Annotated in this window: 48 protein-coding genes (1 of these 48 running past the window's edge); 31 read left to right on the top strand and 17 right to left on the bottom strand. The window is 71.3% G+C overall.

Going from position 1 to position 57,671, the window contains the following annotated elements:
• The 3 genes from LZ604_RS11940 to LZ604_RS11950 all read left to right on the top strand — a co-directional run.
• Window positions 1-67, top strand: partial view of an SAV_6107 family HEPN domain-containing protein gene (locus LZ604_RS11940; RefSeq protein WP_234514982.1) — the end only. The gene continues 503 nt to the left of window position 1, outside the view; the window shows 67 of its 570 coding nt (coding positions 504-570); its start codon lies off the left edge, out of view; it ends in the stop codon at window positions 65-67.
• A 139-nt stretch (window positions 68-206) separates the two neighbouring features.
• A complete protein-coding gene (locus LZ604_RS11945; protein WP_234514983.1) occupies window positions 207-977 on the top strand; it encodes a methyltransferase in 771 nt (256 codons plus the stop codon).
• Between the two features lie 276 nt (window positions 978-1,253).
• Entirely contained in the window at window positions 1,254-1,637 is a 384-nt protein-coding gene (locus LZ604_RS11950) for an SCO2097 family morphological protein (protein ID WP_234514984.1), read from the top strand.
• A gap of 214 nt (window positions 1,638-1,851) precedes the next feature.
• On the opposite strand, the gene LZ604_RS11955 is transcribed toward LZ604_RS11950, so the two are convergent.
• From LZ604_RS11955 to LZ604_RS11970, 4 genes are all read right to left on the bottom strand, one after another.
• On the bottom strand, window positions 1,852-4,359 hold the full coding sequence (locus LZ604_RS11955) for a transglutaminase TgpA family protein (RefSeq protein WP_234514985.1): 2,508 nt from the start codon (window positions 4,357-4,359) through the stop codon (window positions 1,852-1,854).
• Complete coding sequence (locus tag LZ604_RS11960) at window positions 4,356-5,717, bottom strand: DUF58 domain-containing protein (RefSeq protein WP_234514986.1); 1,362 nt, start codon at window positions 5,715-5,717, stop codon at window positions 4,356-4,358. Before LZ604_RS11960 ends, LZ604_RS11955 begins: the two co-directional genes overlap by 4 nt.
• Entirely contained in the window at window positions 5,717-6,739 is a 1,023-nt protein-coding gene (locus LZ604_RS11965) for an AAA family ATPase (protein ID WP_234514987.1), read from the bottom strand. Before LZ604_RS11965 ends, LZ604_RS11960 begins: the two co-directional genes overlap by 1 nt.
• A gap of 270 nt (window positions 6,740-7,009) precedes the next feature.
• Complete coding sequence (locus tag LZ604_RS11970) at window positions 7,010-7,552, bottom strand: beta-class carbonic anhydrase (protein ID WP_234514988.1); 543 nt, start codon at window positions 7,550-7,552, stop codon at window positions 7,010-7,012.
• A 441-nt stretch (window positions 7,553-7,993) separates the two neighbouring features.
• Between LZ604_RS11970 and rsmH the strand changes: the two genes are divergently transcribed.
• The 16 genes from rsmH (at window position 7,994) to LZ604_RS12050 (ending at window position 25,943) form a co-directional block, all read left to right on the top strand.
• Complete coding sequence (gene rsmH, locus LZ604_RS11975; protein ID WP_234514989.1) at window positions 7,994-8,950, top strand: 16S rRNA (cytosine(1402)-N(4))-methyltransferase RsmH; 957 nt, start codon at window positions 7,994-7,996, stop codon at window positions 8,948-8,950.
• Window positions 8,951-9,016: 66 nt separating this feature from the next.
• Window positions 9,017-9,664: a cell division protein FtsL gene (ftsL, locus tag LZ604_RS11980; RefSeq protein WP_234514990.1), complete on the top strand. Its 648-nt coding sequence runs from the start codon at window positions 9,017-9,019 to the stop codon at window positions 9,662-9,664.
• A gap of 5 nt (window positions 9,665-9,669) precedes the next feature.
• Window positions 9,670-11,640 carry a penicillin-binding transpeptidase domain-containing protein gene (locus tag LZ604_RS11985; protein WP_308283579.1) on the top strand — a complete coding sequence of 657 codons (1,971 nt, stop codon included), beginning with the start codon at window positions 9,670-9,672 and terminating at the stop codon, window positions 11,638-11,640.
• A 171-nt stretch (window positions 11,641-11,811) separates the two neighbouring features.
• Window positions 11,812-13,341, top strand: coding sequence for a UDP-N-acetylmuramoyl-L-alanyl-D-glutamate--2,6-diaminopimelate ligase (locus LZ604_RS11990; RefSeq protein WP_234515174.1), 1,530 nt, complete (start codon window positions 11,812-11,814; stop codon window positions 13,339-13,341).
• A 4-nt stretch (window positions 13,342-13,345) separates the two neighbouring features.
• Window positions 13,346-14,761 carry a UDP-N-acetylmuramoyl-tripeptide--D-alanyl-D-alanine ligase gene (locus tag LZ604_RS11995; protein ID WP_234514992.1) on the top strand — a complete coding sequence of 472 codons (1,416 nt, stop codon included), beginning with the start codon at window positions 13,346-13,348 and terminating at the stop codon, window positions 14,759-14,761.
• Window positions 14,758-15,831 (top strand): phospho-N-acetylmuramoyl-pentapeptide-transferase, encoded by a 1,074-nt coding sequence (mraY, locus tag LZ604_RS12000; RefSeq protein ID WP_234514993.1) that lies wholly within the window; start codon window positions 14,758-14,760, stop codon window positions 15,829-15,831. Before LZ604_RS11995 ends, mraY begins: the two co-directional genes overlap by 4 nt.
• On the top strand, window positions 15,813-17,240 hold the full coding sequence (gene murD / locus LZ604_RS12005; RefSeq protein ID WP_234514994.1) for a UDP-N-acetylmuramoyl-L-alanine--D-glutamate ligase: 1,428 nt from the start codon (window positions 15,813-15,815) through the stop codon (window positions 17,238-17,240). The genes mraY and murD overlap by 19 nt, the downstream gene beginning before the upstream one ends.
• 130 nt (window positions 17,241-17,370) lie before the next feature.
• Window positions 17,371-18,729: a putative lipid II flippase FtsW gene (gene ftsW / locus LZ604_RS12010; RefSeq protein ID WP_234515003.1), complete on the top strand. Its 1,359-nt coding sequence runs from the start codon at window positions 17,371-17,373 to the stop codon at window positions 18,727-18,729.
• A gap of 6 nt (window positions 18,730-18,735) precedes the next feature.
• Window positions 18,736-19,830 carry an undecaprenyldiphospho-muramoylpentapeptide beta-N-acetylglucosaminyltransferase gene (murG, locus tag LZ604_RS12015; protein WP_234515006.1) on the top strand — a complete coding sequence of 365 codons (1,095 nt, stop codon included), beginning with the start codon at window positions 18,736-18,738 and terminating at the stop codon, window positions 19,828-19,830.
• 90 nt (window positions 19,831-19,920) lie between these two features.
• The gene (locus LZ604_RS12020; RefSeq protein WP_234515008.1) at window positions 19,921-20,706 is read left to right on the top strand and encodes a cell division protein FtsQ/DivIB; all 786 of its coding nucleotides are present in this window, start codon (window positions 19,921-19,923) and stop codon (window positions 20,704-20,706) included.
• 279 nt (window positions 20,707-20,985) lie between these two features.
• The gene (gene ftsZ, locus LZ604_RS12025; protein ID WP_234515009.1) at window positions 20,986-22,179 is read left to right on the top strand and encodes a cell division protein FtsZ; all 1,194 of its coding nucleotides are present in this window, start codon (window positions 20,986-20,988) and stop codon (window positions 22,177-22,179) included.
• On the top strand, window positions 22,176-22,904 hold the full coding sequence (pgeF, locus tag LZ604_RS12030; RefSeq protein ID WP_234515016.1) for a peptidoglycan editing factor PgeF: 729 nt from the start codon (window positions 22,176-22,178) through the stop codon (window positions 22,902-22,904). The genes ftsZ and pgeF overlap by 4 nt, the downstream gene beginning before the upstream one ends.
• 6 nt (window positions 22,905-22,910) lie before the next feature.
• The gene (locus tag LZ604_RS12035; RefSeq protein WP_234515018.1) at window positions 22,911-23,630 is read left to right on the top strand and encodes a YggS family pyridoxal phosphate-dependent enzyme; all 720 of its coding nucleotides are present in this window, start codon (window positions 22,911-22,913) and stop codon (window positions 23,628-23,630) included.
• A 129-nt stretch (window positions 23,631-23,759) separates the two neighbouring features.
• On the top strand, window positions 23,760-24,401 hold the full coding sequence (locus LZ604_RS12040) for a cell division protein SepF (protein WP_234515020.1): 642 nt from the start codon (window positions 23,760-23,762) through the stop codon (window positions 24,399-24,401).
• 50 nt (window positions 24,402-24,451) lie between these two features.
• Window positions 24,452-24,742 (top strand): YggT family protein, encoded by a 291-nt coding sequence (locus tag LZ604_RS12045; RefSeq protein ID WP_234515022.1) that lies wholly within the window; start codon window positions 24,452-24,454, stop codon window positions 24,740-24,742.
• A 52-nt stretch (window positions 24,743-24,794) separates the two neighbouring features.
• Complete coding sequence (locus tag LZ604_RS12050; protein ID WP_234515027.1) at window positions 24,795-25,943, top strand: DivIVA domain-containing protein; 1,149 nt, start codon at window positions 24,795-24,797, stop codon at window positions 25,941-25,943.
• 204 nt (window positions 25,944-26,147) lie between these two features.
• On the opposite strand, the gene ileS is transcribed toward LZ604_RS12050, so the two are convergent.
• Window positions 26,148-29,279, bottom strand: a complete 3,132-nt coding sequence (ileS, locus tag LZ604_RS12055; protein WP_234515028.1) for an isoleucine--tRNA ligase — start codon at window positions 29,277-29,279, stop codon at window positions 26,148-26,150.
• 1,029 nt (window positions 29,280-30,308) lie between these two features.
• Between ileS and LZ604_RS12060 the strand changes: the two genes are divergently transcribed.
• From LZ604_RS12060 to LZ604_RS12075, 4 genes are all read left to right on the top strand, one after another.
• The gene (locus LZ604_RS12060) at window positions 30,309-31,955 is read left to right on the top strand and encodes a TraR/DksA C4-type zinc finger protein (RefSeq protein ID WP_234515029.1); all 1,647 of its coding nucleotides are present in this window, start codon (window positions 30,309-30,311) and stop codon (window positions 31,953-31,955) included.
• Between the two features lie 80 nt (window positions 31,956-32,035).
• Window positions 32,036-32,623, top strand: coding sequence for a signal peptidase II (gene lspA / locus LZ604_RS12065; RefSeq protein ID WP_234515030.1), 588 nt, complete (start codon window positions 32,036-32,038; stop codon window positions 32,621-32,623).
• A 96-nt stretch (window positions 32,624-32,719) separates the two neighbouring features.
• Entirely contained in the window at window positions 32,720-33,664 is a 945-nt protein-coding gene (locus LZ604_RS12070) for an RluA family pseudouridine synthase (RefSeq protein WP_234515031.1), read from the top strand.
• A complete protein-coding gene (locus tag LZ604_RS12075) occupies window positions 33,661-34,128 on the top strand; it encodes a GNAT family N-acetyltransferase (RefSeq protein ID WP_234515032.1) in 468 nt (155 codons plus the stop codon). Before LZ604_RS12070 ends, LZ604_RS12075 begins: the two co-directional genes overlap by 4 nt.
• A 48-nt stretch (window positions 34,129-34,176) precedes the next feature.
• Here the strand turns inward: LZ604_RS12075 and LZ604_RS12080 are convergent, their stop codons facing one another.
• Window positions 34,177-35,379, bottom strand: a complete 1,203-nt coding sequence (locus LZ604_RS12080) for an IS110 family RNA-guided transposase (protein WP_234515033.1) — start codon at window positions 35,377-35,379, stop codon at window positions 34,177-34,179.
• Window positions 35,380-35,712: 333 nt separating this feature from the next.
• On the opposite strand from LZ604_RS12080, the gene LZ604_RS12085 reads away from it, so the two are divergent.
• Together LZ604_RS12085 and LZ604_RS12090 are read left to right on the top strand one after the other, a co-directional pair.
• Window positions 35,713-37,299 (top strand): Na+/H+ antiporter, encoded by a 1,587-nt coding sequence (locus LZ604_RS12085; RefSeq protein ID WP_234515175.1) that lies wholly within the window; start codon window positions 35,713-35,715, stop codon window positions 37,297-37,299.
• A gap of 189 nt (window positions 37,300-37,488) precedes the next feature.
• Window positions 37,489-38,229, top strand: coding sequence for an SDR family NAD(P)-dependent oxidoreductase (locus LZ604_RS12090; protein WP_234515034.1), 741 nt, complete (start codon window positions 37,489-37,491; stop codon window positions 38,227-38,229).
• Window positions 38,230-38,241: 12 nt separating this feature from the next.
• On the opposite strand, the gene LZ604_RS12095 is transcribed toward LZ604_RS12090, so the two are convergent.
• Window positions 38,242-39,417 (bottom strand): mechanosensitive ion channel family protein, encoded by a 1,176-nt coding sequence (locus LZ604_RS12095; protein ID WP_234515035.1) that lies wholly within the window; start codon window positions 39,415-39,417, stop codon window positions 38,242-38,244.
• Window positions 39,418-39,521: 104 nt separating this feature from the next.
• Here LZ604_RS12095 and LZ604_RS12100 point away from each other — a divergent pair, with 104 nt between their 5' ends.
• Window positions 39,522-40,091 (top strand): dienelactone hydrolase family protein, encoded by a 570-nt coding sequence (locus tag LZ604_RS12100; RefSeq protein ID WP_234515036.1) that lies wholly within the window; start codon window positions 39,522-39,524, stop codon window positions 40,089-40,091.
• 10 nt (window positions 40,092-40,101) lie between these two features.
• On the opposite strand, the gene LZ604_RS12105 is transcribed toward LZ604_RS12100, so the two are convergent.
• The 4 genes from LZ604_RS12105 to LZ604_RS12120 all read right to left on the bottom strand — a co-directional run bounded on the left by LZ604_RS12105 (window position 40,102) and on the right by LZ604_RS12120 (window position 44,850).
• Window positions 40,102-41,772, bottom strand: a complete 1,671-nt coding sequence (locus tag LZ604_RS12105; RefSeq protein WP_234515037.1) for an alkaline phosphatase D family protein — start codon at window positions 41,770-41,772, stop codon at window positions 40,102-40,104.
• Between the two features lie 92 nt (window positions 41,773-41,864).
• Window positions 41,865-42,683, bottom strand: coding sequence for a thioredoxin domain-containing protein (locus LZ604_RS12110; RefSeq protein ID WP_234515038.1), 819 nt, complete (start codon window positions 42,681-42,683; stop codon window positions 41,865-41,867).
• Between the two features lie 80 nt (window positions 42,684-42,763).
• Window positions 42,764-43,456, bottom strand: a complete 693-nt coding sequence (locus tag LZ604_RS12115; protein ID WP_234515039.1) for a hypothetical protein — start codon at window positions 43,454-43,456, stop codon at window positions 42,764-42,766.
• Window positions 43,457-43,524: 68 nt separating this feature from the next.
• Window positions 43,525-44,850 (bottom strand): DUF2252 domain-containing protein, encoded by a 1,326-nt coding sequence (locus LZ604_RS12120; protein ID WP_234515040.1) that lies wholly within the window; start codon window positions 44,848-44,850, stop codon window positions 43,525-43,527.
• A 295-nt stretch (window positions 44,851-45,145) separates the two neighbouring features.
• On the opposite strand from LZ604_RS12120, the gene dnaE reads away from it, so the two are divergent.
• A complete protein-coding gene (dnaE, locus tag LZ604_RS12125; protein ID WP_234515041.1) occupies window positions 45,146-48,685 on the top strand; it encodes a DNA polymerase III subunit alpha in 3,540 nt (1,179 codons plus the stop codon).
• Between the two features lie 111 nt (window positions 48,686-48,796).
• On the opposite strand, the gene LZ604_RS12130 is transcribed toward dnaE, so the two are convergent.
• A complete protein-coding gene (locus LZ604_RS12130) occupies window positions 48,797-48,973 on the bottom strand; it encodes a hypothetical protein (protein ID WP_234515042.1) in 177 nt (58 codons plus the stop codon).
• 224 nt (window positions 48,974-49,197) lie between these two features.
• Here LZ604_RS12130 and LZ604_RS12135 point away from each other — a divergent pair, with 224 nt between their 5' ends.
• The 4 genes from LZ604_RS12135 to LZ604_RS12150 all read left to right on the top strand — a co-directional run bounded on the left by LZ604_RS12135 (window position 49,198) and on the right by LZ604_RS12150 (window position 53,125).
• Window positions 49,198-50,409, top strand: coding sequence for an NYN domain-containing protein (locus tag LZ604_RS12135; RefSeq protein WP_234515043.1), 1,212 nt, complete (start codon window positions 49,198-49,200; stop codon window positions 50,407-50,409).
• A gap of 110 nt (window positions 50,410-50,519) precedes the next feature.
• Window positions 50,520-51,491: an ABC transporter ATP-binding protein gene (locus LZ604_RS12140; protein WP_234515176.1), complete on the top strand. Its 972-nt coding sequence runs from the start codon at window positions 50,520-50,522 to the stop codon at window positions 51,489-51,491.
• Window positions 51,492-51,582: 91 nt separating this feature from the next.
• Window positions 51,583-52,401: an ABC transporter permease gene (locus LZ604_RS12145; protein WP_234515044.1), complete on the top strand. Its 819-nt coding sequence runs from the start codon at window positions 51,583-51,585 to the stop codon at window positions 52,399-52,401.
• 34 nt (window positions 52,402-52,435) lie between these two features.
• Window positions 52,436-53,125, top strand: a complete 690-nt coding sequence (locus LZ604_RS12150) for an AAA family ATPase (protein ID WP_234515045.1) — start codon at window positions 52,436-52,438, stop codon at window positions 53,123-53,125.
• A gap of 96 nt (window positions 53,126-53,221) precedes the next feature.
• Here the strand turns inward: LZ604_RS12150 and LZ604_RS36690 are convergent, their stop codons facing one another.
• The 5 genes from LZ604_RS36690 to LZ604_RS12170 all read right to left on the bottom strand — a co-directional run bounded on the left by LZ604_RS36690 (window position 53,222) and on the right by LZ604_RS12170 (window position 57,456).
• Window positions 53,222-53,296, bottom strand: coding sequence for a hypothetical protein (locus tag LZ604_RS36690; protein WP_465269763.1), 75 nt, complete (start codon window positions 53,294-53,296; stop codon window positions 53,222-53,224).
• Between the two features lie 39 nt (window positions 53,297-53,335).
• The gene (ybaK, locus tag LZ604_RS12155) at window positions 53,336-53,884 is read right to left on the bottom strand and encodes a Cys-tRNA(Pro) deacylase (protein WP_234515046.1); all 549 of its coding nucleotides are present in this window, start codon (window positions 53,882-53,884) and stop codon (window positions 53,336-53,338) included.
• A gap of 28 nt (window positions 53,885-53,912) precedes the next feature.
• Window positions 53,913-54,653, bottom strand: a complete 741-nt coding sequence (locus LZ604_RS12160) for an LON peptidase substrate-binding domain-containing protein (protein ID WP_234515047.1) — start codon at window positions 54,651-54,653, stop codon at window positions 53,913-53,915.
• 11 nt (window positions 54,654-54,664) lie between these two features.
• The gene (locus tag LZ604_RS12165) at window positions 54,665-55,714 is read right to left on the bottom strand and encodes a hypothetical protein (RefSeq protein ID WP_234515048.1); all 1,050 of its coding nucleotides are present in this window, start codon (window positions 55,712-55,714) and stop codon (window positions 54,665-54,667) included.
• 161 nt (window positions 55,715-55,875) lie between these two features.
• Window positions 55,876-57,456, bottom strand: coding sequence for an oxidoreductase (locus LZ604_RS12170; protein ID WP_234515049.1), 1,581 nt, complete (start codon window positions 57,454-57,456; stop codon window positions 55,876-55,878).
• Window positions 57,457-57,671 lie beyond the last annotated feature (215 nt).

Raw genomic sequence — 57,671 nt, forward strand, 5'->3', positions numbered from 1 at the left:
GCACAACGGCGAGCGGGGTACGGCGGAAGGGGACGCGGGGGAGAGCGAGATGCCGGACGCGGGGTGAGCTGGGTCGGGGCTCCGGGCATGGTGCCGGAGGCAATAGGGTGGAGGCGCCTGAAGCCTTTCGCCCTGGCACCGGGGCCGGAAGCCGTCCGATCGCTCCGCCGAACACCAGGCGGCGCCGCGCCGAGGAGTCAACTGCTGTGTCGGATCCGATGCGCCCCCGCGCTTCTCTCCGTACCGCTGTGGTCTGGGAGGTCCTCAAGGACGCCCTCGACCGCCGCGTCAAGGCCACGGGGCGGGATGTGCTGGACGTGCTCGACACCGGTGGCGGCAGCGGCAACTTCGCCGTGCCCGTCGCCCGCCTCGGCCACCGTGTCACCGTGGTCGACCCGAGCCCGAACGCGCTGTTCGCGCTGGAGCGGCGGGCCGCCGAGGCCGGTGTCGCCGACCGTGTGCGGGGCGTCCAGGGCGACGCCCACGGCCTCTTCGACGTGGTGGAGCCGGGGGGCTACGACGTCGTGCTGTGCCACGGTGTCCTGGAGTACGTGGACGACCCCGCCGAGGGCGTCCGCAACGTGGTCGCCGCGCTGCGAGCGGACGGCGTGCTGAGCCTGCTCGCCGCAGGGCTCGGCGGCGCCGTCCTGGCGCGGGCCCTCGCCGGTCACTTCAAGGAGGCCAGGCAGGCGCTCCAGGATCCGGACGGCCGCTGGGGCGAGGGCGACCCGGTGCCCCACCGCTTCACCGCGGAGCAGCTGACCGGGCTCGTCGAGGACGCGGGCCTCGAAGTCGCCGCCGTGCACGGGGTCCGGGTCTTCGCCGACCTCGTGCCCGGCGTGCTGGTGGACACCGAACCGGGCGCCGTGGACGCGCTGCTCAAGCTGGAGGCCGCGGCCGCCGAGGTTCCCGCCTTCCACTCCGTGGCCACGCAGCTGCATGTCCTCGGTGAGACCCGGGATGCGGGCGAGGTCTGAGCCGGCTGCCGAGACGCCCCGCTGATCAGCGGCGCGGCGGCGGATGGAGTACGCCACAGCACCCCCGATCGGGCGGTGCGCGCCGTATGATCGAGGGAGACCGCCCGGCATGACGGGTCGGCCGCTGGGGAATGGAAGCCTCAGTGAGCCAGGACGGCCATGGCGGATCCCGGTTGGCCAATTGGCGTAGAGGGGCGGGTTTCAAGGGGGCGATTCCCTGCCTATCCTGAAGGGGACCCCCGGTCGCCCCGGCGACTGCACGATGAGGAGGACTCCGTGCCGCTCTCGGAGCACGAGCAGCGAATGCTCGAGCAGATGGAGCGAGCGCTGTACGCCGAAGATCCCAAGTTCGCGACAGCGCTTGAGGGAAGCGGGCTGCGTACGTACACCCGGCGACGGGTCTACCAGGCGGCGGCGGGCTTTCTTGTGGGTATCGCGCTCCTCATGGCCGGAATGGTCGCCAAGCAGATCTGGGTCAGCGTGGTGGGTTTCCTCGTCATGCTGGGTTGTGCGGTGCTGTTCGTAACCGGTTGGCGCAAGGTTCCCAAGCCGGGCGAGCAGGGTGCGCCGGGCGTCCGCAGGCAGGTCAGGCAGCGGCGCTCCATGATGGACCGCATCGAACAGCGCTGGCAGCGACGCCGGGACGAGCAGGGCCACTAGCCCTCCGGGCCCAGCCGAAGTCTTCCGTGAGGGGCGGCCACCACCGGGTGGCCGCCCCTCACGCATCCCCGAACGGCCTCCTGACGACGCCCAGCACGTCCGGGCACCTGGCCGCCTGGTGCTTCAGCAGGGGCCCCGTGGGCCGTCCGGCAGGCCCTCGGGGGCCGGGTTGCGCGGACGTCCCACGGGGCCCCGACCACGGGGCACCCGGGGGTCAGCCACGGGTCTGCTGGTCCGATGGGCGGTGTAGCAAGGCCGTCCATCGGGTCGCCCAGCGGATCTTGAGGTCCGTCCAGCGGTCGGCGACGGCCCAGAGGACGCGCAGGGCCGAGCGCGGTGCCACGACCGCACGGACCCGGGTCCGCAGTCCGACCCCGGAGCGTAGCGCCGACCGCACCGTGCGCACATCGTCGACCAGGCCGGGCTCGGGGCGCGGCTGCCGGGCGAAGAGCACCTGCTCCACGGCACCCGCCACCCGGTGCACGGCCGCCGCGGACGGCGAGTCCAGCCGGCCCAGCCGTACGATCCGCTCGGCGGCCCCGCGCGGGGTCAGGGCGTCGTCCGGCACTATGCCGTAGTCCCACGCCGTGTCGGTGAGCTCGCGCCACACGGACAGGGTGTGCCCCACGGCCATCTCGGCCGCCCGGTCCGGCGACGCCTCGCCCGGCAGAACGGTCGCCTCCAGGTCACCGGCGTACTGCTCGCCCGGCCGGGAGCTCCGGCTCCGTGTTCGGGCCGGCGAGAGGGCCGACGGCGCGTGCAGGCCGGAGGCCAGTCGCACCGACCGGCTCCGCAACCGCCACAGCATCGGCGTCAGCGGCACCACCACCAGGGCCAGCCCCAGCAGTGTCCAGGCCAGGATCCGGTACCAGGGCGGCCCGTCGTCGCGGGAGACCGCCAGCGCATCCGAGGACCGGCTCGGGCATCCCTCGAGCTTCCGCAGGGCCGCCGAGCAGCTCTCGCTCGCCGACGGAGCCGTGGACGGCGCCGCCGTCGACGACAGCGACGGCCCCGGCGCGACCGGGTTCTCCCCGCTGGGCGTGTCCGACTGCGTGTACGAGGGAGTCGTGCCCCGGTTCGGCGTCGGCTCGAAGCGCGTCCAGCCGACACCCTCGAAGTACAGCTCCGGCCATGCGTGCGCGTCCCGCAGCCCCACCGACATGGATCCGTCCGCCTGCGGGGAACCCGGGGTGAAACCCACCGCGACCCGTGCCGGAATCCCGAGCGTCCGGGCCATCGCGGCCATCGTGAAGGAGAAGTGCACGCAGAAGCCCTGTTTGTCCCTCAGGAACCGAGCGATGGCTCCCGGCCCGCTGCCGACCTGCACCCGGGTGCTGTAGGTGAAGCCGCCGCGGACCGCGAAGTAGTCCTGGAGTTTGACCGCCTGCTCGTAGTGGTTGGACGCCCCCGCGGTCACCTTGCGGGCCGTCTGCGCCACGACCGCCGGCAGCGACCTCGGCAGCTTCGTGAACTCCCGCTTCAGCGACGGTGACGGCTCCGGCGCCGTGGCCAGCTGCTCCGCGCTCGGCTGCACGATCAGACTCTTGACGTCGTACTGGATGCCGCGCGTGTTCTGCCCGTGGTCGCCGACGAGCGTGCGGCCCACCGGCTCGTAGCGCCAGCTGCCCTTGATCTTCACGCGGGTCGCGGGGTACGGCATCGGCAGCCAGTCCTGTGCGTACCAGTCGGCCGCCGAGATCCTCGTCTCGATCTCGGTGCGCCGCACACTGCCCGCGAGGCCGGCCGGGGTGGGCAGGCTGTCCGGCACCCCGGTGATGTGCCGCTGGGCGGGCCTCCAGGTCGTGCCGTCGAAGTCGTCCAGGGCGACGATCCGCAGGTACATGTCCTGGGTGTCGTCCGTGTTGGTGCGGTAGGCCATGACCTGGCGGTCCTCGTCCACGTTCAGGCTGTCGCGCAGGGAGACCAGGGGGTTGACCGCGGAGATCGTGTTGCCGTTGCCCAGGCCCGCTCCGACGCCGGTTCCGGCGCCGTCCAGCAGGCCGCCCTTGAGCGAGGGAAGGGCCAGCGGGACCACCAGGGCGACGCCCAGCGCGACCATGCCGATGCGCCGTCCGGTCCGCACGGGGGCGACCGCGCCGCCGGAGTCCCGGTCCCGGCCGCGGGCGGCGCCGGCGAAGACCCGCCCCCACTGGGAGAGCCGGTCGCGGCCCTCGGCCAGCAGCAGCATCAGATAGCCGCTCGCGGCGACGAGGAACCACAGCCAGTCGGTGGCGCCGTCGGAGAGCCCGGCGGCCACGGAGTACAGCGCAAGCAGCGGGAGCCCGGCCGGGGCCGCCGCGCGGAACGTCACCGCGAGCGCGTCCACCAGCAGTCCGATCAGCAGCACCCCGCCCACGATCATCAGCCGGATGCCGGGGGTCAGCGGCGCCGGGATCGCATACCGCCCCACGTCCTCCGCGCCCGACCGCAGCAACTCCCCGAAGTGGCGGAAGGCGTCGGGGCCGGGGATGATGCCGCCGATGGACTGCTCACGAGCGAAGATCAGCGTGAGCAGGAGCAGGCCGACGACCGCCTGGCAGGCGATGGTCAGGGGACGCGCCAGCGGCACCCTCCGGGCCACCGCGCCGACCCCGGTCTGCACCGCGACCAGGAACGCCGCCTGGAAGAGCCAGGTCGTCGGGGACACCAGGGGCAGCAGCGCGCACGACGCGGCCAGCGTCGCCACCGCCGCACACAGCGCCAGCCGGGTCCGCCCGCTCATGACCGTCCCTCCGCACCGCTCACCGCGCCCACGCCCGTGCGCTGCCGGTCCGCCTCGCGCCACAGCTGAGCGAGCGGCACACCGCGGGGCACGGTCAGCGCCGTCCAGCCCGCCTCGCGCAGCATCCGCAGTGTTTCCCCGGTGCGGTCCAGGGGGCCCGGCACATCGGTCTCCTCGCGTCCCCAGGTGGCGCTGTCCAGCAGGAAGGCGAGGGCGCCGCCGCTGCGTCTGCTCATCTTGGCGGCCACCGTGGCCTGCTCCTCGTCCAGGTCGCCGAAGAAGGCGACCAGCAGTCCCTCGTTCCCGCCGCGCAGCACGTCGTACGCGCGGGACAGGCCCGTGCCGTCCGAGTGGTCGATCACGGCGAGCGTGTCCATCATCAGCCCGGCCGCGTCCGCGGACTCCTGGCTGGCGCCCGCGAACCCGTCCGCTCCCTCGCCGGGCACCGAGCTGCCCGTGTCCGTCAACAGCCTGATGGAGAAGCCCCGTTCAAGCATGTGCACCAGGGTGGACGCGGCGCCCGCGACGGCCCATTCGAAGGCCGAGTCCGGGCCGGCGCCCTGGAAGGCGATGCCCCGGGTGTCCAGCAGCACCGTGCACCTGGCGCGCTGCGGCTGTTCCTCCCGGCGCACCATCAGCTCGCCGTAGCGCGCGGTGGAGCGCCAGTGCACCCGGCGCAGATCGTCCCCGTGGCGATAGCCGCGCGGGATCACATCGTCCTCGCCGGCCAGCGCCAGCGAGCGCTGGCGCCCGTCGCCGTAGCCCGTTGCCTCGCCCATGAGCCGTACGGGTGGCAGCGGCTCCACGCGCGGGACGACCGTCAGGGTGTCGTAGGTCGAGAAGGAGCGGGTCAGTTCGCACAGCCCGAAGGGATCGGTCAGGCGCAACTGGAGCGGACCCAGCGGATAGCGGCCCCGCAGGTCCGAGCGGACACGGTAGGACACCTCGCGCCGGCCGCCCGGCTCCACCCGGTCCAGCACGAAGCGGGGGCGCGGCCCGAGGACGTAGGGCACCCGGTCCTGGAGCATCAGCAGCCCGGTGGGCAGCCGTGACACGTTGTCCATCCGCAGATGGACGCGGGCCTCGGAACCGGCCGGAACGCGCCCGGGGGACAGACGACGGCTGCCCGCGACCCGGTAGCGCGTGCGGTAGAGCACCGTCGCGCACACCAGGGGCAGCACCGCCAGCAGCAGTCCCACCCGCAGCAGATCGCTCTGGCCGAGGACGTAGGCGCAGATCGCGGCCGCGATTCCGGCGGCGAGGAAGGAACGCCCGCGCGTGGTCAGTCCGGTGAGCGCGGTGCGCAGTCCGCCCCGGTCCTCCTGGCCGCCGCCGGGCGCCGTCCCCCCGTGCGTCATCACAGCCTCCGGGGCGGCTGGCCGTAGCCCCGGCCCATGGTGAGACCGGACTGATGCGGTGCCGCGGGCACCGGGGTGCTCTGCAGGATCTCCTGGACGACCTGTTCCGCCGTCCGGCGGTTGAGCTGGGCCTGCGCGGTGGGCAGCAGGCGGTGGGCCAGGACCGCCACGGCGAGGGCCTGTACGTCGTCCGGCAGGGCGTACTCCCGGCCGGACAGGGCTGCGGACGCCTTCGCCGCTCGCAGCAGGTGCAGGGTGGCGCGCGGCGAGGCGCCGAGTCTGAGCTCGGGGTGTGTGCGGGTGGCGGCGACCAGGTCCACCGCGTAGCGCCGGACCGCCTCGGCGACGTGGACGCCCCGGACGGCCTCGATCAGCTTCACGATCTCGTGCGCGTGCGCCACCGGCTGGAGGTCGTCCAGCGGGTTCACCCCGCCGTGGATGTCGAGCATCTGCAGCTCGGCGTCCGCGCTCGGGTAGCCGATGGAGACACGGGCCATGAAGCGGTCCCGCTGGGCCTCGGGCAGCGGATAGGTGCCCTCCATCTCCACCGGGTTCTGGGTGGCGACCACCATGAAGGGGCTGGGCAGCTCGTACGTCTGGCCGTCGATGGTGACCTGGCGCTCCTCCATCGACTCCAGGAGCGCCGACTGGGTCTTGGGGGAGGCCCGGTTGATCTCGTCGCCGATCACGATCTGGGCGAAGATCGCGCCCGGTTTGAACTCGAAGTCCCGGCGCTGCTGGTCCCAGATGGACACGCCCGTGATGTCCGACGGCAGCAGGTCCGGTGTGAACTGGATGCGCCGCACCGAGCAGTCGATGGAGCGCGCGAGCGCCTTGGCGAGCATCGTCTTGCCGACGCCGGGGACATCCTCGATCAGAAGATGTCCCTCGGCGAGCAGCACGGTCAGTGAAAGCCGTACGACCTCGGGCTTGCCCTCGATCACTCCTTCCACCGAACTGCGGACGCGCTCCACAGTGGCGGTCAGATCAGTAAGGCTCGCTCGATCGTCATAGGTCGTCACCCGGCCCTCCTCGGCCCGTACTTTCTCCGGGCCGACGCTCTGCGATGCGGACCGGCCCACCCCGAACACGGGCACCACGCGGAAAAGTTCCGCGTGACACCACACCGGCATTCTTGTTGCCGTTACCGGTTCGTGTCACTCGGCTGTGGATAACTGGCCGCGATATGTCGGCCTTACGGCCTTATCGGCCCACCGCAACCGAGATTTTTGCCCGAATGGATGTTCGCGAGCAGCCTGGTGAAGCGACGTAGCGGACGCCGGAACGCGCCGTCACGCCGGGTCGATCTCGCGCAGCAGACCCGTCTTGACGTCGAAGACGAAGCCCCGTATGTCGTCGGTGTGGAGCAGGAACGGGGAGGTGCGCACACGCTGCATCGACTGCCGGACGTCCTGGTCGACGTCGCGGAATGCCTCCACGGCCCAGGCGGGCCGCTGGCCGACCTCCATCTCCAGCTCGTGCCGGAACTCCTCGGTCAGCGATTCCAGACCGCAGCCGGTGTGGTGGATCAGCACGACGCTGCGGGTGCCGAGCGCGCGCTGGCTGATGGTGAGGGAGCGGATCACGTCGTCGGTGACGACGCCCCCCGCGTTGCGGATGGTGTGGCAGTCGCCCAGCTCCAGGCCGAGCGCGGCGTGCAGGTCCAGCCGGGCGTCCATGCAGGCCACGACCGCGACCTGGAGCACGGGACGGGCATCCATCCCGGGATCCGTGAACGCGGAGGCGTAGTGCTGGTTGGCCTCCACGAGGCGATCGGTGACGGTGCCGACTATGGCGCCTTCGGGACCGGCGGGTACGGATGCAGAAGTCGTCATACCTCGACGTTACTGGTCACCGCCGGTCCGAGCCTGCTGTGAGAGTGGACAAAGAACGCCACTCTCGCTTGTTGTGACGTAATCCACACGGTTGGTGAACGGTCTGCCGGGCGGGTGAATGCGCGCGCGTCGCCGACCGTGGCGGGCCTGAGGGGCGACGCGCAGGCCGGTTGATTGACCGCAAGACAGGGTGGACTAAAGTGACGCGAAGTGGGAGGCGAGACGCTCTCCCCGCGGACTGTTCACCCAGGAGACGCCGGCCGTGCGCCGGCTTCTCCCCGCGTGCGCGGCGCGTACGTACGGCTCGGCCTCCTCCCGCTCCCGGTCGGCTGACGCTTCCGGCGCCGGCTGGCCACTTCTTCACGGGGGCGTCCCCAGCGTCGTCCGGGGAGGGCGGCCGGCCGGCCGTGCGGACCGGCGCGCCGGATCTGAGAGGCCCCCTTGAGCAAGAGTCGACACGTGCCCGTCATGCTCCGGCAGTGTCTGGACATGCTGGCCCCGGCCCTCGCCGAGCCGGGGGCCGTCGTCGTCGACTGCACCCTCGGGCTCGGCGGCCACAGCGAAGCGCTGCTGACGCGGTTCCCCGGGGCACGGCTCGTGGCCCTCGACCGCGACAAGGAGGCCCTGCGCCTGTCCGGGGAGCGGCTCGCCCCCTTCGGGGAGCGCGCCACACTGGTGCACGCCGTCTACGACGAACTCCCCGAGGTGCTCGACCGGCTCGGCCTGCCACGCGTCCAGGGAGTGCTCTTCGACCTCGGCGTCTCCTCCATGCAACTCGACGAGGCGGAGCGCGGCTTCGCGTACGCGCAGGACGCCCCGCTCGACATGCGCATGGACCAGACGACGGGCGTCAGCGCCGCCGAGGTCCTCAACACCTACCCGCCGGGCGAGCTCGTGCGGATCCTGCGGGCCTACGGGGAGGAGAAACAGGCCAAGCGGATCGTGGCCGCGATCGTGCGCGAGCGCGAGAAGGAGCCGTTCACCACCAGCGCACGGCTCGTGGAGCTGATCAGGGACGCCCTGCCGCAGGCCGCCAAGCGGACCGGCGGCAATCCGGCCAAGCGCACCTTCCAGGCGCTGCGCATCGAGGTCAACGGTGAACTCGCCGTCCTGGAGAGGGCGATCCCCGCGGCCGTGAAGGCCCTCGCCGTCGGGGGGCGGATCGCCGTCCTCTCCTACCACTCACTCGAAGACCGCCTGGTCAAGCAGGTGTTCGCGGCGGGCGCCGCGACCACCGCGCCCCCCGGGCTCCCGGTCGTCCCCGAACACCACCAGCCCCGGCTCAAGCTCCTCACACGCGGTGCCGAACTTCCCACCGAGGAGGAGGTCGCCGAGAACCGCCGCGCGGCCCCGGCACGCCTGCGCGGCGCCGAGCGCGTCCGGGAGGACGCCGAGTGAGCCTGACGAAAGGGGTGGGCGAGTGAACGGAACGGCCGCGGGACGCCCGGGCGCACGGGAGGCTGTGTGAGCAGGACACCCGAACTCAAGGGGCGGGCCGCCCGGCTCGCGCGCCTCATCCCGGCCGGCGGTCGCCGCGGCGCCGCCCGTACCCCCTTCGTGCTGCTCGTCGTCCTGCTGCTCGGGGGCGGGCTCATCGGGCTCCTGGTGCTGAACTCGGCGCTCAGTGAGGGCGCCTTCAAGCTCGACGACCTTCAGCGGCAGACCAAGAACCTCACCGACGAGGAGCAGGCCCTCCAGCGGGACGTGGACGCCTACGCGGCCCCGGACGCCCTCCAGCGCCGCGCCCGGGAACTCGGCATGGTCCCCGGCGGCGACCCCGCGTTCCTCAACCCCGACGGCACCGTCAAGGGCGTCCCCTCGGCCGCCGCCCAGCAGGCCGCGGCCGGTACCGAGGCGCCGCGCCCGCCCGAAGTGCTCAGCCCCTACCCGGAGGCCACGGCGCAGCCGTCCCCGGGCACCACCGCGCCGTCCTCCACAGGCACCACCGCGCCGTCCTCCACAGGCACCACCGCGCCGTCCTCCACAGGCACCACGGCGCCGTCCTCCCCGAGTACGCCGGCGCAGCCGTCCCCGGCCACTCCCTCGGCGGCCCGCTCCGCGACCGCGCGCTCCACCCCGCCCGCACATCCCTCCCCGACTCCCGGCAGGTGACGGAAGTGTCCGACAGGGAACCGCCGCGCCGCCGTGTGCCCGGCCCCGCCCGGCCCGTGCGCCCCGACGCCCGGCGCCGCCCCGGCTCCGGAGCCCGCCCCGGCCCCGGCGCCCGCCCCGCGCGCCGTCCGGCCCCGTCCCGCGGACCCGCCCCCCACGGCATCCGGCTCGGCAGCCCCCGCCCCCGGCTGCGTCTGGTCGGGCTGGCCCTGACCCTGGTGATGGTCGTCTTCGTCGTACGGCTGCTCCAGGTGCAGGCCGTGGACGCGAGCGCCTACGCCGCCAAAGCGGACCAGAACCGCTATGTGGGCCGCACCCTGGCCGCCGTACGCGGCGAGATCACCGACCGCGCCGGAGTCGAGCTGGCGACCAGCGTGGACGCGTACGACATCACCGCCGACCCCACGCTGTTCACCCGGGAGGCCACCAGGACGCCCGACGCCCCCGAGCAGGCCGCCGCGCTCCTCGCCCCGATCATCGGCCAGGACACCGCCGCGGTCGCCAGGAAGCTGAGGGCCCCGCACACCCGCTACGTCCTCCTGGCCCACCGCCAGACCCCCCAGGTCTGGAACCAGATCAAGGACCTGAAGAACACGCTCGCGGCCAAGGCGGAAACCGACCGGACCACGGTCAACGTGCTCGCCGGCGTCCTCGCCGAGCCCACCAGCAAGCGCGTCTACCCCAATGGCGACCTCGCCGCCGGGATCCTGGGCTGGGTCAACGCCGAAGGCAAGGGCGGAGGAGGCATCGAGCAGCAGCTGAACAAGGAACTGGCCGGCAAGGACGGAAAGATCCGCTACGCCCAGTCGGGCGGCCGGCTGGTGCCGACCGCGGGCTCCGCCGAGACCCCCGCCGTGGCCGGCACCGACGTGGAGCTGACCATCGACCGCGACATCCAGTGGGCCGCCCAGAACGCCATCTCCGAGCAGGTGCGCAAGTCCAAGGCGGACCGCGGATACGTCGTGGTGCAGGACACCCGCACCGGGCAGATCCTGGCCATGGCGGACTCGCCCGGCTTCGATCCGAACGACCTGTCCAAGGCCAGTCCGGCGGCGCTCGGAAACGCGGCCCTCCAGGACGCGTACGAGCCCGGCTCCACCGCCAAGGTCATGACGATGGCCGCCGTGCTCCAGGAGAACGCCGCCACCCCGATGACCCATGTCACGGTGCCCAACCGGCTGCACCGCGGCGACCGGCTGTTCGCGGACGACATCGACCACGCGACCTGGTACCTCACGCTCAACGGCGTGCTGGCCAAGTCCAGCAACATCGGCACCATCCTGGCGGCCGGCCAGCTCGGCAAGACCCAGGAGGCGGCCAACCAGGTCCTCTACTCATATCTGCGCAAGTTCGGCATCGGCGGCTCCACCGGACTCGGGTTCCCGGGCGAGACCAAGGGCATCCTCGCGCCGCCCGGCAGATGGTCGACGTCCCAGCAGTACACGATTCCTTTCGGCCAGGGCGTGTCGATCAACGCGGTGCAGGCCGCGTCGGTCTACTCGACCATCGCCAACGGCGGCGTCCGCGTCCAGCCCACCCTGGTGCGCGGCACCAAGGGCCCGGACGGCCGCTTCACCAGGGCCCCGGACCCCGAGGAGACCCGGGTCGTCAGCGCGAAGACGGCCAAGACCCTCGCCCAGATGCTGGAGTCCGTCGTGGACGACGAGCAGGGAACGGGCATCAAGGCGCGCATCCCCGGGTACCGGGTCGCGGGTAAGACGGGTACGGCCAACCGCGTGGATCCGGCCACCGGCAAGTACCGCGGTTACACGTCCTCCTTCGCCGGGTTCGCCCCCGCGGACAACCCCCGCGTCACCGTCTACTGCGCCATCCAGAACGCCACCAAGGGCAGCTACTACGGCGGCCAGATCTGCGGTCCCATCTTCAAGCAGGTCATGGAGTTCTCCCTGAAGACCCTCCAGGTCCCACCCACCGGGTCCGAGGCCGCGAACCTGCCCGTCACGTTCACCCCGTGATCGGCACCACGGAAAGACCGACCAGGAACCAGTCTCGTGACAACGATCACTCCCGGCCCCGGGAACCACACCCCGCATCGGCCCTCACTTCGCCCCACCCCGGGTACGCCCGGTACGCTCACCGCCGTGCCACACGCTGATCAGTCCCAAACCACCCACAAGGCCGCTTCCGTGACATACCCGGGACCGCCGCGACCGGTTCATGTCTCCGCCGTACCCCTGGCGGAGCTCGCCGATCAGCTGGGTGCCACCGCCCACGAGGCCCCGGCCGGCGCGGTCGAGGTCACCGGCATCACCCACGACTCGCGCGCCGTCCGCCCCGGCGACCTGTACGCCGCCCTGCCCGGGGCCCGCCTGCACGGCGCCGATTTCGTCACCCAGGCCGCCGGTCTGGGCGCGGCCGCCGTGCTGACCGACCCGACGGGCGCCGAGCGCGCCGCCGCCACCGGACTGCCGGTCCTGGTGGCCGACGACCCGCGGGCACGGATGGGAGAGCTGGCGGCCGCGATCTACGGCCGTCCGGGCCGCGACCTGCTCCAGATCGGCATCACCGGCACCTCCGGCAAGACCACGACCGCGTACCTCGTCGAGGGCGGTCTGCGAACGGTCCGTTCCACCGGACTGATCGGCACCGTCGAGATGCGCATCGGCGACGAACGCATCAAGTCCGAGCGCACCACCCCCGAGGCCACCGACCTCCAGGCCCTCTTCGCGGTCATGCGGGAGCGCGGGGTCGAGGCCGTCGCCATGGAGGTCTCCAGCCACGCGCTGGTCCTCGGCCGCGTCGACGGCTGCGTCTTCGACATCGCCGTCTTCACCAACCTCAGCCCGGAACACATGGAGTTCCACTCCGACATGGAGGACTACTACCGGGCCAAGGCGCAGCTGTTCACCGAGAAACGCAGCCGGCGCGGTGTCGTGAACCTCGACGACGAGTACGGCCGCCGGCTGGTGAAGGAGGCCGGCGTCCCGGTCGTCACCTTCTCGGCCGAGGGCCACCCGGACGCCGACTGGCGGGCCCAGGACGTGCGGATCGGCCCGCTCGACGCCACGTTCACCGTGGTCGGCCCGAAGGAGCAGCGGATCGCGGCGAAGTCACCGCTGCCCGGTCCCTTCAACGTGGCGAACACCCTCGCCGCGATCGTCGCCCTCGCCGAGGCCGGTCTGGACCCGCAGACCGCGGCCGACGGCGTCGCCGCCGTGCCGGGCGTCCCGGGGCGCCTGGAGCGTGTGGACGCCGGGCAGCCCTACCTCGCCGTCGTGGACTACGCCCACAAGACCGACGCCGTCGAGTCGGTGCTGCGCGCCCTGCGCAAGGTCACCGAGGGCAGGCTGCACGTGGTGCTCGGCTGCGGCGGCGACCGGGACACCACCAAGCGCGCCCCGATGGGGGCCGCCGCCGCCCGGCTCGCGGACACGGCCGTGCTGACCTCCGACAACCCCCGCTCCGAGGACCCCCTGGCGATCCTCGCCACCATGCTCCAGGGCGCGGCGTCCGTGCCCGCGCACGAGCGCGGCGAGGTCCAGGTCTTCGAGGACCGGGCCGCCGCCATCGCCGCCGCCGTCGCCCGCGCGCGGCCCGGGGACACGGTGCTGGTCGCGGGCAAGGGCCACGAGCAGGGCCAGGACATCGCCGGGGTGGTCCGTCCGTTCGACGACCGCCAGGTGCTTCGCGAAGCTATCCAGCAGACCCAGGGATGAACTTGTGATCGCCCTCTCCCTCGCCGAGATCGCAGAAGCCGTCGGCGGGCAGACGCATGACATACCGGATACGTCCGTCCAGGTCACCGGGCCCGTGGTCCGGGACTCCCGCGAGGTGGAGCCCGGCAGCCTCTTCGTCGCCTTCGTCGGCGAACGCGTGGACGGGCACGACTTCGCGCAGGCGGTCGTCCGGGAGGGTGCCGTCGCCGTGCTGGCGTCCCGCCCCGTCGGCGTGCCCGCGATCGTCGTGGACGATGTCCAGGCCGCCCTCGGCGCCCTCGCCCGCCATGTCGTGGAGCGCCTCGGGGCCACCCTCGTGGCGCTCACCGGCTCCGCGGGCAAGACCAGCACCAAGGACCTCATCGCCCAGGTGCTCCAGCACAAGGCGCCGACCGTGTGGACGCCCGGCTCGCTCAACAACGAGATCGGGCTGCCGCTGACCGCTCTCAGCGCCACCGAGGAGACCAGGTTCCTCGTCCTGGAGATGGGCGCCCGCGGCGTCGGCCACATCCGCTACCTCACCGGCCTGACCCCGCCGAGGATCGGCCTGGTGCTCAATGTGGGCACCGCCCATATCGGCGAGTTCGGCGGCCGGGAGCAGATCGCACAGGCCAAGGGCGAACTGGTCGAGAGCCTGCCCTCCAAGGACGAGGGCGGTGTCGCCGTCCTCAACGCCGACGATCCGCTCGTACGCGCCATGGCGTCCCGTACGAAGGCGAAGGTGATCCTTTTCGGAGAGTCCGGCGAAGCGGACGTACGCGCCGAGAACGTGCGACTCACGGACAGCGGACAGCCCGCCTTCAGCCTTCACACACCCTCCGGGTGCAGCGATGTGACCATGCGCCTGTACGGTGAGCACCACGTGTCGAACGCGCTCGCCGCGGCCGCCGTCGCCCATGAGCTGGGCATGTCCGCGGAAGAGATCGCCACCGCGCTCTCCGAGGCGGGCTCCCTCTCCCGCTGGCGTATGGAGGTCACCGAGCGCCCGGACGGCGTGACGATCGTCAACGATGCCTACAACGCGAATCCCGAGTCCATGCGGGCCGCCCTGCGCGCGCTGGCAGCCATGGGCAAGGGCCGGCGGACGTGGGCGGTACTCGGCAAGATGGCCGAGCTCGGGGACGAGGCGCTCGCCGAGCACGACGCGGTCGGGCGGCTGGCCGTCCGGCTCAACGTCAGCAAGCTCGTCGCGGTCGGGGACAGGGAAGCGTCCTGGCTGCAACTGGGCGCATATAACGAGGGTTCGTGGGGTGAGGAGTCGGTGCACGTGTCCGACGCACAGGCGGCGGTCGACCTGTTGCGCAGCGAGTTGCGCCCGGGAGACGTCGTACTCGTGAAGGCGTCCCGGTCGGTCGGGCTCGAGAGCGTGGCGCAGGCGCTGCTCGAGACCGGTGCCGAGGGTGAGGTTGCCGCCCGATGATGAAGCAGATCCTGTTCGCAGGAGTCATTGGCCTCTTTTTCACTCTGATCGGCACCCCGCTGCTGATCAAGCTGCTGGCCCGCAAGGGATACGGCCAGTACATCCGCGACGACGGCCCGCGCGAGCACCACAGCAAGCGCGGTACGCCGACCATGGGTGGTATCGCCTTCATCCTGGCGACGATCGCCGCGTACTTCCTGTCCAAGGTGATCACCGGCAAGCCGCCGACCTTCTCCGGCGTGCTGGTGCTCGGCCTGATGGCCGGCATGGGCCTGGTCGGCTTCCTCGACGACTACATCAAGATCGTCAAGCGGCGTTCGCTCGGTCTGCGGGCCAAGGCGAAGATGGCCGGCCAGCTGATCGTCGGCATCGCCTTCGCCGTGCTGGCGCTGCAGTTCGCCGACGCGCGCGGCAACACCCCGGCCTCCACCAAGCTCTCCTTCGTGCAGGACTTCGGCTGGACCATCGGCCCGGTGCTCTTCGTGGTCTGGGCGATCTTCATGATCCTCGCCATGTCGAACGGCGTGAACCTCACCGACGGTCTCGACGGCCTCGCCACCGGCGCCTCCGTGCTCGTCTTCGGCGCGTACACGTTCATCGGCGTCTGGCAGTTCCAGGAGTCCTGCGCCAACGCGCAGACCCTGACCAACCCGGCCGCCTGCTACGAGGTACGCGACCCGCTCGACCTGGCGGTCGTCTCCTCCGCGCTGATGGGTGCCTGCCTCGGCTTCCTGTGGTGGAACACCTCGCCCGCCAAGATCTTCATGGGTGACACGGGTTCGCTGGCCCTGGGCGGTGCGCTCGCCGGTCTCGCGATCTGCTCCCGCACCGAGCTGCTGCTCGCGCTGCTGGGCGGTCTCTTCGTCCTGATCACCATGTCGGTGGTCATCCAGGTCGGCTCGTTCCGGCTGACCGGAAAGCGCGTCTTCCGGATGGCCCCGCTCCAGCATCACTTCGAGCTGAAGGGCTGGTCCGAGGTACTTGTCGTGGTCCGCTTCTGGATCATTCAGGGCATCTGCGTGATCGTGGGACTTGGCATCTTCTACGCGGGATGGGCAGCGGAAAAGTGACCGACTGGCAGGGCAAGCACGTCACCGTCGCGGGACTCGGCGTCTCCGGCGTCCCGGCGGCCAAGGTGCTGCACGGGCTCGGCGCGGTCGTGACCGTCGTCAACGACGGCGACGACGAGCGGGCCCGGGCGCAGGCCGCGGAGCTTCGGGCGCTCGGCGTCACCGTGCGCCTCGGTGACGGTGCCACCCTGCCCGAGGGCACCGAGCTGATCGTCACCGCGCCCGGCTGGAAGCCCGACAAGCCGCTGTTCGCGGCCGCGGCCGAGGCAGGCGTCCCGGTGTGGGGCGACGTCGAGCTGGCATGGCAGCTGCGCGGGCCCGACGCGGCCCCCTGGCTCGCGGTCACGGGCACCAACGGCAAGACCACGACCGTGCAGATGCTCGCCTCCATCCTGAAGGCCGCGGGCCTGCGCACGGCCGCCGTCGGCAACATCGGGGTCTCGCTGCTGGACGTCGTCCTCGGCGAGGAGCAGTACGACGTTCTGGCCGTGGAGTTGTCGAGCTACCAGCTTCACTGGGCGCCGTCCCTGCGCGCCCACTCCGCCGCGGTGCTCAACCTGGCGCCCGACCACCTGGACTGGCACGGCTCCATGGAGGCGTACGCCGCCGACAAGGGCCGTGTCTACGAGGGCAATCGGGTCGCCTGCGTCTACAACGTCGCCGACAAGGCCACCGAGGACCTGGTGCGCGAGGCGGATGTCGAGGAGGGCTGCCGGGCCATCGGCTTCACGCTGGGCACACCCGCGCCCTCCCAACTCGGCGTCGTGGACGGCATCCTGGTCGACCGTGCCTTCGTCGAGCACCGGCACAAGAACGCGCAGGAACTCGCCGAGGTCTCCGACGTGAACCCGCCGGCCCCGCACAACGTGGCCAACGCCCTCGCCGCCGCCGCCCTCGCGCGCGCCTTCGGGGTGCCCGCCCAGGCCGTACGGGACGGTCTGCGGTCCTTCACCCCGGACGCACACCGCATCGCGCATGTGGCGGACGTGGACGGGGTCGCGTACATCGACGACTCCAAGGCCACCAACACGCATGCCGCGGAAGCCTCGTTGGCGGCGTACGAGTCGATCGTGTGGATCGCGGGCGGCCTCGCCAAGGGCGCCACGTTCGACGAACTGGTCGCTGGGGCCGCGAAGCGGCTGAAGGGTGTGGTGCTCATCGGCGCGGACCGCGCGCTGATCCGTGAAGCCCTCGCGCGACACGCGCCCGAAGTACCCGTCGTCGACCTCGAACGGACCGACACTGGGGCGATGCGTGCGGCTGTGCGGGAGGCACGACGGCTGGCCGGGGCGGGCGACACCGTGTTGCTGGCGCCGGCCTGTGCCTCCATGGACATGTTCGCCAACTACAACCAGCGCGGTGATGCCTTCGCGGAGGCGGTGCGCGAACTCGGCGCCGCCGGCGCCTGACGGCGGGGCTCGGCCACGGCGGGTGCTTCGGGACCCTTTGGAGGGACGCGTGACTCGGATGTGGCCGGGGCGTCGCCGACGGTTTGCGCCGACGACACGGTGCCGCGCCACGGCAGGGAGGTGAGCGTCGATGCCCAGTAGCCGAACAAGCCGTCCGCCCGCCCAGCGCGCCCCCAAGCGGCCCTCCGGCGACCGGCCCTCGCGGGAGAGTCCGGTCGCCCGGCTCGTCACACGGGCGCGGCGCGCCTGGGACCGGCCGCTGACCGCCTACTACCTGATCCTCGGCGGCAGTCTGCTGATCACCGTGCTGGGTCTGGTGATGGTCTACTCGGCCTCGCAGATCACCGCACTGCAGATGTCGCTGCCCGGTTCGTACTTCTTCCGCAAGCAGTTCCTCGCGGCGTCCCTCGGCGCCCTGCTGCTGCTCCTCGCCTCACGGATGCCCGTGAAACTGCACCGGGCGCTGGCCTATCCGATCCTCGCGGGAGCCGTCTTCCTGCTGGTCATGGTGCAGGTGCCGGGGATAGGGGTGGCGGTCAACGGCAACCAGAACTGGATCTCGCTCGGCGGCTCCTTCCAGATCCAGCCCAGTGAGTTCGGCAAGCTCGCCCTCGTGCTGTGGGGAGCCGACCTGATCGCCCGCAAGCAGGACAAGCGGCTGCTCGCGCAGTGGAAGCACATGCTGGTGCCGCTGGTCCCCGTGACGTTCATGCTGCTCGGGCTGATCATGCTGGGCGGGGACATGGGTACGACGATCATCCTCACGGCGATCCTTTTCGGGCTGCTGTGGCTGGCCGGCGCGCCCACGCGGCTGTTCGCCGGGGTGCTGACCGTCGCCCTGGTGCTCGGCGCCATCGCCATCGAGACCAGTCCGCACCGCTTGAACCGGCTCGCCTGTATCGGCGCCACCGACCCGGGACCGAACGACATCTGCTGGCAGGGCGTGCACGGCATCTATGCGCTCGCGTCGGGCGGAATCTTCGGCTCCGGCCTCGGCGCCAGCGTGGAGAAATGGGGCCAACTCCCCGAGGCGCACACCGACTTCATCTTCGCCGTCACCGGTGAGGAACTGGGCCTCGCGGGGACACTGTCGGTGCTCGCCCTGTTCGCGGCTCTAGGCTATGCGGGTATCCGCGTGGCCGGACGCACGGAGGACCCCTTCGTGAGGTATGCCGCGGGAGGCGTGACGACCTGGATCACCGCGCAGGCGGTGATCAACATCGGCGCGGTGCTCGGTCTGCTGCCGATCGCAGGCGTCCCGCTCCCGCTGTTCTCCTACGGAGGATCCGCCCTGCTGCCGACCATGTTCGCCATCGGTCTGCTGATCGCCTTCGCGCGTGACGAGCCCGGTGCGCGGGCGGCGCTTGCGCTGAGGCAACCTCGCTTTGGTAGAAAGCGGGCGGGAGGCTCTGTGTCTGACCGGGGGCCTCGGAGATGGAACACGATGCGACGGCGCGCCTCGGTGGCGCGTTCGTCCGGAGAGCGGTGAATTTCGGTGCATGTCGTACTCGCCGGTGGGGGGACCGCCGGCCACATCGAGCCCGCGCTCGCCCTCGCGGACGCCCTGCGCAGGCAGGATCCGACCGTGGGGATCACGGCCCTGGGCACGGAGCGCGGCCTGGAGACCCGGCTCGTTCCCGAGCGGGGCTATGAGCTCGCGCTGATCCCCGCGGTCCCCCTGCCGCGCAAGCCGACCCCCGAGCTGATCACCGTTCCCGGGCGGCTGCGCGGCACGATCAAGGCGGCCGAGCAGATCCTGGAGCGCACCAAGGCGGACGCCGTCGTCGGTTTCGGCGGCTATGTGGCGTTGCCCGGCTATCTGGCCGCCAAGCGCCTCGGCGTGCCGATCGTGATCCACGAGGCCAATGCGCGGCCCGGCCTGGCCAACAAGATCGGCTCGCGGTACGCGGCCCAGGTCGCCGTCTCCACGCCGGACAGCAAGCTGCGCGGCGCCCGCTACATCGGCATCCCGCTGCGCCGCTCCATCGCCACCCTGGACCGCGCCGCCGTGCGCCCGGAGGCCCGCGCCGCGTTCGGACTCGACCCGAACCTGCCGACGCTGCTGGTGTCCGGCGGTTCGCAGGGCGCACGCCGGCTCAACGAGGTGGTCCAGCAGGTCGCCCCGTACCTCCAGCAGTCCGGCATCCAGATCCTGCACGCGGTCGGCCCCAAGAACGAACTGCCGCAGGTGCACCAGATGCCGGGGATGCCCCCCTATATCCCGGTACCGTACGTGGACCGGATGGACCTCGCGTACGCCGCGGCCGACATGATGCTCTGCCGCGCGGGCGCGATGACCGTCGCCGAGCTGTCCGCCGTCGGGCTCCCGGCCGCGTACGTCCCGCTGCCGATCGGCAACGGCGAACAGCGGCTGAACGCCCAGCCGGTGGTCAAGGCCGGTGGCGGACTGCTGGTCGACGACGCGGAACTGACCCCCGAGTGGGTCCAGCAGAACGTCCTGCCCGTGCTCGCCGATCCGCACCGTCTGTACCAGATGTCCCGTGCCGCCGGCGAGTTCGGCCGCCGGGACGCCGACGACCTGCTCGTCGGCATGGTGTACGAGGCGATCGCCTCGCGCCGGCACCAGTAACGCATGGGCGCGTGAGCCGAAGGGGCACCCCGGTGGGGGTGCCCCCGGCCGAAGGCCGGGGGAGAACCGGGCCAGGAACGAGGAGGGTGCGTGGCCGGACCGACGACCGCCGACCGCGGCAGACGACGGCAGGGGGAGTCCGGCCCGCCCCTGCCGCCCCGGCGCGGGCGACTTCGGCGCCTTCGTATGCTCATCATCCTTTTGCTGGTGGCGGTGTTGGCGAGCGGCGGCGTCATCTGGCTTCTGTACGGCTCCCCGTGGCTGCGCGTTCAGCGGATCTCCGTCTCCGGGACCCGGGTGCTGACCCCGGCGCAGGTGCGCGAGGCGGCCGGCGTGCGGCTCGGCACGCCCCTGATCTCCCTCGACACCGATGTGATCGGGGCTCGTCTGCGCCGGAAACTGCCCCGTCTCGACGCGGTGGACGTCGTCCGTTCCTGGCCCCACGGGATCGGACTGAACGTGACGGAACGTACTCCGGTTCTGCTCATCCGTAACGGCGCGAAGTTCGACGAAGTGGACCGGGAAGGCGTGCGGTTCGCCACGGTGGCGCAGGCCCCGAAGGGCGTCCCCGCACTGGAGCTGGCCCCGCCCCCTTCGGCCGGTCCCCGGCGCTTCGGCACCGACCGGCTGGTGCGCGAGGCGGTCCGCGTCGCCCAGGCCGTCCCGGCCGCCGTCGCCCGTGACACCCGGACCGTCAAGGTCCGTACCTACGACTCCATCTCGCTGGAACTGGGCGACGGCCGGGATGTGCTGTGGGGCAGCGGGGAGAAGGGCCGTGCGAAAGCGGTGACGCTGACGGCGCTGATGAAAGCCGCCCCCCATGCCCGTCACTTCGACGTGAGTGTTCCCACCGCCCCTGCGTCATCGGGGAGTTGACGCACATCAGCGCAGGCCAGCACCCTGGTTGGGCACTGCTACGGCTGATCACATAGGGTGAAAAGAAAAACGGGAGGTTCGGCGTGTTCGTTGTACGTGCGCCACTTGTCGACTTAGTGTCCTGTTCGGAAGAGTCCAAGGAACAGACACACTGGTAACCCTAAACTTCAGGGTGAGGGTTCGGGTCGGCGTTCGGACCGTCCCATTCGGCATCTGCCGTCGGACCGCGGGGCACCCGTGGGGCGACGGCAACGTAATTCGAGGCGAGAGGCCTTCGACGTGGCAGCACCGCAGAACTACCTCGCAGTCATCAAGGTCATCGGTGTCGGCGGCGGTGGTGTCAATGCCATCAACCGGATGATCGAGGTCGGTCTCAAAGGCGTCGAGTTCATCGCCATCAACACCGACGCGCAAGCTCTGTTGATGAGCGACGCCGACGTCAAGCTCGACGTCGGCCGTGAACTCACCCGCGGACTGGGCGCCGGCGCCAACCCGGCCGTCGGCCGCAAGGCCGCCGAGGACCACCGCGAGGAGATCGAGGAGGTCCTCAAGGGGGCCGACATGGTCTTCGTGACGGCCGGTGAAGGCGGCGGCACCGGTACCGGCGGCGCGCCCGTGGTGGCCAACATCGCGCGCTCGCTGGGCGCCCTCACCATCGGCGTGGTCACGCGCCCGTTCACCTTCGAGGGACGGCGCCGTGCCAACCAGGCCGAGGACGGCATCGCCGAGCTCCGCGAAGAGGTCGACACCCTCATCGTCATCCCGAACGACCGGCTGCTGTCCATCTCGGACCGCCAGGTCTCCGTCCTCGACGCCTTCAAGTCGGCGGACCAGGTCCTGCTCTCCGGTGTTCAGGGCATCACCGACCTCATCACCACCCCCGGCCTGATCAACCTGGACTTCGCCGACGTGAAGTCCGTGATGTCCGAGGCCGGTTCCGCCCTCATGGGCATCGGCTCGGCCCGCGGCGACGACCGCGCGGTGGCCGCGGCCGAGATGGCGATCTCCTCGCCGCTGCTCGAAGCGTCCATCGACGGCGCCCGCGGTGTGCTGCTGTCCATCTCCGGCGGCTCCGACCTCGGCCTCTTCGAGATCAACGAGGCCGCCCAGCTGGTGAGCGAGGCCGCGCACCCCGAGGCCAACATCATCTTCGGCGCCGTGATCGACGACGCCCTCGGCGACGAGGTGCGGGTCACCGTGATCGCCGCCGGCTTCGACGGCGGCCAGCCCCCGGCCAAGCGGGAGAACGTCCTCGGCTCGTCCGCGGCGCGGCGCGAGGAGCCCACGCCGGCGCGCCCCGCCGAGAGCCGTCCGTCCTTCGGCTCGCTCGGCAGCGTCACCCCCAAGGAGGCGCCGGAGCCCGCCCCGGAGCCCGTGAGCGAGCTCCCGGTCTCCCCGCCGCCCATCCCGCCGTCGCGGACCTACTCGGACAGCGCGGCCGAGGAGCTGGACGTGCCGGACTTCCTCAAGTGATAGGACAGCGCGACACCGCGAGCGGCGCGCACTTCGCCTTCACCGACCGGTGGGGCGGGGTGAGCGCCGCTCCGTACGAGGAGCTCAATCTCGGCGGTGCGGTCGGCGACGACCCCGAGGCCGTGGGGACCAACCGGGAGCTGGCTGCGAAGTCGCTCGGGCTCGACCCCGCCCGGGTGGTCTGGATGAACCAGGTGCACGGCCGGGACGTGGCCGTGGTCGACGAGCCGTGGGGTGCGAGGCCGGTGCCCGAGGTCGACGCGGTCGTCACCGCACGGCGCGGCCTCGCCCTCGCCGTGCTCACCGCCGACTGCACGCCCGTCCTGCTGGCCGACCCCGTCGCCGGGGTCGTGGCCGCCGTCCATGCGGGCCGGCCCGGCATGGTCGCCGGTGTGGTCCCCGCAGCCGTCCGCGCGATGATGGAACTGGGCGCCGAGCCGTCCAGGATCGTCGCCCGCACGGGACCCGCGGTCTGCGGCCGGTGCTACGAGGTGCCGGAGGCGATGCGCGCCGAGGTGTCCGCCGTCGAGCCGACGGCGCACGCCGAGACGAGCTGGGGCACTCCCGCGGTCGATGTGACCGCCGGCGTGCACGCGCAGCTCGAACGGCTCGGGGTGCGCGACCGGGCGCAGTCGCCGGTGTGCACACTCGAGTCGGGCGATCACTTCTCGTACCGCCGCGACCGTTCCACGGGACGGCTCGCGGGCTATGTCTGGCTGGACTGATGGGGCATGACGGACCGTAAGCAACAAATCTCCGCGAATCTCGCGCAGGTCGAGGAGCGCATTGCGGCCGCCTGCCGGGCCGCCGGGCGCAAGCGGGAGGAGGTGACCCTGATCGTGGTCACCAAGACCTATCCCGCCGGTGATGTGCGGATTCTGTCGGAACTCGGTGTGCGCGACGTCGCCGAGAACCGCGACCAGGACGCGGCGCCCAAGGCGGCGGCATGCTCGGATCTGCCGCTTACCTGGCACTTTGTCGGCCAGTTGCAGACCAACAAGGTGCGCTCCGTGGTCGGTTATGCGGGTCTTGTGCAGTCCGTCGATCGTTCCCGGCTCGTCACGACGCTGTCGAGGGAGGCCGTGCGGGCCGGGCGCGAGGTCGGCTGCCTGATCCAGGTCGCGCTGGACGCGGGCGAGGGCGGGCGAGGGGAGCGGGGCGGAGTGGCGCCCGAGGGAATCGAAGAGTTGGGCGACCTCGTCGCGAACGCCCCGGGACTGCGGCTGGACGGCCTGATGACCGTAGCCCCGCTCACCGGGGAGTATGCGGGGCGTCAACAGGCGGCGTTCGAGCGGTTGATGGATTTGTCGACCGACCTGCGCCGAGCCCATCCGGCTGCAACCATGGTCTCGGCAGGGATGAGTGCGGACCTCGAGCAGGCCGTGGCCGCCGGGGCGACACATGTGCGCGTCGGCACCGCGGTACTCGGAGTCCGCCCCAGGCTCGGGTAACGTCGCCAAGAAGTCGGACCACAGCAGAAAATATGGTCATTACCGCTGATAGGCGGGCGAAACGACCTCGTGGATCGCGGGGACTTGGCAGTCGTCAGCCGATCCACCACAGAGCGGAGGACTCAGAGCATGGCCGGCGCGATGCGCAAGATGGCGGTCTACCTCGGCCTCGTGGAGGACGATGGGTACGACGGCCGGGGATTCGATCCCGACGACGACTTCGAGCCCGAGCTCGACCCGGAACCGGAACGGGACCGCAGGCGGCACGAGCCGTCTCACCAATCGCACCAGGCACTTCAGCCCCAACGGGACGAATCGGTACGAGTGGTGCAGCCGCCGGCGCAGCGCGATCCGGTGTCCCATTCCCCTTCGCTGCCCGCGGAATCCGGGCGTCCCGCCCGGATCGCTCCCGTGGCATCCATCACACAAGAACGTCAGAGCCTGGAGAAGAACGCACCGGTGATCATGCCCAAGGTCGTGTCCGAACGAGAGCCGTACCGGATCACCACGCTTCACCCCCGGACCTACAACGAGGCCCGTACCATCGGGGAACACTTCCGTGAGGGCACGCCGGTGATCATGAATCTGACTGAGATGGACGACACAGATGCGAAGCGACTTGTCGACTTTGCGGCCGGTTTGGTGTTTGGTCTTCACGGCAGCATCGAGCGGGTGACGCAGAAGGTGTTCCTGTTGTCGCCTGCTAACGTCGATGTCACGGCGGAGGACAAGGCCCGCATCGCAGAGGGCGGGTTCTTCAACCAGAGCTGAGACGCACCACCGGAAAAAGGCACGGAACAGGGGAGAGGGAAGCACGGATCATGGGCGTGTTCCTGGAGGTTGTCTACATCGCGCTGATGTGCTTCCTCGTCGTGCTGATTTTCCGGTTGGTCATGGACTACGTCTTCCAGTTCGCCCGCTCATGGCAACCCGGCAAGGCGATGGTGGTCGTTCTGGAGGCCACCTACACTGTCACTGATCCACCGCTGAAGCTTCTGCGGCGGTTCATCCCGCCGCTGCGTCTCGGGGGCGTGGCGCTCGACCTGTCCTTCTTCGTACTGATGATCATCGTCTACATCCTGATCTCCATCGTGGGCAATCTCGCGAGGTGAATGTGGACGATACGGTCTTGCCGACTGCCGATGACTACGTTGAGGTGAAGAGATGCCGTTGACCCCCGAGGACGTGCGGAACAAGCAGTTCACGACCGTCCGCCTCCGAGAAGGCTATGACGAGGACGAGGTCGATGCCTTCCTCGACGAGGTCGAAGCCGAACTGACCCGTCTGCTCCGCGAGAACGAGGATCTGCGCGCCAAGCTGGCCGCCGCGACGCGCGCCGCCGCGCAGAACCAGCAGAACATGCGGAAACCCCCGGAGCCGCAGGACCAGCCGCAGGGGATGCCCCAGCAGGGCATGCGCGGTCCCGGCGCGCCCGTTCCCGCCGGGATATCGGGCCCGCCGCAGCAGCAGATGGGCGGCCCCATGGGTGGCCCGCCCCAGCTGCCGAGCGGTGCCCCGCAGCTGCCTGCCGGCCCCGGCGGCGGTCAGGGTGGTCCCCAGGGGCCCGGCCCGATGGGCCAGGGTCCGATGGGTCAGGGGCCGATGGGGGGTCAGCCCCCGATGCAGCAGCAGATGGGCGGTCCGATGGGCGGCCCCATGGGCGGTCCGATGGGCGGCCCCATGGGCGGTCCGGGCATGCCCGGTCAGGGCCCCGGCGGCGACAGCGCCGCGCGTGTCCTCTCGCTTGCCCAGCAGACCGCCGACCAGGCGATCGCCGAGGCTCGCTCCGAGGCCAACAAGATCGTCGGTGAGGCCCGCAGCCGTGCCGAGGGTCTGGAGCGCGACGCCCGAGCCAAGGCCGACGCCCTGGAGCGGGACGCGCAGGAGAAGCACCGTGTCGCGATGGGCTCCCTGGAGTCCGCCCGCGCCACGCTGGAGCGCAAGGTCGAGGACCTGCGTGGCTTCGAGCGCGAGTACCGCACCCGTCTGAAGTCCTACCTGGAGTCGCAGCTGCGCCAGTTGGAGACCCAGGCAGACGACTCGCTGGCCCCGCCGCGCACCCCGGCCACGGCGTCCCTGCCGTCGCCGTCGGCGCCGTCGATGGCTCCGGCGGGCGCGAGCGCCCCGTCGTACGGCGGCAACCAGACGATGGGTGGTGCCCCGGCTCCGTCCGCTCCGTCCTACGGCGGTCAGCAGCAGATGTCCCCGGCGATGACCCAGCCGATGGCGCCGGTGCGTCCGCAGGGCCCCTCGCCGATGGGCCAGGCTCCCTCGCCGATGCGCGGGTTCCTCATCGACGAGGACGACAACTGACGTCCATGAGTCAGCCGTAGGTGTCGGCAGCCTTTCAGGGCGGGGCCCCGGATCGAGTGATCCGGGGCCCCGCCCTTGTGCTACGCGCGTTCGGGGTTTTTGCCCCAACCGTTCGTCCGTGGGAGCGGTTGTGCGTGCGGACGCAACGCCGAAGGCCCGGGCCCGCCAGGATTTTCCGGCGGGCCCGGGCCTTCGTGTGGGCCGCTACGCCTTGCGCAGGCGGAAGGAGAGGCTCAGGGAGTCGTCGGTGAACGGCTCCCCGTAGGTGTCGTCCGCCTCGCCCTGGGCGAACTCCGTGGCGAGGACCTCGTCGGCGATCAGACCCGAGTGTTCGGTCAGGGCCGCGATGACCGCGGTGTCCGTCGAGGTCCAGCGGAGCGCGATGCGGTCGGCCACGTCGAGGCCGCTGTTCTTGCGGGCCTCCTGGATCAGCCGGATCGCGTCACGGGCGAGGCCCGCCTGCCGCAGCTCCTCGGTGATCTCCAGGTCGAGGGCGACCGTCGCGCCGGAGTCGGACGCCACCGACCAGCCCTCGCGCGGGGTCTCCGTGATGATCACCTCGTCGGGAGCGAGGGTGACCGTCTCGCCGTCGACCTCCACCGCCGCGGTGCCCTCGCGCAGCGCCAGGGACAGGGCCGCCGCGTCGGCGTTCGCGATCGCCTTGGCCACGTCCTGGACGCGCTTGCCGAAACGCTTGCCCAGCGCGCGGAAGTTCGCCTTCGCCGTCGTGTCGACCAGGCTGCCGCCGACCTCGCTCAGCGAGGCGAGACCCTCGACGTTCAGCTCCTCGGTGATCTGCGTGTGCAGCTCCCGGTCCAGCGTCTCGAAGCCGGCCGCCGCGACCAGCGCGCGGGACAGCGGCTGACGCGTCTTGACGCCCGACTCCGCGCGCGTGGCGCGGCCCAGCTCGACGAGCCGGCGCACCAGCACCATCTGGCGGGACAGCTCCGGGTCGATCGCGGACAGGTCCGCCTCGGGCCAGGCGGACAGGTGCACCGACTCCGGGGCGGCCGGGGTCACCGGCACGACCAGGTCCTGCCAGACCCGCTCGGTGATGAACGGGGTGATCGGGGCCATCAGCTTCGTGACCGTCTCGATGACCTCGTGCAGGGTGCGCAGCGCGGCCTTGTCGCCCTGCCAGAAGCGGCGGCGGGAACGGCGGACGTACCAGTTCGACAGGTCGTCGACGAACGCGGACAGCAGCTTGCCGGCGCGCTGGGTGTCGTAGCTCTCCAGGGCCTCGGTCACCTGGTCGGTGAGCGCGTGCAGCTCGGAGAGCAGCCAGCGGTCCAGGACCGGGCGGTCGGCGGGCGCCGGGTCGGCCTCGCCGGGGGCCCAGCCCGACGTGCGGGCGTACAGGGCCTGGAAGGCGACCGTGTTCCAGTACGTCAGCAGCGTCTTGCGGACGACCTCCTGGATCGTGCCGTGGCCCACCCGCCGGGCCGCCCAGGGGGAGCCGCCCGCGGCCATGAACCAGCGGACCGCGTCCGCGCCGTGCTGGTCCATGAGCGGGATCGGCTGAAGGATGTTGCCCAGGTGCTTGGACATCTTGCGGCCGTCCTCGGCGAGGATGTGGCCGAGGCAGACGACGTTCTCGTACGACGACTGGCCGAAGACCAGCGTGCCGACCGCCATCAGCGTGTAGAACCAGCCGCGGGTCTGGTCGATGGCCTCGGAGATGAACTGCGCCGGGTAGCGCGACTCGAACAGTTCCTTGTTCTTGTAGGGGTAGCCCCACTGCGCGAACGGCATCGAGCCCGAGTCGTACCAGGCGTCGATGACCTCCGGCACCCGGGTGGCCGTCTTGCCGCACTGCGGGCAGGCGAAGGTGACCTCGTCGATGAACGGGCGGTGCGGGTCGAGGCCGGACTGATCGGTGCCGGTCAGCTCGGTCAGCTCCGCGCGGGAGCCCACGACCGTGAGGTGGTCGTCCTCGCAGCGCCAGATCGGCAGCGGGGTGCCCCAGTAGCGGTTGCGCGACAGCGCCCAGTCGATGTTGTTGTTCAGCCAGTCGCCGTACCGGCCGTGCTTGACCGTGTCCGGGTACCAGTTGGTCTTCTCGTTCTCCTGGAGCAGACGGTCCTTGATGGCGGTGGTGCGGATGTACCAGGACGGCTGCGCGTAGTAGAGGAGCGCGGTGTGGCAGCGCCAGCAGTGCGGGTAGCTGTGCTCGTAGGGGATGTGCTTGAAGAGCAGGCCCCGCTGCTGGAGGTCCTCGGTGAGCTTTTCGTCCGCCTTCTTGAAGAAGACGCCGCCGACCAGCGGGACGTCCTCCTCGAAGGTGCCGTCCGGCCGGACCGGGTTGACCACCGGCAGGCCGTATGCGCGGCAGACCTTGAGGTCGTCCTCACCGAAGGCGGGGGACTGGTGCACCAGACCCGTGCCGTCCTCGGTGGTGACGTAGTCGGCGTTGACCACGTAGTGGGCGGGCTCGGGGAACTCCACCAGCTCGAAAGGACGTTGATACGTCCAGCGCTCCATCTCGGCGCCGGTGAAGGTCTGGCCCGTGGTCTCCCAGCCCTCGCCGAGAGCCTTGCCGACGAGCGGCTCGGCGACGACGAGCTTCTCCTCGCCGTCGGTCGCGACGACGTAGGTGACCTCGGGGTGCGCGGCGACCGCGGTGTTGGAGACCAGCGTCCAGGGGGTCGTCGTCCACACCAGGAGCGCGGCCTGTCCGGCCAGCGGACCGGAGGTGAGCGGGAAACGGACATAGACCGAGGGGTCCACGACCGTCTCATAGCCCTGCGCCAGCTCGTGGTCCGACAGACCGGTGCCGCAGCGGGGGCACCAGGGGGCGACGCGGTGGTCCTGGACCAGCAGCCCCTTGTTGAAGATCTCCTTCAGGGACCACCAGACGGACTCCATGTACTCGGGGTCCATCGTCCGGTAGGCGTCGTCCAGGTCGACCCAGTAGCCCATGCGGGTCGTCAGCTCGGCGAAGGCGTCGGTGTGGCGGGTCACCGACTCGCGGCACTTGGCGTTGAACTCGGCGATGCCGTAGGCCTCGATGTCCTGCTTGCCGCTGAAGCCGAGTTCCTTCTCGACCGCCAGCTCCACCGGAAGGCCGTGGCAGTCCCAGCCGGCCTTGCGGCCCACGTGGTACCCGCGCATGGTGCGGAAGCGCGGGAAGACGTCCTTGAAGACGCGGGCCTCGATGTGGTGGGCACCCGGCATGCCGTTGGCCGTGGGCGGGCCCTCGTAGAACACCCATTCGGGGCGGCCCTCGGACTGCTCCAGGCTCTTGGCAAAGATCTTCTGCTCGCGCCAGAAGTCGAGCACGGCGTGCTCGAGTGCGGGCAGGTCGACCTGGGCGGGCACCTGGCGGTACTGCGTCATGGATCTTCCTCCGGCGGACGTGCTGCCTTCCGTCGGAGGGACGAGAGCCGGGAATTCGGTGAATTCTCCGTACGCCGTGTGCGGCGCGCTCCCGCGGTACCACCCTCCTTGGCTCCCCGGTGCGCCCTACGCTCCGGCGAGCCCCCTCATTGGGGTCGCGATGCCGGTTCTACCGGCCCTGGGCGGTCCGTGGGCGGACCACGGTCCAAGGCTTTCTTCCGGCGGCTCCGGGGTGATCTTCACGTCGCGCTCGCCCCCGGGCTTCCACCGTCCCCGGGTCGCTCTGGGCTGCGTACGCCGCTACTCGTCCCCATCCACGCTTTTCGCTCCGCCCAGTGTACGGCGCCGCACGCAAGGCGGCCGACCGGTTTTGCTCCTTCGGGAGCCGGGGCTGGCGAAGGGCGCCGGATGACCCGAATGGGGAGGTGGCGGTCCCCGGATTCCGGCGCTCCGGTCCCGGCGGATTACCGGGCGGAGAGCTGGGCACAACGGATGCAGGCTCGTCGCGCGGCACGCGCGTGGCGGGCGAATCGCTGGCGTGCCCCGTTGCCGCGGGCCAGAAGTCGATTTATCGTCCCAGCACGATTCGCGCGCAAGATCACAATATGTGAAGGGGCCGCGGCCATGGTGGCGAAAAAGACCGCCGTACAGCAGTCGGCGTCCGTTGGATCCACGGCTGTGGCTGCCTCCGGCGGTGTGGCGGCCAGGGAAGTGAACGGCAGGCAGAACACTCGCAGCGCAACGGTGAGGCGTACGGCCAAGCCGGTGAAGGCGATCCGTGCGGCTGCCGCCGGGGCCGGCCGCACGGGCGCGGCCGCCGCGAGCCCGGGGACCGCCGGGAGCTCGACGGCCGCGCGAAGGCCGGCGACCGAGGAGTCGGCCGCCGGGGTAACGGCTCGCAGTGAGGCGGCGGGCATCGCCAAGAGGGCTTCGACGGAGGCGACCAGGGCTTCGGCGGCGGGGGCCGCGGGGCGGCCGGCCACGGCGAAGACCCGTACCACCGGGCCCGCCGCCGGGAAGACCGGAGCCATGAGGACGGGCACCACGAAGCCGGGCGGCATGAAGGCCGCCCGCGGGACGGCCTCCACGGGGAAGTCCGCCGAGGGGACGGCTGCCGCAGGCGGGGCCGGTGAGGAGAAGACCGTTTCGGGGAGGACGGCGGCAGGGAAGGCGGGCTCCTCCGGGAAGGCGGCGGTCGGGAGGACCGCTGCCGGCAAGGCCGCCGAGGGGGAGAGGGTCGCCGGGAAAGCCGCCGCCGGGGAGGCGCCCGAGACGGCGGCTGTCAGGAAGAGGGCTGCCAGGAAGACGGCTGAAAAGAAGACCGCTGAAAAGAGGACGGCTGTACGGAAGACGGCGGACAAGAAGCCGGCGGGCGAGGGGGCTGCGGGCAAGAAGACGGCGGCCGAGAGGGCGGCCGCCGGGAAGCCGGCGGGCGAGGGGGCCGCGGGCAAGAAGACGGCAGCCAAGGGGGCCGCCGGGAAGACGGCAGCCAAGGGGGCCGCCGGGAAGACGGCAGCCAAGGGAGCGGCCGGGAAGACGGTGGCCAAGAAGTCCGTGGCCAAGAGGGCGGTGGCCGAGAAGGCCGTGCCCGGCGAGACGGCGGCCGGGAAGAAGACCGCGACCGGGGTGTCCGCCGTGGAGACGGCCGCGAGGAAGGCGGCCGAGGAGACGGTCACGAAGGAGGCGCGTGCCGCGAAGGGGACGCGCGCCGCGAAGGGAGCGCGCGCCACGAAGGCCGTGGCCGGAAAAGCGCCTCCCCCGAAGGAGGCGACGGGGTCACGGAAGGCGTCCCCGAAGAGGGCGGCCCAGGAAGCGGCCGCCTCCGCCCGGACGGAAGCGGCCGGGGAGAAAGGCGGTCCCGAGCGACCGGCGGCGAGGAAGGCCACCGCCGGCAAGAGGGCGGCGGCGCCCCGCGCGGCCACCGGAGAGGCGACGACGAAGGCCGTCGCCCGGAAGACTGCGTCCGGCGTCGCCACCGAGCGGGCGGTGACCGAGACGGTCGTGGACGTGGACAAGAAGGCGGTGGCCGAGGCGGCCGCCACCGGGAGGAAGGCCCCGGCCGGGGCCGGCCCCGGCAAGAGCGCCGCTGTGAAGCGCGGCGCCACGAAGAGCACGCTCACACAGAGTGCGACCAAGAAGAGCACGACCAAGAAGGCGGGCGCGGGCAAGGCCGCGAAGCAGACGGGAGCCATGACGGTGGTTGCGAAGAAGACTCCGGGCACGGCCACGGCGGCGACCGCCCCCTCGGCGGTCCCCAAGGCACGGCTCGCGGCGGCCGAGCCCGGTGAACTGGCGGTGCGCCCCGGCGAGGCCCCGTGGACCCCCGAGGAGGTCGCCGAGGCACGCGCGGAGCTGGAAAGCGACGCGACACGTCTGCGCGGCGAGATCGACGCCTGCGAGCAGGCGCTGGTCGGCCTGATGCGGGACTCGGGTGACGGGGCCGGCGACGACCAGGCCGACACCGGCACCAAGAACATCACGCGCGAGCACGAGATGGCGCTCGCCGCCAACGCACGCGAAATGCTCGAACAGACCGAGCGGGCCCTGGACCGCCTGGACGCCGGCACCTACGGACTGTGCGAGCACTGCGGCAACCCCATCGGCAAGGCCCGTATGCAGGCATTCCCGCGCGCCACGCTCTGCGTGGAGTGCAAGCAGAAGCAGGAACGCCGCTGATGGCGCCTCCTGGACATCGGGTCGGGCCGGGACGTGCCGTAGTCTCGTCCTCAGTCAGGTACCTAGGTTGAGGGATTCACGTGGCAGAGGCGGAGCGCATCATCGGTACGCCGGACATCCCAGACGCGGCAGAGGGCGCCGGGGCGCGGACGCCGGGAGCCGGCGCCGCCGAGGCCCCCCGGCGCAGGCGCCGGATGGCGGTCCTGTTCGCGGTCGCCGCCCTCGCCTACGTCCTCGACCTCGTCAGCAAGCTGGTCGTCGTCGCCAAGCTGGAGCACCACGCCCCGATCCGGATCGTCGGGGACTGGCTGCGACTGGAGGCGATCCGCAACGCGGGCGCCGCCTTCGGCTTCGGCCAGGCCTTCACCGTGATCTTCACGTTGATCGCCGCCGCCGTGATCGTGGTGATCGCCCGGCTTGCCCGCAAGCTCTACAGCCTGCCCTGGGCGATCGCGCTCGGGCTGCTGCTCGGCGGCGCGCTCGGCAACCTCACCGACCGGCTCTTCCGTTCGCCGGGTGTCTTCGAGGGCGCGGTGGTCGACTTCATCGCGCCCAAGGGATTCGCCGTGTTCAACCTCGCCGACTCGGCGATCGTCTGCGGCGGCATCCTGATCGTGCTGCTGTCCTTCCGCGGCCTCGACCCGGACGGAACGGTCCACAAGGGCTGACCCAGGACCCGCTCGGGGCTTTCCCCGGGGCCCCCGCCCGGACCCCCGCCGGGAGTCTCGTACGGCGCTGTCGGACCCGTCCGGCATACTCGACGGGTGAGTACCCTTCCCGAGATCCGTACCCTGCCCGTGCCCGACGGCCTGGAGGGCGAGCGCGTCGACGCCGCCATCTCCCGGATGTTCGGCTTCTCCCGTACGAAGGCGGCGGAGCTGGCCGCGGCGGGCAAGGTGCAGGTCGACGGCACTGTGGTCGGCAAGTCGGAGCGGGTGCACGGCGGCGCCTGGCTCGAGGTGGAGATGCCGCAGGCACCCGCGCCGGTGCAGGTGGTCGCCGAGCCGGTCGAGGGCATGGAGATCGTGCACGACGACGAGGACGTGGTCGTCATCGTCAAGCCGATCGGTGTGGCCGCGCACCCGTCGCCCGGCTGGTCGGGCCCCACCGTGATCGGCGGCCTCGCCGCCGCCGGGTACCGCATCTCGACCTCGGGCGCCGCCGAGCGCCAGGGCATCGTGCACCGCCTCGACGTCGGCACGTCGGGCCTGATGGTGGTGGCCAAGTCGGAGCACGCGTACACGTTGCTCAAGCGCCAGTTCAAGGAGCGCACGGTCGACAAGCGCTACCACACCCTCGTCCAGGGCCATCCCGACCCGACCAGCGGCACCATCGACGCGCCCATCGGCCGCCACCCGAACCACGACTACAAGTGGGCGGTCACGGCCGACGGCAAGCCCTCCATCACGCACTACGACCTGATCGAGGCGTTCCGCTCGGCCTCTCTGCTCGACGTCAAGCTGGAGACCGGGCGCACTCATCAGATCCGCGTCCACATGGCCGCCCACCGCCACCCGTGCGTCGGCGACCTGACCTACGGCGCGGACCCCACCATCGCAAAGCGGCTCGGCCTGACCCGGCAGTGGCTGCACGCGGTGCGCCTCGGCTTCGAGCACCCGGCGGACGGACGGTGGGTGGAGTTCGAGAGCGCCTACCCCCCCGACCTGCAGAAGGCGCTGGACAAGGTGCGCGAGGAGAGCTGGGCGTGAGTGCCTCGTTCGTGGTGCGCCTCGCCGAGGACCCCGCCGACCGCGAGGCGTGCTTCGCGGTCCGCAAGGAGGTCTTCGTCCGCGAGCAGGGCGTCCCCGAGGACATCGAGTACGACGCCTACGACGCCGACGCCGTCCATGTGCTCGCGGTACGGCAGGACGGGGTGCCGCTCGGCACGGGCCGGCTGCTGTACGGGGAGGCGGCCGCGGCGAAGACCGGCGGCGACCCGTTCGTGGGTTCCCTGGGGCGGCTCGCGGTGACCCGGGAGGCCCGTGGTCTGGGCGTCGGCGCGGCGCTGGTGCGGGCGATCGAGGACGCCGCACGCATGCGGGGGCTGACCGCGGTCGACCTGCACGCGCAGACCCATGCCCTGCGCTTCTACGAACGGCTCGGCTATGCGGCGTACGGCGCGGAGTTCCCCGACGCCGGGATACCGCACCGGGCGATGCGACGGCCTGTGTGACCTGGGCCGCAGGGGGCACGGGGGGGGGGGGTGCCTCTATGTCTTTCGTCAAGCGAGGCGTGGGGTTCTGGGTTCGTAGAAAGTGCCGTCGCGGAGGATCGCGAACAGCACGTTGATCCGTTGGCGGGCCAGGCGGAGAAGTGCCTGGGTGTGGGTCTTCCCGCGGGCCCGGCATTTGTCGTAGTAGGTGCGGGAGGCGGGATCGTGCAGCGCGGCGAACGCCGACAGGAACATCGCGCGTTTCAGTTGCCGGTTGCCGCCTCGTGGCGCGTGTTCGCCGTGGATCGAGGTCCCCGATGACTTGGTCGTCGGGGCGAGGCCGGCGTAGGAGGCCAGGTGGGCAGCGGTGGGGAAGCTGGTGCCGTCGCCGACGGTGACCAGCAAGGTGGCGGCGGTCCTGACCGCGACCCCCGGAATCGAGGTCAGGACCGCGGAAAGAGGGTGAGCCTCCAGCAGCAGTCCGATCTGCGCTTCCAGGGCTCGTCGCTGTTCGTGGACGGCCGCGAGCGAACGGGCCAGGGACGGGATCACCAGGTCGAGGGTGCCGGTGCCCGGGACCACGACGGTCTGCTCGTCGAGTGCATCGAACACCTCGTCGATCAGCCGCTGGGCCATGCGCGGAGCCTTGGGCCGGATCACCTCAACCAGCTTGCGGCGTCCGGCTTTCCGCAGGGCGGCTGGGGATCCGTAGCGTTCCAGCAGCCAGGTCACGGCGGGGTGGTCCAGGCGCGGGCCCAGGACGCGCTCCAGGCTGGGGTGGAACTGGGTGAGCAGGCCGCGTATCCGGTTCGAGGTGCGAGTCGCCTCGGCCGCGAGATCCTGGTCGAAGCCCACCAGCACGGTCAACTCGGCGGTGATCTCGTCGGTCAGTTCCAACGAGCGCAGGGTGTGCGGCATGGTCCGTGCGGCGTCCGCGATCACCGCGGCGTCCTTCGCGTCGGTCTTCGCCTCGCCCGGGTAGAGATCGGCGATCCGCCTCATGGACAAGCCGGGCAGGTAGGCGACCTTGCAGCCGGCGGCCCGGGCGACCGTCAGGGGCAGGGCTCCGATCGAGGCGGGCTGATCCACGATCACCAGCACGGTGCCGAACTTCGCGGCCAGCTTGTCGAAGACGGCCCGCAGCTTTGGCTCGCTGTTAGGCAGCTGCCTGTCGAAGACCTTCTTCCCGGCCGGGGTCAGCCCGTGCCCGTGATGGGCGCTCTTGCCGACGTCCAGGCCGAGGAAGACGCCCACGTCGTCGATGTCGTCCAACCGATCCTCCTGAACGGGGCTCATGCGGTGCTGGCCAGGGCGTTGGCGTCGTATGCGCGCATCCACGTTATGCAGACCTGCCGCCCGCAACGGTCAGGCATTGCGCCAGGCCAGGCGGTAGTCGGACCTCTCATCAGCGTCTCCAACGGCGCCTCCCAGGCCCGGTGACACCACCCCCCGGGTCATCCGTTCGACAGGGGGGAACAGTCATGCCGGGCCCGGAGGCCAGCGGTCCTCTTGCAGGACCGCGGAAAACATAACGGGGGGGGGAATGAGTGACACAGCAGGCTTGAAGTCCGCTGTGTGAACGTCGAACCTCCCGGAGTGCTGACCGTGGACCAGCTGGCCCTGTTGCTCCTGCTGTTGCTCGGGGCCGTGGTGAGCGTCCCTGTCGGCGACCGGCTGGGGCTGCCCGCCCCGGTGCTGATGACGCTGGTCGGAATCGCGCTCGCCCTGCCCGGTTTCGTGCCCAATGTGAACATCCCGCCGCAGCTGATCCTGCCCGCGCTGCTGCCGCCGCTGCTGTACGCGGCGGTGCGCCGGACCTCGTGGCGGCAGTTCACGGCCAACAAACGGCCGATCTTCCTGCTGGCCGTGGCGCTGGTGTTCGTCACCACCCTCTGCGTGGCGGCCGTCGCGCACACCGTGGTGCCGGGTCTGCCGATCGCGGCCGCGGTCGCGCTCGGCGCGGTGGTCGCGCCGCCCGACCCGGTCGCGGCGACCGCTGTGGCGGGGCAGCTCGGACTGCCCCGCCGGCTGGTGTCGATCCTGGAGGGCGAGGGCCTGTTCAACGACGTCACGGCGATCGTGCTGTACCACGTCGCGATCGCTGCCGTCGTCACCGGGACCTTCTCCCTGCCGCGGGCCCTGCTGGAACTGGCGCTCTCCGCGGTCGTCGCGCTGGCCGTCGGTCTCGCCCTCGGCTGGGTCGCCAACAAGCTGATCGGCCTGCTGGAGGACGCCACCCTGCAGGTGGGCCTGACGCTGCTGGTCCCGTACGCCTCCTATGTCCTGGCCGAGGAACTGCACGGCTCCGGTGTGCTGGCCGTGCTGGTCACCGCGCTGTTCCTGGCGGAGTACGCCGGCGACCCCGACGACGTGCTGATGCGCCTGGCCGGACACACGTTCTGGGACGTGGTGGACACTCTGGTCACCGGGGTCGCGTTCGGGCTGATCGGGCTGGAGCTGCACCATGCCATCCGGACCGCGTCCGGGCGGTGGGGCCAGATGCTCGGCTGGGCCGCCGCGATCGTTGCCGTCGTGGTGCTCGTACGGCTTCTGTGGCTGCTGCCCGCGACATGGCTGACCAAGCGCCTGCACGCCCTGCGGGACTACGACGAGGAGATCCCCGTGTCATGGCGGGAGACCGTCGTGATGTGGTGGTCGGGGATGCGGGGCGTGGCCTCGGTGGCGCTGGCCCTGGCCATCCCCTTGAACATGGACGACGGATCGCGCTTCCCCGACCGGGACGAGATCGTCTTCATCGCCTTCGGGGTGATCATGGCGACCCTGGTCCTCCAGGGGCTGACGCTGCCGTGGCTGGTGAGGAGGCTGGGGGTGCGCGCCGACACGGTGAGCGAGAAGGAGTTCGAACGGAAGCTGGCGATCCGTGCGGCCAAGGCGGCGAAGCGACGGCTGAGGGAGATCGAGGAGGTCGAGGAGCTGCCGGAGGAGCTGTCCGAGCAGCTGCTGCGGCGGGCGTTCGACATCGGTGCGCGCATCAGCCCCGACCTGGGGGACGAGGAGCGGCGCGAGGCGCACCAGCAGCGTGCCCGCCGCCTCAAGCGGCTGCGCAGGATCCAGCAGGAGATGCTGAGCGCGGCGCGGCACGAGGTGCTCGCGGCACGCAGCGAGCCGGGGGCGGACCCCGAGATCGTCGACCGGGTGCTGCGCCACCTGGACGTACGCAGTCTGCGCTGACACCGCCGCATCCCTCCGGGACCGGGCGCCGTCCCTCCGGGACCAGGCGCCGCATCCCTCCGGGACCGGCCGCGGCGGCCCGCGGGGCGGACCGCGCGGGGACCCGGCGGGTGCAACGCCTCGGCCACCCGACCCAACCCGGCGCAATGGCAACCGCCCATCGGCTCCCCGCCTTTGTACGATCGGATCATGGCGCGCAACGTGGTGATCAGCGGTGGCGGCACGGGAATCGGGCTGGCGGCGGCGCGGGCCTTCGCCGCGGACGGGGACCGCGTGCTGCTCCTCGGGCGGCGGGCGGAGGTGCTTCGGCAGGCCGAAGTGCCCGGGGCGCTCACCTACGCGGCCGATCTGAGCGATCCGCACGCCGTGCGCGGGGTCGCCCGGTATGTGGCGGACGCGCTCGGCACCGTCGACGTCCTCGTCAACAGCGCGGGCGGTGCGGGGAACCTGGAGCCCCCGGACGGGACGGAGGACCCGCTCGGCGCGATCGCGCACACCTGGACCGTCAACTTCCGCCTCAACGTGCTCACCGCGGCCCTGCTCACGGAGGCGCTGCGCGACCGGCTCGCCTCGCCCGGCGGGCGCGTGCTGTTCCTCAGCTCCATCGCCGCCTACCGCGGCTCCGGCAGCGGGGCGTATGCCGCGTCCAAGGCCGCGCTGCACCCGTACGCCTTCGACCTGGCCCGGCAGCTGGGGCCCCGCGGTGTCACGGTGAACGTGGTCGCGCCCGGCTATGTCGAGAACACCGGGTTCTTCGGCGACGCGATGGACCCGGCGCGGCGCGACCGGCTCGTCGCCGAGACCTCGACCGGCCGTGCCGGTACGCCCGGTGACATCGCCCAGACCCTGCACTGGCTGGCGTCACCCGGCGCCCGGCACATCACCGCCCAGGTCATCCAGGTCAACGGCGGAGCCGAGCGGGGGCACTGACGGGCCTGGGACTCAGCCCCGGCCCGTCCGCGGCGACTCGTAGGCCTTGCGCAGCCGGTCCTCGGGCGGCTCGTGCGTTCCGCGGGCCGGGCCGTCGGGCGCCTCGTGTCCGCCGCGGGCCGCGCCCTCGGCCCGCGCGTGGTCCCTCCTGCTCGGCGGGGGGACGGCGCTCGCCGTGTTGACCCGGGGCAGCGCGTAGGGATGCTCCTCGTTCAGCCAGCGGATCATCTGCTCGCGGACGGTGACCCGCACGGTCCAGATGTCGTCCGCGTCCTTGGCTGTCACCAGTGCCCGCACCTGCAGGGTGTTGGGCGTGGTGTCGGTGACCTGGAGGCCGTAGGCACGGCCGTCCCAGGCCGGGCACTCGCGCAGGATGTCGCGGAGCTTGTCGCGCATCGCCTCGACGGGCGCGCAGTGGTCGACGTGGAAGTAGACGATGCCGGTCATCTGGGCGCCGCCGCGCGACCAGTTCTCGAACGGCTGCGAGGTGAAGTACGACACCGGCATGGTGATCCGGCGCTCGTCCCATGTCCGTACCGTCAGGTACGTCAGGGTGATCTCCTCGACGGTGCCCCACTCCCCGTTCACCACGACCGTGTCGCCGATCCGGACCATGTCGCCGAACGCTATCTGCAATCCGGCGAAGAGGTTGGAGAGCGTGGACTGCGCGGCGACACCGGCGACGATGCCGAGGATGCCGGCCGAGGCCAGCAGCGAGGCGCCGGCCGTCCGCATCGCCGGGAACGTCAGCAGCATCGCGCTGGCCGCCACCACCCCCACGACCGCCGACACCACCCGCATGATCAGCGACACCTGGGTGCGCACGCGCCGGACCCGGGCCGGGTCGCGATGGGCGCGGGCGTAGCGGGAGTACGACGTCTCGACGACGGCGCTCGCGATACGGATCACCAGCCAGGCGGCGGAACCGATGAGGACGAGCGTCAGGGTGCGTCCGACGGCGACGCGATGGGCCTCGAGGAGCTTCGCCTGGTCGTAGGACCCTCTCAGCAGGGCCGCGCACAGAACGAGCTGGTAGGGGATGCGGCCGCGACGGAGCAAGCCCCACAGGGGAGTCTCGGGGTGCCCGGCGTTCGCCCTGCGCAGCAGGCGGTCCGTGGCCCACCCCACGAGCACGGTGAGCACGACCGAGCCACCGACGACGATCACCGGGCGCAGTACGTTCTCCATGCCTTCGAACGTAACCGCCTGGCGGCATCCTGAACCTGTGTCCCGGATCTCACGGAGAACCCACTGGTCACAGTGGTGTCCATGCCGGCTGGCACCATGGGTCCATGAACATCATCCTCTTCCACTCGACGTACGGACCGCGGCCCGCGGTCCGGGCCGCCGCCGACCGGCTGCGTGCCGCCGGGCACGAGGTGTGGACCCCCGACCTGTTCGGGGGCCGCACCTTCGAGACGGTCGAGGAGGGCATGGCCTTCAACGACGAGATCGGCAAGGAGGAGCTGCTGAAGCGGGCGGTCCTGGCCGCCGCGCCGTACTCGGAGCGAGGAGTGGTGTACGCGGGGTTCTCGCTCGGCGCGTCCATCGCGCAGACCCTGGCGCTCGGCGACAGGAACGCGCGCGGCCTCCTGCTGCTGCACGGCACGTCGGACATCGCGCCGAGCGCCCAGGTGGACGAGCTGCCGGTGCAGCTGCATGTCGCCGAGCCGGACCCGTTCGAGACGGACGACTGGCTGAGCGCCTGGTATCTGCAGATGCGCAGAGCGGGCGCGGACGTCGAGATCTACCGGTACGCGGGTGCCGGTCACCTCTACACCGACCCCGAGCTGCCGGACTACGACGAGGAGGCGGCCGAGGCCACCTGGCGGGTGGCGCTCGGCTTCCTCGACAGTCTGTAGCAGGGTCCCGTTACACCGGGTCGTAGGTCCTCTCGACCTTCTGGGTGCCGCTGCGGGTGCGGTACGAACGCGCCCAGCTGGAGGTGGCGTTCGCGTTCGTGCGGTCGGACAGGACGTAGTAGTCCATCTGCGCGCGGTCGGCGGTGATGTCCAGGACGCCATAGCCGTGGCGGTCGGTGTCCACCCAGTGCACATGCCGGTTGGCGGCGCGGATGAGCGGCGAGGCGACCGAGGAGACGGTGCCCTCGGGGACCTTCACGATGTCGTCGAGGTTGTCGGAGGTCACCGACGTGACGACGAACTCGGTGGCCGCCGACACCGACAGCGGGTACGTGCCCGCGTCCACCGGAACGTCGTTGGCCCATGCCATGTGGATGTCACCCGTCAGGAAGACGGTGTTGCCGATGGCGTTGGAGCGCAGGTGGCTCAGCAGTTCGCGGCGGTCGTCGGTGTAGCCGTCCCACTGGTCGGTGTTGGCGGCGATGCCCTCCTGCGGCAGCCCGAGCAGCTTCGCGAGCGGCTTGAACAGGTCGGCGGAGAGGGAGCCGAAGGAGAACGGCGAGATCATCACGGAGTTGCCGACCAGCCGCCACTTGGTGTCGGAGGCCTTCAAGCCGGCCTTCAGCCAGTCGAGCTGGGCGCGCCCCGTGATCGTGCGGTTCGGGTCGTCGACCGAGCCGCTGGCAGTGGCCGCCTGCTGGGAGCGGAAGGAGCGCAGATCCAGCAGGGACAGGTCGGCGAGCTTGCCGAAGCGCAGCCGCCGGTAGGTGGTGCCGGCGACCGCCGGGCGGACCGGCATCCACTCGAAGTAGGCCTGCCTGGCGGCGGCCTGACGGGCCGTCCAGGTGCCCTCGGCGCCCTCGGTGTGGTTGACCGCGCCGCCCGACCAGGCGTTGTCGGCGAACTCGTGGTCGTCCCAGATCGCGATGACCGGGGCCTTCAGATGCAGTGCCTGAAGGTCGGGGTCCGTCTTGTACTTGGCGTGCCGGGTGCGGTAGTCGGCGAGGGTGAGGATCTCGTTCGCGGGCGCGTGGGGGCGCACGACCTTGCCCCGGGCCGCGTACTCGCCGGACTTGTACTCGTAGATGTAGTCGCCGAGATGCAGCCAGGCGTCCAGGTCGTTGCGGGCCGCGAGGTGGCGGTAGGCGGAGAAGTAGCCGGCCTCCCAGTTGGCGCAGGAGACCACGCCGAAGCGCAGGCCGGGGACGGCGGCGTCGGCCGCCGGCGCGGTGCGGGTACGCGCCACCGGGGAGTCGGTGCCGCCGGCCGAGAATCGGAACCAGTAGTCGGTGGCCGGTTCCAGGCCCCGGATGTCGGCCTTGACGGTGTGGTCGGAGGCGGCCGTCGCGGTGGTGGAGCCCTTGGCGACGATGGTGGCGAACGCCTTGTCCCTGGCGACGACCCAGCTCACCTCGGTGTCCGGACCGAGCCCGGAGCCGGGTATCGCCTCCGGGGTGGGGGTCACGCGGGTCCACAGCAGCACGCCGTCGGGCAGCGGGTCACCGGAGGCGACACCGTGCAGGAAGGCGGGGGCGTCCGTGGCGGCGCGGGCCGGAAGCGCGGCGGCCAGCGGGCCCGCCAGGACAGCGGTCGCCGCCGCGGCCTTGACGACCGTACGGCGGCGGGGCGAGAGCGAGTTGAGGCCCTGGGACGCCTCGGATGATCTGTATCGACTGGTCACGACCGATCAGGTTACTGAGCGGTATGCGCCAGAGCGGGCGAACTCCGAAAGTTCGCCCGCTCTTCATGCGGAGGCAGGATTGCCCGTTGGCGTCAGCCCTTGAGAGCCGCGCCCACCACCCTGTCGAAGTCGGCCACCGTCAGCAGCGGGGTGCCCTGGTTGTCGGCGGTGAGCTTCTTGCCGTCCATGACGAAGCCCGGAGTGCCCGTCACGCCGTCCTTGTTGGTGTCGAAGGTCTTCGACATGGCCATCGCCCAGGCGTCGTAGGTGCCCTTCTTGACCGCGTCCTGGAACTTCGCGTTGCCCTTCAGCGCGGGGACCGTGTCGGCGACCTTGATGAGGTAGCTGTCGTCCTTGAACGTGTCGGTCTGCTCGTTCGGGTGCCACTTCGCCGAGTAGAGGGCGCCCTTGTACTCGAGGAACGCCTCCGGGCTGACGTTGAGCGCGGCACCGAGGGCGCTCAGCGCGTTCTTGGAGCCGACGCCGTTGTCGTGGCCGTCGAGGAACGTGGCCCCGATGTACTGGATCTTGAACTTGCCGTCGTCGATGTCCTTCTTCACCGTCGTGCCGACCGTCTGCTCGAACTGGGCGCAGACCGGGCAGCGCGGGTCCTCGTAGATCTTCAGGGTCTTCTTGGCGGTGTCCTTGCCGATGACGACCGTGGTGCCGTCGGTGCCCGTCGTGTTGGCCGGGGCGACGACCTTGGCGTCCTTCAGGCCCTCCCAGTAGCTGGGCTTGTTGGCCTGGACGACGGCGTAGCCTATGCCGCCGGCCGCGGCCAGCACGGCCACGACCGAGGCGGCCACGATGATCTGCCGCTTGGCCTTGTCACGCTTGGCCTGCCGCTCGCGCTCCACGCGCAGCCGCTCCCGGGCCGCCGTCTTCGCCGCCTGGCTGTTCCGCTTGCTCATATTGGTGATCTCCATGTGGGACGCGCACATGTCGTACGCGGGATACGTGTGGGGGACTCGTCGTGCTCAGGTGCCGCCGCTCAGCTGAGGGCGAGGGCGGGGGAGCACGGCGGTCCACGCCGTCCCAGGGAGTGCACGAGGAGCCGGTCGCGGGCGGCGGCGGCCGGCCGGGGGGCCGGTCGCGGCAGCCGGCGGACCGGGGACACCCGTACGGCGACGGCGGCCGCCGCCAGCAGCAGCGGCCGGAAGGTGGTCGCGGCGACCGCGCGCAGCAGCTGGGCCAGAGCCCGCTCGCCCCGGCGCAGCCAGACGGCGGCCAGCAGGCCCACGCAGACGTGCGCGGCGAGCAGCAGCCAGGCGGCGGCCGGACCGGCCTGTGCGAGGAGCGCCTCGGGGCGGCCGGGGGCGCCGGTCACCTGGGCCAGCGGAGTCCCCACGGTGCCGCCCCGGCACAGCACGTCGAAGCCGAACGCGTGCAGGGGGCCTGCGACCGGGCCGCCCGCCCTTCCGTAGCAGGCGTCCTGGCCGGTGGTGAACACCGTGTCCGCGGCCAGCTCCAGCGGGATCAGCAGGGCCGCGATCCGGCCGAAGCCGCGCTCGCGGCCCGCCAGCGCGAACGCGGTGACGAACACGCCGGTGGCCACCGAGGCCACGGTCGCCACCGGCAGCGGGGCCCTGGACAACAGGACGTGCGACGCGGTGCTGAGCGTCACGACGACGGCCGTGAACAGCGCCGCGCGCACGGCTCTGAACTGGGTCCCGGATATGTCCATAGCGAAGGAAGAGTCTGTCACGCGGGTGGGTAAGCGGCCCCTAAAGGGTGCCTGTGCGTGCGCGAAGGTTACAGCCCCGGGATCCGTCCGTTGCGGAACAGGTCCACGAAGATCTGGTGGTCGGCACGCGCGCGTGCCCCGTACGTGTGGGCGAAGTCCACCAGCAGCTCGGGGAAGCCGGCCTCGTCGGCGGCGATCGCCGCATCGATGGCCCGCTCCGTCGAGAAGGGCACCAGGGACTCGCCGGACTGGTCGTCCGCCGCCGCGTGCATCGTGGCCGTGGCGCGGCCGAGGTCGGCGACCACCGAGGCGATCTCCTCCGGGTCGTCGATGTCGCCCCAGTCCAGGTCCACGGCGTACGGCGACACCTCGGCGACCAGCTGGCCCGTGCCGTCCAGCTCGGTCCAGCCCAGCCAGGGGTCGGCGTGCGCCTGCAGGGCGCGCTGGGAGATCACCGTGCGGTGGCCCTCGTGCTGGAAGTACTCCGCGATCGCCGGGTCCGTGATGTGCCGGGAGACGGCCGGGGTCTGGGCCTGCTTGATGTAGATCACGACGTCGTTCTCCAGGGCGTCGCTGTGGCCCTCCAGGAGGATGTTGTACGACGGCAGGCCCGCCGACCCGATGCCGATGCCCCGCCGGCCCACGACGTCCTTCACCCGGTAGGAGTCCGGGCGGGCCAGCGAGGAGTCGGGCAGTGTCTCCAGGTAGACGTCGAAGGCGGCCAGCACCTTGTAGCGGGTGGCCGCGTCCAGCTCGATGGAGCCGCCGCCGGGCGCGAAGCGGCGCTCGAAGTCGCGGATCTCGGTCATCGAGTCGAGCAGCCCGAAGCGGGTCAGCGAGCGGGCGTCGCGCAGCGCGTCCAGGAGCGGGCCCTGGGCGGTGTCCAGGGTGAAGGGCGGCACCTCGTCGCTCTTGGCGCCGGTCGCGAGGGCGTGGACGCGCTCGCGGTAGGCCGCCGCGTAGACCCGGACCAGCTCGCTGATCTGCTCGTCGCCGAGCGCCTTGGCGTACCCGATCAGCGCCATGGAGGCGGCGAAGCGCTTCAGATCCCAGGTGAAGGGCCCGACGTACGCCTCGTCGAAGTCGTTCACGTTGAAGATCAGGCGGCCCGTGGAGTCCATGTACGTGCCGAAGTTCTCGGCGTGCAGATCGCCGTGGATCCACACGCGCGAGGTGCGGTCGTCCAGGTACGGGCCGCCGCGCTTCTCGGCGTCGAGGTCGTGGTAGTAGAGGCACGCCGTGCCCCGGTAGAACGCGAAGGCGGAGGCCGCCATCTTGCGGAACTTCACGCGGAACGCGGCCGGGTCGGCGGCGAGCAGCTCGCCGAAGGCGGTGTCGAAGACGGCGAGGATCTCCTCGCCGCGTTGCTCGGCGCTGAGCTGCGAAACCGACATCGCGGGGTGCCTCCAGGTGCAGGTGGTGCGTGACGTGTGGGACCGGATCGTCCGTTCCCTTCCAACGGACGACGGTACGCGGAAAGTGCCCGCGCCCCGTACGCGGACGCGGGCGCCGGGGCCCGTGTCCTTCGCTCCGGGGCACGGATACTCGGTCCGTTTCCCTCCGGATGAAGGTACGCGGGGAAGCCCGCCGGGTGTCAGTCCCGAGGCATAGACTTCGACGCTGTCCCCCCAGACCGTCCGCAGCCGGTCGGACGCCCGTCGACCATCGTTCGCCTTGGAGGCCGCAGCCGTGTCAAAGCCGCCGTTCACGCACCTGCACGTCCACACCCAGTACTCGCTGCTGGACGGTGCCGCGCGGCTGAAGGACATGTTCGAGGCGTGCAACGAGATGGGCATGACCCACATCGCCATGTCCGACCACGGCAACCTCCACGGGGCGTACGACTTCTTCCACTCCGCGAAGAAGGCCGGAATCACCCCGATCATCGGCATCGAGGCGTACGTCGCCCCCGAGTCCCGGCGCAACAAGCGCAAGATCCTCTGGGGCCAGCCGCACCAGAAGCGGGACGACATCTCCGGTTCCGGCGGTTACACCCACAAGACGATGTGGGCGGTGAACAAGACGGGCCTGCACAACCTCTTCCGCCTGTCCTCGGACGCGTACGCCGAGGGCTGGCTCCAGAAGTGGCCCCGGATGGACAAGGAGACCATCGCGCAGTGGTCCGAGGGGATCGTGGCCTCCACCGGCTGCCCCTCCGGCGAGGTGCAGACCCGGCTGCGGCTCGGCCACTTCGACGAGGCCCTGAAGGCCGCCGCCGAGTACCAGGACATCTTCGGCAAGGACAAGTACTTCCTGGAGCTGATGGACCACGGCATCGAGATCGAGCGCCGGGTCCGTGACGGCCTGCTGGAGATCGGCCGGAAGCTCGGAATCCCCCCGCTGGTCACCAACGACTCGCACTACACCTACGCGCACGAGGCGGGCGCCCACGACGCCCTGCTGTGCATCCAGACCGGCAAGAACCTCTCTGACCCCGACCGCTTCAAGTTCGACGGCACCGGTTACTACCTGAAGTCAACGGACGAGATGTACGCCATCGACTCCTCGGACGCCTGGCAGGAGGGCTGCGCCAACACGCTCCTCGTCGCCGAGATGGTGGACACCACCGGCATGTTCGAGAAGCGCGACCTCATGCCCAAGTTCGACATCCCCGAGGGCTACACCGAGGTCACCTGGTTCCAGGAGGAGGTCCGCCGCGGCATGGAGCGCCGCTATCCGGGCGGCATCCCCGAGGACCGCCAGAAGCAGGCCGAGTACGAGATGGACGTCATCATCTCGATGGGCTTCCCGGGCTACTTCCTCGTGGTCGCCGACTTCATCATGTGGGCCAAGAAGCAGGGCATCGCGGTCGGCCCCGGCCGAGGCTCCGCGGCCGGCTCGATCGTCGCCTACGCCATGGGCATCACCGACCTCGACCCCATCCCGCACGGCCTGATCTTCGAGCGGTTCCTGAACCCCGAGCGCATCTCCATGCCCGATGTCGACATCGACTTCGACGAGCGCCGGCGCGTCGAGGTGATCCGGTACGTGACGGAGAAGTACGGCGCCGACAAGGTCGCCATGATCGGCACCTACGGCACCATCAAGGCAAAGAACGCGATCAAGGACTCCGCGCGCGTGCTGGGCTACCCGTACGCGATGGGCGACCGCATCACCAAGGCCATGCCCGCCGACGTCCTCGGCAAGGGCATCCCGCTGTCCGGCATCACCGACCCGAACCACCCGCGCTACTCGGAGGCGGGCGAGGTGCGCGGGATGTACGAGAACGAGCCGGACGTGAAGAAGGTCATCGACACCGCCAAGGGCGTCGAGGGCCTGGTCCGCCAGATGGGTGTGCACGCGGCCGGCGTGATCATGTCCAGCGAGACCATCACCGAGCACGTCCCCGTCTGGGTCCGGCACACCGACGGCGTGACCATCACCCAGTGGGACTACCCGAGCTGTGAGTCGCTCGGCCTGCTGAAGATGGACTTCCTCGGTCTGCGCAACCTGACGATCATGGACGACGCCGTCAAGATGGTGAAGTCCAACAAGGGCGCCGACATCGACCTGCTGGGCCTCCCGCTGGACGATCCCAAGACCTTCGAACTGCTCCAGCGCGGCGACACCCTCGGCGTCTTCCAGTTCGACGGCGGCCCCATGCGCTCCCTGCTGCGCCTGATGAAGCCGGACAACTTCGAAGACATCTCCGCCGTGTCGGCCCTGTACCGCCCGGGCCCGATGGGCATGAACTCCCACACCAACTACGCGCTGCGCAAGAACGGCCAGCAGGAGATCACGCCGATCCACCCGGAGCTGGAGGAGCCGCTCAAGGAGGTCCTGGACGTCACCTACGGCCTGATCGTCTACCAGGAGCAGGTGCAGAAGGCCGCCCAGATCATCGCCGGGTACTCGCTCGGCGAGGCCGACATCCTCCGCCGCGTGATGGGCAAGAAGAAGCCCGAGGAACTGGCGAAGAACTTCACCATCTTCCAGGCGGGCGCCCGCAAGAACGGCTACAGCGACGAGGCCATCCAGGCGCTGTGGGACGTGCTGGTCCCGTTCGCCGGCTACGCGTTCAACAAGGCCCACTCGGCGGCGTACGGGCTGGTCTCCTACTGGACCGCCTATCTCAAGGCGAACCACCCCGCCGAGTACATGGCCGCGCTGCTCACCTCGGTCAAGGACGACAAGGACAAGTCGGCCGTCTATCTGAACGAGTGCCGGCGCATGGGCATCAAGGTGCTCCCGCCGAACGTCAACGAGTCGGAGGCGAACTTCGCCGCGCAGGGCGACGACGTGATCCTCTTCGGCCTCTCCGCCGTGCGCAACGTCGGCACGAACGTCGTCGAGTCGATCATCAAGTGCCGCAAGGCCAAGGGGAAGTACACGTCCTTCCCGGACTACCTCGACAAGGTCGAGGCGGTGGTCTGCAACAAGCGCACCACGGAATCGCTGATCAAGGCGGGCGCCTTCGACACGATGGGGCACACCCGCAAGGGCCTCACCGCGCAGTACGAGCCGATGATCGACAACGTGGTGGCGGTCAAGCGCAAGGAGGCCGAGGGCCAGTTCGACCTCTTCGGCGGCATGGGGGAGGAGCAGACCAGCGAGCCGGGCTTCGGTCTGGACGTCACCTTCACCGACGAGGAGTGGGACAAGACCTATCTGCTCGCCCAGGAGCGGGAGATGCTCGGTCTCTATGTCTCCGACCACCCGCTCTTCGGCCTGGAGCACGTGCTGTCCGACAAGGCCGACGCGGGCATCTCCCAGCTCACCGGGGGCGAGCACGCGGACGGTGCGGTCGTCACCATCGGCGGCATCATCTCGGGCCTTCAGCGCAAGATGACCAAGCAGGGCAACGCCTGGGCGATCGCCACGGTCGAGGACCTCGCGGGCTCGATCGAGTGCATGTTCTTCCCGGCGACCTATCAGCTGGTGTCGACCCAACTCGTCGAGGACGCCGTGGTGTTCGTCAAGGGCCGCCTCGACAAGCGCGAGGACGTACCGCGGCTGGTCGCGATGGAACTGACGGTCCCGGACCTGTCCAACGCGGGCACCAACGCGCCCGTGGTGCTCACCATCCCCGCGGTGAAGGTCACCCCGCCGATGGTCAGCCGCCTCGGCGAGATCCTCAGCCAGCACAAGGGCGACAGCGAGGTGCGCATCAAACTCCAGGGCCCGCGCAAGACGACGGTCCTTCGGCTGGACCGCCATCGCGTCAAGCCGGACCCCGCGCTCTACGGCGACCTGAAGGTCCTGCTCGGACCCTCCTGCCTGGCGGGCTGACCGTTCGCAACGACGGCGTACGCGGAGGGCGCACCCAGCAAAGGGTGCGCCCCACTGTGCGTATCCGGGCTCCCCTGACCACGTGGGGCCTCAGGCGCCCTGATACGGGCTTCAGTTGTGGCCGAAGCTCTGCTTCTTCTTCCGGGCGACCTCCGTGGGGCTGCCCTGCACCTGGGCTATCGGGGACTCGTGCGTCTCCGAGGACCGCTGCCCCTGCTCGTGTGCCTGCTCGGCCTTGGAGGAGCGGTTCTGCGGGCCCGCCTGCTTGCGGTTCTTGTTCTTGGCCATGGTGATCTGCCTCCTGTGGGGGATCTGAGGGCCAGAGTCGGGACCAGATTCACATAGCCTGACAACGGGCGCATGTCGGATAATTACCCTGCGTGACAACGCCTGTTCGTGCACAGGTGTCCCGATCCGCCACGCCGAAGATCGAGTTCGGGCCGTTAACCTCCGCGCGGTCGGGCAGACTCGAAGCAAGCCCGAAGCAAACTCCCGGAAAGAGGGTGGATCGCGTGGACCGCTGCATCGTCCTGGTGGACGCCGGGTATCTGCTGGGGGCTGCCGCCAGCCTGCTCGCCGGGGAGCCCTCGAGGTCCCGGATCACCGTCGACCACGCCGCCCTCATCCAGGGGCTGCGCGAGCGTGCCGAGTCCGACACGGAACGGCCCCTGCTGCGCATCTACTGGTTCGACGGCGCCCCCGACCGGGTCCCGCAGCCCGAACACCGCAGGCTGCGTGTGATGCCCCGGGTGACCGTGCGGCTGGGCGCACTGACCCGCAGCGACGGGCGGTGGGCGCAGAAGGGCGTCGACGCCGCGATGCACGCCGAGCTGACCGAGCTGGCCCGCAACCGCGCCTGCTCCGACGTCGTGCTCGTCACCGGCGACGGTGATCTGCTGCCGGGCATGATGGCCGCCAAGGAGCACGGGGTCGCGGTGCACCTGTGGGCCGTGCAGGCCGCGGACGGCGACTACAACCAGTCCGAGGACCTGGTCGCCGAGGCCGACGAGCGGAGGGTGCTCGACCGTGCCTGGATCGTCCAGGCCGTGCGCGCCAAGGAGCAGGGCGGGGTGTGCGCGCCGCCGCCGGTCCCGCGTCCGGAGATCGCCGCGATCCTGTCCGCGCCGCTGCCGGAATCGGCACTCGCGGCGACGGACGGGCCCGCCCGGGAGCCGGACCACATCGCGGCGGCCGCGTCGCGCAACGGCACCCAGGAGCGGGTGGCGGCGCCCAAGGGCGTGCCGACGCCGAAAGACCTGGCCGCGCTGCGGGCGCCCGGGCCGCAGACCGCGCAGCCGCCCGCCGGAGCGACGCTGCGCTGGTCGTCGGACAAGGGATGGGTGGACCGGCCGGTCGCGGCCGAGTCGCCGGAGGCCGCCTCCCTGCCCACGCTGGCCCAGCTGACGACCGCGGAGCAGCGGTGGGCCGACCGGGAGGAGGACATCACCACGGTCGGCGGCGATCCCTACGAGGTCGGGCAGGTGTTCGCCCGGCGCTGGATCGGGCGCCTCGCCGAGCCCTCCCATCTGCAGAAGCTCTCGGGCATGTACCCGCGGGTGCCGCACCGCATCGACGGGGAACTGCTGCGCTACGCGGCACGCTTCGGCCTGCTCGCGCACAAGGACGACCAGATCGACGAGCACGACCGGTACGCGATCCGGGCGGGATTCTGGCGGGAGATCGACCAGCGCACGACGGCGGAGCACGCGCCGGCCGGAGAGTAGCCCACGGGACATCGGCCGGGCCCCGAGGGCCGCCCGGCGTCCGCCACCCCTTACCCTCGTCCTTTGTGAGTACGCGCACCGCACAGGCACAACGGCAGGGTGGCGATGTCGTGTGCGCCGTGCGCGGGCTGACCAAGACCTACCCGGCGGTGCGAGGCCGGCGCGGTGCGCCCGGGACGCCCGAGGTGCGGGCCACCGACGACGTACGGCTGGACGTGCGGCGCGGGGAGGTCTTCGGGCTGCTCGGGCCGAACGGCGCCGGCAAGTCCACCCTGGTCCGCCAGCTGACCGGGCTGATGCGGCCCGACCGCGGCAGCGTCGAGATCCTCGGCCACGACATCGTGCGCCACCCGGAGCGGGCGGCACGGATCCTCGCCTACCTGGGGCAGGAGTCCACCGCCCTCGACGAGCTGACCGTCTCCCTCGCCGCCGAGACCACCGGGCGGCTGCGCGGCCTCGAACTGCGGCAGGCCCGTACGGAGCGGGACGCGGTGCTCGAGGAGCTGGGGCTCACGCCGATCGCCGGACGCCCGCTGAAGAAGCTCTCCGGTGGCCAGCGCCGTCTCGCCTGCTTCGCCGCCGCCCTCATGGGGGAGCGGCCACTGCTCGTGCTCGACGAGCCGACCACCGGGATGGATCCCGTCGCGCGGCGCGCCGTGTGGGCGGCCGTCGACCGGCGGAGGGCCGAGCGCGGGACGACCGTGCTGCTGGTCACCCACAACGTCATCGAGGCCGAGACCGTCCTCGACCGGGTCGCCGTCCTGGACCGGGGGCGGGTCATCGCCTGTGACACCCCGGCCGGGCTCAAGGAGCGGGTCGCGGGCGAGGTACGGGTCGAACTCGTGTGGCGCGAACAGGCACCGCTGGAGGTCCCCGAGGTGGCGGCGCTGCGTGCCCGCGCCGTCGAGTCCGGACGCCGCTGGTCGCTGCGCATGGCCCCGGAGGAGGCCCGCGCCGCCGTCGCCACCGTCACCGGGGGTGCCGCCTTCGCGGCCCTCGACGACTTCACCCTGGCCACCCCCAGCCTGGAGGATGTCTATCTGGCGCTCGGCGGCAGCACCCAGGGCCTGGTGAAGGCATGAGCATCCGGGGCGCCGGAGCCGTATGCGGCGGAAGGGGCGCCGTGTCCGCGGTGGACGGGGCGGCGGCAGCAACGAAGAGGAGCAGCACGACGTGAGTGTCGCACCCGCCGAGGTTCTGCCCGGCGTCCGGGCGGCGGAGGGCGGCGCCGGCGGCGAGGCCGCCCTGGGGCCGCGGGCCCGGTTGTGGCCGTCGCTCGCCGCCGTGTACCGGGCGCAGCTCTCCCGGGCGCGCATCGCGCGGATCCCCCTGCTGTTCGTGGCGACCTTCCAGTCGATCGGCATCATGATCATGATGCGCGGGGTCGTGGACGGCGGCGGCGACGCCCGGTCCGTGGTCGCCGGGGCGTCCGTGCTGGTGGTCGCATACGTCGGTCTCAATCTGCTGGCGCAGTACTTCGGCCAGCTGCGCGGCAGCGGCGGGCTCGACCACTACGCGACGCTGCCGGTGCCGGCCGCCGCGGTGGTGCTGGGAGCGGCGGGTGCCTACGCGTCGTTCACCGTGCCCGGAACCGTGTTGACGGCCGTCTTCGGCTGCGCCCTGTTCGGGCTGCCGCTCGCCCATCTATGGGTGCTGGCCGCGGTGATCCCGCTCTCCGGCGCCGCCCTGTCCGGCCTCGGCGCCGCCCTCGGGCTGCTCGCGCCACGCCCCGAACTGGCGACTCTGCTCGGGCAGTTGGGCATGTCGGCGGCGCTGCTGCTGGGGGTGCTGCCGGCCCACCGGATGCCGGAGGCCATCCAGGTCGTACGGGATCTGCTGCCTTCCACGTACGGGGTCGAGGCGTTTGCGCGGACCTTCGGGGGGCACCCGGACTGGCCGTCCGTCCTCGGTGACCTGGCCGTGTGCGCCGCGGTCGGGGCGGCCTCGCTGGCCCTGGCCACCTGGGCCTACCGCCGGGCGGCCGTCCGGTGACGCGGCAGACATACACGACTGGCAGGATGTGAAGGTGACCGCTCCGTTGACTCCGCCTCCGCCGCCGCATGAACAGCCCCCGCACTCCCCGCACGACGGGTGGCAAGCCGTGTCCGTCCCGCCCGGCGCGGGTCCCGCTCCGCACGGCGCCACGGCCGCCTTCGGCGCGGACGGACCCGGTGTGAAGACGGAGCTGCGGGAGGCCGCCGTGATCACGGTGGGCGTCGCGCTCGCCGGGCTGCTGCTCGGGGTGCTGTGGTCGTGGCTGGCGCCGCGTGTGCCGCTGGTGGGAGACGTGGTCGACAACGCCTGGGTGGTCTACCTCAAGGACACCGAGGGGGAGCAGGCCATCGGGGTGGACGGGACGTTCACGCTGCTCGCGCTCGCGTTCGGGCTGCTCAGCGCACTGGTCGTCTTCCTGGTGCGCAAGCGGGGCGGGGTGCCGCTGGTCGTGGCGCTCGCCCTCGGCGGGCTGCTCGGCTCCCTGCTCGCGTGGCGGTTGGGCGTCTGGCTGGGGCCCACCGGGAACGTGCTCGCGCACGCCAAGGCCGTGGGCAAGGGCGTGACGTTCTCCGCGCCGCTGAAGCTCGGCGCGAAGGGGGCGCTGCTGACCTGGCCGGTGGCCGCGCTGGTGGTGCACCTCGGCCTGACGGCGCTGTTCGGTCCCCGGGACCCGGACCCCTACGCGACGCCGTACGGCCCGCCCGCACCGCCGGCGGCGTAGGCCGTCCGCGGGGCGCGGCCGTGAGCCGTCGGAATGCCCCCCTCGGGGGCGCCGGAGCAGCCGTGTGAGGCTGCCCGGCGCCTGGTAGGGGCGTGGTCACGCCGGACGGTGGCCGTGATTAGCGTGACCCTTCTTCATGCGCCATTTGCGCTTGCGTGTCCTCTTCGACATATGTCCGTACTAGCCGAGGACGGGCTGTTCGTCGAGTGGTCAGGCCCGGCCGATGGGAGCCAGCGTCGCCTCCGTGAGCGCGGCCAGGTCGGTCGGGGACACCTCCACCTCCAGGCCGCGGCGCCCCGCCGAGACGCAGATCGTCGCGTGCGACGACGCCGACGCGTCCAGGACCGTGCGCAGCTTCTTGCGCTGACCCAGGGGGGAGATGCCGCCGCGCACGTATCCCGTCGTGCGTTCCGCCAGCGCCGGGTCCGCCATCGCCGCCCGCTTGCCGCCCACCGCCGTCGCCAGCGCCTTCAGATCCAGGGAGCCCGCCACCGGGACCACTCCGACCACCAGCGCGCCGTCCACGTCGGCCACCAGTGTCTTGAAGACCCGGTCGGGGGAGACCCCCATCGCCTCGGCCGCCTCCTCGCCGAAGGAGGGGTGTGACGGGTCGTGGTCGTAGGAGTGGACCGTGAAGTCCACGCCCGCGGCCGTCAGCGCCACCGTCGCCGGAGTACCGCCCGCCCGTCGCCCACCCGCCCTGTTCGCATGCGCTTCGCGCGCCCCGCTTTCCTGCTGCTTCTTCGCCTTCTTCGCCATCCCGGCCTGTTCCTCGAAAAGTCGTACGTCAGTTCAGACTCGTCGGAGCCCGTGTGAGGTCCGACGCGGGCAAGGACGGCAGATTACGGATGATCGCGGTCTCCGCGCGCAGGAGTTTCAGCTCGTCCCGCAGGCGCGAGGCGGTGTCCGGGGCCTGGAGCAGCCGCTGTTTCGTCGGCGTGTCCAGCATCACCGCGGCCGCCACCAGGTAGGACACCACCGCCGGTTCGTCCGGCAGGTCCGCGCCCGTCGACAGGGATCTCTCCCGCGCTCCCGCGAGCCGCTTCTGGTACTGGCGGAACGCCCGCAGCACACCCTCGGCGAGGGCACCCGCCTCGTCGCCCGGTTCCTCGGGCAGCTCTTCCAGCTCGGCCGTCAGAAAGGGGCCCGACGCGTCCACCGAGAGCAGCCGGACCCGGGTCGTACCCGTCGCGAGCACCTCGAAGCCACCGTCGGCCCGCTCCCGGATCGTCGCGGCGTCCGCGATGCAGCCCACCCCGTGGAACGCCTTGGCCGGGTCGGAGCCGAAGCCCGCGGCCGGTCCGCGCTCGGGCAGGGCCGTCGGGTCCGGCATGCCCGGCGCGCTCGGCGCCACCTCGTGGCCGTCGCGGATGGCGACGACCGCGAAACGGCGCGGTTCGTCCTCAGGAGTCTTCAGCAGGGTGTTCATCAGGGCGCGATAGCGCTCCTCGAAGACGTTCAGCGGGAGCACGAGCCCCGGGAACAGCACCGAGTTCAGTGGGAAGAGCGGGAGCCGGACGGTGGTCACGACCGGAAAGCCTAATGGTCGTGGGCGGGAACGCGTCCGGCGAGTTCACTCCGTGGGAGAAACGGCCTCGCCGAAGGGACGGCTCTCGCCGCCGCCATCTGCCCGCGGACGTCGTCGCGCAGCTCCAGGAAGCGGCCCAGTGGATCGCCGGAGGCCCGGTCCCAGGGGAACGAGGTGGCGTACGGCCCGATGAGGCGCAGTTGCGTCCATGCGTCCTGCCGGCGCTCCAGTGCGACCAGGACGTAGGTGAGCAGGTTGCGGACCTCCGCGGGCCGCGGATCGGCGGGCGTGTACCGCGACGACAGGGCGATCGCCCGGTCCGCCGCCGCGTCCAGCCGGTCGCGGGACACCACCGCTCCGCCGCCGTCCGTGAGATACGCGTAGGCGGCGCGCAGGGGCAGCGTCTGCACCAGGGAGCCGGGCGGCGCGTCCTGCGCGGCGGTCTCCGCCAAGTCGAAGCACTCGCCGTGCGAGCCGTGCCAGACCGCCGACAGATAGGCGAGGGCCGCGACATGGCAGCCGTAGTGGTGCGGGGAGCGGCGCACCGCCTCGCCCCACAGCCGTTCGAACTCGGTGTGGTCCGGGTCGACGCCGCGCGCGTGGTCGAGCGCCACCCGCCAGGGCACCGGGTCCCGGGGATCGCCTTCGGCGGCCGCCCTGATCAACGGGCCTGCCTCGCGCAGCACTTCGACGCGGGCCGGTGACTGCCAGCCGCGGGCCACCGCCAGCTCCGCCTTGACCAGCAGTGCGTCCGGGTCGTCCGGGGCGGTGGCGCACCAGTGCGCGAACCACTCACCGCGGGAGCGCGCGAAGGTGGCGAGCAGCGTCACATACCGGTCGCGGTCCTCCCACTCACCGGCCTTGCGGGTGGCCGCGAGCAGCTCGGCCGCCGGACGGTGATCGCCGAGCCCCGCCGCCACCAGGGCGGGGGCCAGGCGCTCGTCGGGCGCGTCGAGCAGGACCTCGCCGTCCGGGGGCAGCCCGTCGGAGAGGCGGGGGGACGTACATGCCATCCGGGCCCTACGGATGAACGCGTGCAGCAGTGCCATGGTGTCGACCATTGAAAAGGCGCAGGTCGGGGCCGCGCCAGCACGAATGGGTAACCCGGTTTCAGTTGTACTCCCAACGGTCAAGAGTAGGCAAAGGGTTACTGTTTCGTCGTTGTTGAGGGCCTCCGCAGGGCTGTGGGGCCGCGGGGCCGGTCCCGCCACGGCGTACGCGCTCAGCTGCGCCGCAGCAACCGGGTCGCCCCCGCCGCGACCGTCGTCGCCAGGATCCAGCCGAGCAGGATGACCACCGCCGACAGCCACTGCCACGGCCCGCTCAGCTGCCACTGGCCCGCCTGGCCGAGGTCGATGACCGGCAGCAGCAGGTCCAGGGCGAACAGGGAGGGGTTCCACGCCGGATGCCCGTCCTTGTTGACCGGCGGATGGCTCGCGTGCGCGAAGGCGAGCGAGGTCGCCGCCCAGAGCACCGCCATCCACACCGCCGCACGGCCGGGGCGGTAGCCGTAGGCGACCGTCCAGTCCTGTGCGTACCCCCACAGCTTGGCTGCGAGCGGCAGTGTCTCGCGGCGCCGCCGCTGCTTCGCGAGCAGCACCTCACGCGCGTCCTCGTCCTCCCCGGAGTTGCGCAGTACGGCCGCGAGCCGCTCGTAGGGCTCGGGGTTGTACTCGGCGGTGGCCGCCGCCACCCACTCCAGGCGCCGCGCGAGCGGGAAGGCGTCCTGCGGGACGAGGTTCTCGTAGGCGAAGCCGCCCATGTGCAGGTTGCCCGGCCCCGGCCAGCTGGTCCACCGGTCGACCAGGTTCACGATCCGCGCCCCCGACAGGACCACCTTGCCGCGCTCGGGCCGCTCGCCCAGGAAACGGAGCTCGGGCGTCTGCAGCCGGAGCAGTGACAGCTCCTGGTCGTCGTCGAGGGCGAACCGTGCCCGGTCCAGGTCGACCGCGTCCCCGAACCGCCCGTCGTCCAGCCGGACCCCGCCCCGGCACTCGAACGGCTGCACCCGCGTGCCGCGCGCGGGCGTCGTACCGCTGGTCAGCAGCGGATTGCCGACACCCGCGGGGGTCAGATACAGCGTCCGCTCCACCGTCAGCTGCGGGGCGTTCAGCGCCAGCCGGGTGTACGGGTTGGCCAGCCGGGCGCCGCGCAGGCTCAGCGAGACGCCGACCGTGGCGCTGCGCAGGCTCAGCTCGCCGTGCGACTCCAGCATCTCGGCCTGGAGGTCCTGTCCGACGTTCAGCCCGTCCGCGGTGATCGAGCGGCCGCGCCGGTCCCGGTAGACGACGGCCTGGTTGAGCAGCAGGTCGGTGCCGATGTGTGCGTCGGTGAGCCGGACACCGCCCTGGAAGCGGCAGCGCGGCAGATGCAGATCGCCCTCCGTGTGCACCCGCGCCGCCTCCAGGCGCGGCACCGAGCAGTCCACCAGCCGCAGGGTCGTGAAGTGGGCCTCGGGCAGCAGGACCTCCTTCTCGAACCGGCAGCCGTTCAGCTCCACGAAGGGGACGATCGTGCCGCCCGCCAGGTCCAGCGTGTCGAGGATCTGCACACCGGTCAGCTTGAGCGCGGACACGCGCCCCGCCAGCGCGGGCGGGCCGTCCAGCAGCAGCCAGGCCACGATGCGCGCCCGCACACTGCGCTCGGGCCCCCAGGGGTGGCCGCCGTGCGGATCGTCCACGACGGCGTCCCCGCCGCGCAGGTCGTACACGCTGCCGTTGCGGAAGGCCTGCCACATGCCCGCCTCCGTGGCGGTCAGGTCGTCCGGCAGGTCCCCGGCGCGGACGCCGGCACCCTCGTTCACGGTGCTCCCTCCCTCCCCGGCTACTCGTGAGTTTCGTACGACCGTTCATGCCCGTTGTGTGAGGGGCCGAACGCTAGCGGTGAAGGTGATCTTCCGGGTGCCGTATCAGCCATCGGATCCGGCCACCGCCGGGGGGCCTCGGCGGCCCCCAAACCACCCGATCCGGCCATCACCCACTCGGCGAGCGATGCACCGCCGGGCCGGGCGAGAGAAGC

The organism is Streptomyces glomeratus (assembly GCF_021462825.1).
Classification (GTDB): Bacteria; Actinomycetota; Actinomycetes; order Streptomycetales; family Streptomycetaceae; genus Streptomyces; species Streptomyces glomeratus.

Coding starts and splice junctions, on each gene's coding strand:
- LZ604_RS11960 (WP_234514986.1), bottom strand. CDS start 5,717: ATGACGCACGGGGGGACGGCGCCCGGCGGCGGCCAGGAGGACCGGGGC.
- mraY (WP_234514993.1), top strand. CDS start 14,758: ATGATGAAGCAGATCCTGTTCGCAGGAGTCATTGGCCTCTTTTTCACT.
- ileS (WP_234515028.1), bottom strand. CDS start 29,279: ATGACGCAGTACCGCCAGGTGCCCGCCCAGGTCGACCTGCCCGCACTC.
- LZ604_RS12050 (WP_234515027.1), top strand. CDS start 24,795: ATGCCGTTGACCCCCGAGGACGTGCGGAACAAGCAGTTCACGACCGTC.
- LZ604_RS12035 (WP_234515018.1), top strand. CDS start 22,911: ATGACGGACCGTAAGCAACAAATCTCCGCGAATCTCGCGCAGGTCGAG.
- LZ604_RS12060 (WP_234515029.1), top strand. CDS start 30,309: ATGAGGACGGGCACCACGAAGCCGGGCGGCATGAAGGCCGCCCGCGGG.
- LZ604_RS12045 (WP_234515022.1), top strand. CDS start 24,452: ATGGGCGTGTTCCTGGAGGTTGTCTACATCGCGCTGATGTGCTTCCTC.
- LZ604_RS12095 (WP_234515035.1), bottom strand. CDS start 39,417: ATGGAGAACGTACTGCGCCCGGTGATCGTCGTCGGTGGCTCGGTCGTG.
- LZ604_RS11970 (WP_234514988.1), bottom strand. CDS start 7,552: ATGACGACTTCTGCATCCGTACCCGCCGGTCCCGAAGGCGCCATAGTC.
- LZ604_RS12110 (WP_234515038.1), bottom strand. CDS start 42,683: ATGAGCAAGCGGAACAGCCAGGCGGCGAAGACGGCGGCCCGGGAGCGG.
- LZ604_RS12130 (WP_234515042.1), bottom strand. CDS start 48,973: ATGGCCAAGAACAAGAACCGCAAGCAGGCGGGCCCGCAGAACCGCTCC.
- LZ604_RS12040 (WP_234515020.1), top strand. CDS start 23,760: ATGGCCGGCGCGATGCGCAAGATGGCGGTCTACCTCGGCCTCGTGGAG.
- LZ604_RS12090 (WP_234515034.1), top strand. CDS start 37,489: ATGGCGCGCAACGTGGTGATCAGCGGTGGCGGCACGGGAATCGGGCTG.
- LZ604_RS12165 (WP_234515048.1), bottom strand. CDS start 55,714: ATGGTCGACACCATGGCACTGCTGCACGCGTTCATCCGTAGGGCCCGG.
- LZ604_RS12120 (WP_234515040.1), bottom strand. CDS start 44,850: ATGTCGGTTTCGCAGCTCAGCGCCGAGCAACGCGGCGAGGAGATCCTC.
- LZ604_RS12100 (WP_234515036.1), top strand. CDS start 39,522: ATGAACATCATCCTCTTCCACTCGACGTACGGACCGCGGCCCGCGGTC.
- murD (WP_234514994.1), top strand. CDS start 15,813: ATGGGCAGCGGAAAAGTGACCGACTGGCAGGGCAAGCACGTCACCGTC.
- ybaK (WP_234515046.1), bottom strand. CDS start 53,884: ATGGCGAAGAAGGCGAAGAAGCAGCAGGAAAGCGGGGCGCGCGAAGCG.
- LZ604_RS12115 (WP_234515039.1), bottom strand. CDS start 43,456: ATGGACATATCCGGGACCCAGTTCAGAGCCGTGCGCGCGGCGCTGTTC.
- ftsW (WP_234515003.1), top strand. CDS start 17,371: ATGCCCAGTAGCCGAACAAGCCGTCCGCCCGCCCAGCGCGCCCCCAAG.
- LZ604_RS11955 (WP_234514985.1), bottom strand. CDS start 4,359: ATGAGCGGGCGGACCCGGCTGGCGCTGTGTGCGGCGGTGGCGACGCTG.